The organism is Aminicella lysinilytica, from assembly GCF_004362975.1.
Taxonomy (GTDB): Bacteria; Bacillota; Clostridia; order Peptostreptococcales; family Anaerovoracaceae; genus Aminicella; species Aminicella lysinilytica.
Genome location: NZ_SNXO01000007.1, coordinates 1 through 57,671 on the forward strand (window position 1 = coordinate 1; position 57,671 = coordinate 57,671).

56 protein-coding genes (1 of these 56 running past the window's edge) are annotated in these 57,671 nt (G+C 49.4%); 9 read left to right on the plus strand and 47 right to left on the minus strand.

Features of this window, described 5'->3' with window-relative positions; translation table 11 throughout:
• Positions 1–212 precede the first annotated feature (212 nt).
• From EV211_RS02785 to EV211_RS02815, 7 genes are all read right to left on the minus strand, one after another.
• Positions 213–1,607 (minus strand): thymidine phosphorylase, encoded by a 1,395-nt coding sequence (locus EV211_RS02785; RefSeq protein ID WP_133527915.1) that lies wholly within the window; start codon positions 1,605–1,607, stop codon positions 213–215.
• Entirely contained in the window at positions 1,604–2,782 is a 1,179-nt protein-coding gene (locus EV211_RS02790) for a phosphopentomutase (protein WP_133527916.1), read from the minus strand. The genes EV211_RS02785 and EV211_RS02790 overlap by 4 nt, the downstream gene beginning before the upstream one ends.
• Positions 2,783–2,829: 47 nt before the next feature.
• Entirely contained in the window at positions 2,830–3,534 is a 705-nt protein-coding gene (locus tag EV211_RS02795; protein WP_133527917.1) for a metallophosphoesterase, read from the minus strand.
• Positions 3,535–4,782 carry a DNA recombination protein RmuC gene (locus EV211_RS02800; protein WP_133527918.1) on the minus strand — a complete coding sequence of 416 codons (1,248 nt, stop codon included), beginning with the start codon at positions 4,780–4,782 and terminating at the stop codon, positions 3,535–3,537.
• A 63-nt stretch (positions 4,783–4,845) separates the two neighbouring features.
• Positions 4,846–5,499, minus strand: coding sequence for a hypothetical protein (locus EV211_RS02805; protein ID WP_133527919.1), 654 nt, complete (start codon positions 5,497–5,499; stop codon positions 4,846–4,848).
• A gap of 41 nt (positions 5,500–5,540) precedes the next feature.
• Positions 5,541–6,827 carry an O-acetylhomoserine aminocarboxypropyltransferase/cysteine synthase family protein gene (locus EV211_RS02810; protein ID WP_133527920.1) on the minus strand — a complete coding sequence of 429 codons (1,287 nt, stop codon included), beginning with the start codon at positions 6,825–6,827 and terminating at the stop codon, positions 5,541–5,543.
• A 109-nt stretch (positions 6,828–6,936) separates the two neighbouring features.
• Positions 6,937–7,659 carry a B3/B4 domain-containing protein gene (locus EV211_RS02815; RefSeq protein ID WP_133527921.1) on the minus strand — a complete coding sequence of 241 codons (723 nt, stop codon included), beginning with the start codon at positions 7,657–7,659 and terminating at the stop codon, positions 6,937–6,939.
• A 290-nt stretch (positions 7,660–7,949) separates the two neighbouring features.
• Here EV211_RS02815 and EV211_RS11040 point away from each other — a divergent pair, with 290 nt between their 5' ends.
• From EV211_RS11040 to EV211_RS02830, 3 genes are all read left to right on the plus strand, one after another.
• A complete protein-coding gene (locus EV211_RS11040; protein ID WP_330564521.1) occupies positions 7,950–9,251 on the plus strand; it encodes a helix-turn-helix domain-containing protein in 1,302 nt (433 codons plus the stop codon).
• Between the two features lie 184 nt (positions 9,252–9,435).
• Complete coding sequence (locus EV211_RS02825) at positions 9,436–10,689, plus strand: YibE/F family protein (protein WP_133527922.1); 1,254 nt, start codon at positions 9,436–9,438, stop codon at positions 10,687–10,689.
• Positions 10,683–11,510 (plus strand): YibE/F family protein, encoded by an 828-nt coding sequence (locus tag EV211_RS02830; protein ID WP_133527923.1) that lies wholly within the window; start codon positions 10,683–10,685, stop codon positions 11,508–11,510. The genes EV211_RS02825 and EV211_RS02830 overlap by 7 nt, the downstream gene beginning before the upstream one ends.
• Here EV211_RS02830 and aroQ read toward each other — a convergent pair.
• The 9 genes from aroQ to aroF (EV211_RS02875) all read right to left on the minus strand — a co-directional run bounded on the left by aroQ (position 11,500) and on the right by aroF (EV211_RS02875) (position 20,179).
• Positions 11,500–11,925, minus strand: coding sequence for a type II 3-dehydroquinate dehydratase (gene aroQ / locus EV211_RS02835; protein WP_133527924.1), 426 nt, complete (start codon positions 11,923–11,925; stop codon positions 11,500–11,502). The genes EV211_RS02830 and aroQ overlap by 11 nt on opposite strands.
• Positions 11,925–13,115: a shikimate kinase gene (locus EV211_RS02840; RefSeq protein WP_133527925.1), complete on the minus strand. Its 1,191-nt coding sequence runs from the start codon at positions 13,113–13,115 to the stop codon at positions 11,925–11,927. Before EV211_RS02840 ends, aroQ begins: the two co-directional genes overlap by 1 nt.
• Entirely contained in the window at positions 13,108–13,992 is an 885-nt protein-coding gene (locus tag EV211_RS02845; protein WP_133527926.1) for a bifunctional chorismate mutase/prephenate dehydratase, read from the minus strand. Before EV211_RS02845 ends, EV211_RS02840 begins: the two co-directional genes overlap by 8 nt.
• Before the next feature lie 16 nt (positions 13,993–14,008).
• A complete protein-coding gene (locus EV211_RS02850; protein WP_133527927.1) occupies positions 14,009–15,007 on the minus strand; it encodes a prephenate dehydratase in 999 nt (332 codons plus the stop codon).
• A gap of 4 nt (positions 15,008–15,011) precedes the next feature.
• Positions 15,012–15,995 (minus strand): chorismate synthase, encoded by a 984-nt coding sequence (locus tag EV211_RS02855; RefSeq protein ID WP_133527928.1) that lies wholly within the window; start codon positions 15,993–15,995, stop codon positions 15,012–15,014.
• 4 nt (positions 15,996–15,999) lie between these two features.
• Entirely contained in the window at positions 16,000–17,166 is a 1,167-nt protein-coding gene (gene aroA / locus EV211_RS02860) for a 3-phosphoshikimate 1-carboxyvinyltransferase (RefSeq protein ID WP_166635349.1), read from the minus strand.
• Positions 17,167–17,168: 2 nt separating this feature from the next.
• Positions 17,169–18,032, minus strand: coding sequence for a prephenate dehydrogenase (locus tag EV211_RS02865; protein ID WP_133527930.1), 864 nt, complete (start codon positions 18,030–18,032; stop codon positions 17,169–17,171).
• Complete coding sequence (gene aroF, locus EV211_RS02870) at positions 18,032–19,030, minus strand: 3-deoxy-7-phosphoheptulonate synthase (RefSeq protein WP_133527931.1); 999 nt, start codon at positions 19,028–19,030, stop codon at positions 18,032–18,034. The genes EV211_RS02865 and aroF (EV211_RS02870) overlap by 1 nt, the downstream gene beginning before the upstream one ends.
• Before the next feature lie 390 nt (positions 19,031–19,420).
• Positions 19,421–20,179 (minus strand): 3-deoxy-7-phosphoheptulonate synthase, encoded by a 759-nt coding sequence (gene aroF, locus EV211_RS02875; protein WP_133527932.1) that lies wholly within the window; start codon positions 20,177–20,179, stop codon positions 19,421–19,423.
• Positions 20,180–20,381: 202 nt separating this feature from the next.
• Between aroF (EV211_RS02875) and EV211_RS02880 the strand changes: the two genes are divergently transcribed.
• From EV211_RS02880 to EV211_RS02890, 3 genes are all read left to right on the plus strand, one after another.
• Positions 20,382–22,124 (plus strand): AMP-binding protein, encoded by a 1,743-nt coding sequence (locus tag EV211_RS02880; RefSeq protein WP_133527933.1) that lies wholly within the window; start codon positions 20,382–20,384, stop codon positions 22,122–22,124.
• A gap of 257 nt (positions 22,125–22,381) precedes the next feature.
• Positions 22,382–22,663: a transposase gene (locus tag EV211_RS02885; protein WP_133527934.1), complete on the plus strand. Its 282-nt coding sequence runs from the start codon at positions 22,382–22,384 to the stop codon at positions 22,661–22,663.
• Between the two features lie 14 nt (positions 22,664–22,677).
• Positions 22,678–23,517, plus strand: coding sequence for an IS3 family transposase (locus EV211_RS02890; protein ID WP_243108536.1), 840 nt, complete (start codon positions 22,678–22,680; stop codon positions 23,515–23,517).
• A gap of 51 nt (positions 23,518–23,568) precedes the next feature.
• Here EV211_RS02890 and EV211_RS02895 read toward each other — a convergent pair whose 3' ends face one another.
• Entirely contained in the window at positions 23,569–24,063 is a 495-nt protein-coding gene (locus tag EV211_RS02895) for a hypothetical protein (RefSeq protein ID WP_133527936.1), read from the minus strand.
• A gap of 28 nt (positions 24,064–24,091) precedes the next feature.
• Entirely contained in the window at positions 24,092–24,847 is a 756-nt protein-coding gene (locus EV211_RS02900) for a YlmH family RNA-binding protein (RefSeq protein WP_133527937.1), read from the minus strand.
• Positions 24,848–24,973: 126 nt separating this feature from the next.
• On the opposite strand from EV211_RS02900, the gene EV211_RS02905 reads away from it, so the two are divergent.
• On the plus strand, positions 24,974–25,465 hold the full coding sequence (locus EV211_RS02905) for a hypothetical protein (protein ID WP_133527938.1): 492 nt from the start codon (positions 24,974–24,976) through the stop codon (positions 25,463–25,465).
• A gap of 232 nt (positions 25,466–25,697) precedes the next feature.
• A complete protein-coding gene (locus EV211_RS02910; RefSeq protein ID WP_133527939.1) occupies positions 25,698–28,307 on the plus strand; it encodes a cation-translocating P-type ATPase in 2,610 nt (869 codons plus the stop codon).
• A 97-nt stretch (positions 28,308–28,404) separates the two neighbouring features.
• On the opposite strand, the gene EV211_RS02915 is transcribed toward EV211_RS02910, so the two are convergent.
• From EV211_RS02915 to EV211_RS02980, 14 genes are all read right to left on the minus strand, one after another.
• Positions 28,405–28,866 (minus strand): MarR family transcriptional regulator, encoded by a 462-nt coding sequence (locus tag EV211_RS02915; RefSeq protein ID WP_133527940.1) that lies wholly within the window; start codon positions 28,864–28,866, stop codon positions 28,405–28,407.
• Between the two features lie 795 nt (positions 28,867–29,661).
• Positions 29,662–30,087, minus strand: a complete 426-nt coding sequence (fabZ, locus tag EV211_RS02920; RefSeq protein WP_133527941.1) for a 3-hydroxyacyl-ACP dehydratase FabZ — start codon at positions 30,085–30,087, stop codon at positions 29,662–29,664.
• Positions 30,087–31,379: a beta-ketoacyl-ACP synthase II gene (gene fabF / locus EV211_RS02925; RefSeq protein WP_133527942.1), complete on the minus strand. Its 1,293-nt coding sequence runs from the start codon at positions 31,377–31,379 to the stop codon at positions 30,087–30,089. The genes fabZ and fabF overlap by 1 nt, the downstream gene beginning before the upstream one ends.
• Before the next feature lie 16 nt (positions 31,380–31,395).
• A complete protein-coding gene (fabG, locus tag EV211_RS02930) occupies positions 31,396–32,133 on the minus strand; it encodes a 3-oxoacyl-[acyl-carrier-protein] reductase (RefSeq protein ID WP_133527943.1) in 738 nt (245 codons plus the stop codon).
• A 1-nt stretch (position 32,134) separates the two neighbouring features.
• On the minus strand, positions 32,135–33,058 hold the full coding sequence (locus EV211_RS02935) for an ACP S-malonyltransferase (protein WP_133527944.1): 924 nt from the start codon (positions 33,056–33,058) through the stop codon (positions 32,135–32,137).
• Positions 33,059–33,061: 3 nt separating this feature from the next.
• On the minus strand, positions 33,062–34,078 hold the full coding sequence (locus tag EV211_RS02940) for an NAD(P)H-dependent flavin oxidoreductase (RefSeq protein ID WP_133527945.1): 1,017 nt from the start codon (positions 34,076–34,078) through the stop codon (positions 33,062–33,064).
• Positions 34,062–34,973, minus strand: coding sequence for a nitronate monooxygenase (locus EV211_RS02945; protein ID WP_133527946.1), 912 nt, complete (start codon positions 34,971–34,973; stop codon positions 34,062–34,064). The genes EV211_RS02940 and EV211_RS02945 overlap by 17 nt, the downstream gene beginning before the upstream one ends.
• 8 nt (positions 34,974–34,981) lie before the next feature.
• Positions 34,982–35,911, minus strand: a complete 930-nt coding sequence (locus tag EV211_RS02950) for a beta-ketoacyl-ACP synthase 3 (protein ID WP_133527947.1) — start codon at positions 35,909–35,911, stop codon at positions 34,982–34,984.
• On the minus strand, positions 35,898–36,713 hold the full coding sequence (locus EV211_RS02955; RefSeq protein WP_133527948.1) for an acetyl-CoA carboxylase carboxyltransferase subunit alpha: 816 nt from the start codon (positions 36,711–36,713) through the stop codon (positions 35,898–35,900). Before EV211_RS02955 ends, EV211_RS02950 begins: the two co-directional genes overlap by 14 nt.
• Positions 36,710–37,438: an acetyl-CoA carboxylase carboxyltransferase subunit beta gene (locus tag EV211_RS02960; protein WP_334295780.1), complete on the minus strand. Its 729-nt coding sequence runs from the start codon at positions 37,436–37,438 to the stop codon at positions 36,710–36,712. The genes EV211_RS02955 and EV211_RS02960 overlap by 4 nt, the downstream gene beginning before the upstream one ends.
• Before the next feature lie 16 nt (positions 37,439–37,454).
• Positions 37,455–38,852: an acetyl-CoA carboxylase biotin carboxylase subunit gene (gene accC / locus EV211_RS02965; RefSeq protein WP_133527950.1), complete on the minus strand. Its 1,398-nt coding sequence runs from the start codon at positions 38,850–38,852 to the stop codon at positions 37,455–37,457.
• Positions 38,846–39,325 (minus strand): acetyl-CoA carboxylase biotin carboxyl carrier protein, encoded by a 480-nt coding sequence (accB, locus tag EV211_RS02970; protein WP_133527951.1) that lies wholly within the window; start codon positions 39,323–39,325, stop codon positions 38,846–38,848. The genes accC and accB overlap by 7 nt, the downstream gene beginning before the upstream one ends.
• 86 nt (positions 39,326–39,411) lie before the next feature.
• Positions 39,412–39,645: an acyl carrier protein gene (gene acpP / locus EV211_RS02975; protein WP_133527952.1), complete on the minus strand. Its 234-nt coding sequence runs from the start codon at positions 39,643–39,645 to the stop codon at positions 39,412–39,414.
• Between the two features lie 175 nt (positions 39,646–39,820).
• Positions 39,821–40,684 (minus strand): MerR family transcriptional regulator, encoded by an 864-nt coding sequence (locus tag EV211_RS02980; RefSeq protein ID WP_133527953.1) that lies wholly within the window; start codon positions 40,682–40,684, stop codon positions 39,821–39,823.
• Between the two features lie 68 nt (positions 40,685–40,752).
• On the opposite strand from EV211_RS02980, the gene EV211_RS02985 reads away from it, so the two are divergent.
• Entirely contained in the window at positions 40,753–42,075 is a 1,323-nt protein-coding gene (locus tag EV211_RS02985; protein WP_133527954.1) for an MATE family efflux transporter, read from the plus strand.
• Between the two features lie 68 nt (positions 42,076–42,143).
• On the opposite strand, the gene EV211_RS02990 is transcribed toward EV211_RS02985, so the two are convergent.
• The 15 genes from EV211_RS02990 to EV211_RS03060 form a co-directional block, all read right to left on the minus strand.
• Complete coding sequence (locus EV211_RS02990; protein WP_133527955.1) at positions 42,144–43,073, minus strand: thiamine pyrophosphate-dependent enzyme; 930 nt, start codon at positions 43,071–43,073, stop codon at positions 42,144–42,146.
• A gap of 5 nt (positions 43,074–43,078) precedes the next feature.
• Positions 43,079–44,257, minus strand: coding sequence for a pyruvate ferredoxin oxidoreductase (locus EV211_RS02995; protein ID WP_133527956.1), 1,179 nt, complete (start codon positions 44,255–44,257; stop codon positions 43,079–43,081).
• Positions 44,258–44,560 (minus strand): 4Fe-4S binding protein, encoded by a 303-nt coding sequence (locus EV211_RS03000; protein WP_133527957.1) that lies wholly within the window; start codon positions 44,558–44,560, stop codon positions 44,258–44,260. It abuts the gene before it with no gap.
• On the minus strand, positions 44,561–45,148 hold the full coding sequence (locus EV211_RS03005) for a 2-oxoacid:acceptor oxidoreductase family protein (protein ID WP_133527958.1): 588 nt from the start codon (positions 45,146–45,148) through the stop codon (positions 44,561–44,563). It lies immediately after the preceding gene.
• Between the two features lie 483 nt (positions 45,149–45,631).
• Positions 45,632–46,666: a GNAT family N-acetyltransferase gene (locus EV211_RS03010; protein ID WP_133527959.1), complete on the minus strand. Its 1,035-nt coding sequence runs from the start codon at positions 46,664–46,666 to the stop codon at positions 45,632–45,634.
• A 22-nt stretch (positions 46,667–46,688) separates the two neighbouring features.
• Positions 46,689–47,843, minus strand: a complete 1,155-nt coding sequence (locus EV211_RS03015; RefSeq protein ID WP_133527960.1) for a fibronectin type III domain-containing protein — start codon at positions 47,841–47,843, stop codon at positions 46,689–46,691.
• 489 nt (positions 47,844–48,332) lie between these two features.
• Positions 48,333–49,025, minus strand: coding sequence for a lysoplasmalogenase family protein (locus EV211_RS03020; RefSeq protein WP_133527961.1), 693 nt, complete (start codon positions 49,023–49,025; stop codon positions 48,333–48,335).
• An 18-nt stretch (positions 49,026–49,043) separates the two neighbouring features.
• The gene (locus EV211_RS03025) at positions 49,044–49,472 is read right to left on the minus strand and encodes a MarR family winged helix-turn-helix transcriptional regulator (protein ID WP_243108537.1); all 429 of its coding nucleotides are present in this window, start codon (positions 49,470–49,472) and stop codon (positions 49,044–49,046) included.
• Between the two features lie 85 nt (positions 49,473–49,557).
• Positions 49,558–51,984: an MFS transporter gene (locus EV211_RS03030; RefSeq protein WP_133527963.1), complete on the minus strand. Its 2,427-nt coding sequence runs from the start codon at positions 51,982–51,984 to the stop codon at positions 49,558–49,560.
• 91 nt (positions 51,985–52,075) lie between these two features.
• Positions 52,076–53,218: a GGDEF domain-containing protein gene (locus EV211_RS03035; protein ID WP_166635350.1), complete on the minus strand. Its 1,143-nt coding sequence runs from the start codon at positions 53,216–53,218 to the stop codon at positions 52,076–52,078.
• A gap of 118 nt (positions 53,219–53,336) precedes the next feature.
• The gene (locus EV211_RS03040) at positions 53,337–54,236 is read right to left on the minus strand and encodes a YitT family protein (protein ID WP_133527965.1); all 900 of its coding nucleotides are present in this window, start codon (positions 54,234–54,236) and stop codon (positions 53,337–53,339) included.
• A 166-nt stretch (positions 54,237–54,402) separates the two neighbouring features.
• Positions 54,403–56,145, minus strand: coding sequence for an ABC transporter ATP-binding protein (locus tag EV211_RS03045; protein ID WP_133527966.1), 1,743 nt, complete (start codon positions 56,143–56,145; stop codon positions 54,403–54,405).
• A 25-nt stretch (positions 56,146–56,170) separates the two neighbouring features.
• The gene (locus EV211_RS03050; RefSeq protein ID WP_133527967.1) at positions 56,171–56,929 is read right to left on the minus strand and encodes a prepilin-type N-terminal cleavage/methylation domain-containing protein; all 759 of its coding nucleotides are present in this window, start codon (positions 56,927–56,929) and stop codon (positions 56,171–56,173) included.
• 50 nt (positions 56,930–56,979) lie between these two features.
• The gene (locus EV211_RS03055) at positions 56,980–57,396 is read right to left on the minus strand and encodes an MATE family efflux transporter (RefSeq protein ID WP_133527968.1); all 417 of its coding nucleotides are present in this window, start codon (positions 57,394–57,396) and stop codon (positions 56,980–56,982) included.
• A gap of 11 nt (positions 57,397–57,407) precedes the next feature.
• On the minus strand, positions 57,408–57,671 hold the 3' portion of the coding sequence (locus tag EV211_RS03060) for an MATE family efflux transporter (protein ID WP_133527969.1). The gene runs 459 nt beyond the window's last position; 264 of the gene's 723 nt are visible here — the last part of the coding sequence; its start codon lies beyond the right edge, outside the window; it ends in the stop codon at positions 57,408–57,410.

Sequence of the window (57,671 nt, forward strand, 5' to 3'; positions counted from 1 at the left end):
TTCATTAGACATTCCTCCTTTAGCTATGGTAGTTTGGTTGGTGAACCTTTACTATCATAGCACAGGAGGTTTTATTTTGCCTAAAACTCAAGTTATTGACTCCACCCGCATAGCAGGTGGATTTTGATTCCTCGCCTTTCGGCTCGGAATTGGCCGCTAAAGCTACATTCAGAAACGGCGCCACAGTTTCCTGCGGCGCCGTCATGGCTCAATTAGCTAATTATATCTTTTATCAAAATCGGCATCTCTGGTTTTCCCTCCCCAATACGGAAGGCGGCCTTAACTTCTGCAGCCGCGGCCTCAGCCTTATGGGCATTGCCACTGTAAACAGTGGCAAGGACTTCTCCCGGGCGAACTGGATACCCAACTTTCTTGTGAAGCAAAACCCCTGCTCCGTAGTCGATATCATCTTCCTTACGGGCACGTCCCGCGCCCGTATGCTGGGACGCGATGCCGATTCTTTCGGCATCGATCTCGCAAACGTATCCGGCGCCATCGGCTACTACATCTACTGCCACTTTGGCAATCGTCAGTTTCGATGGATCATCAACAACTGTTGGGTCGCCGCCTTGGGCGGCAATCAACTCACGGAGTTTTGCCAGGCCGGCACCGCTGTCCAGCGCCTGGCGTGCGAGGGCAACGCCCGCATCGATTGCCTGACGTGCAAGGGCTGTGCCATCTACTAAGCCGGCGCCCGCATTGGGCACGGCGTTTGCGCCGGAAGTTGCCATGCTACCGGTGCCCGCATCCAAGTTGCCACCCAAACAAATCATCACTCCAGCCAACCGTAAAGACAGCTCTGTAATATCCGCAGGGCCGTGGCCGCTGAGAACATCTATAGCTTCACGGACTTCCAAGGCGTTGCCGACTGCGCAGCCAAGAGGCTGGCTCATATCAGTGATCACGGCCACGGTTTTGCGGCCGGCCGATTCGCCTATCTCACACATTATCCGACTCAGTTCCTGAGCATCCGATAAATTCTTCATGAACGCGCCGCCTCCGCATTTGACATCCAGAACTATGGCATCACTGCCAGCGGCAAGTTTTTTACTCATTATACTTGAGGCAATGAGGCTCATATTTTCAACAGTTCCCGTCACATCACGAAGAGCGTATATTTTCTTATCGGCAGGTGTTATGTGACCGGTCTGTCCGGTTACTGCAATGCCAATCGACTCTACCTGTGCCATAAACGCCGCCGGTTCCATCGAAGTAGAAAATCCCGGAATGGAATCCAGTTTATCCACTGTACCACCGGTGAAACCAAGGCCGCGGCCGCTCATCTTGGCCACCGTGACGCCGCAAGCGGCTGCCAGAGGACCAACGATCAGAGTTGTTTTGTCGCCGACACCGCCGGTAGAATGCTTGTCCACTTTGGTGCCACTGATTCCAGACAAGTCAATAGTATCACCTGAGCAACGCATGGCGTCTGTCAGCTGGAATGTCTCAGCCTTGTCTAGATGCTGGAAATAGATGGCCATAAGCAGGGCCGACGCCTGGTAGTCAGGAATGTCGCCGGCTGTGTATCCCTTTACAAAGTACTTGATTTCATCTGAAGTCAGGGTACCGCCGTCGCGCTTTTTGATTATAATGTCTTCCATGTTCATTTCAGCAATCCTCCCAGGAAGCTCTCGCCCATTCTCGTCTCATAGACTCCCAGGTAATCTGCGATGGTCTGTCCGCAGTCAGCGAAGGTGTGACGAGTGCCGATATCCACACCTGCCCTGATATTTTTGCCATAAATCATCAAAGGCACATATTCTCTGGTGTGGTCGAAACCGCTGTGGACCGGGTCGTTGCCATGGTCGGCGGTTATCATAAGAATATCCTCATCTTTCATGGCTCCTATGATTTCCGGCAGTCGACTATCGTAATCCATGATTGCGTGGCCGTAGCCGGATGGGTCACGGCGGTGACCATATAGAGAATCGAAGTCCACCAGATTAGTGAAAATAAAGCCTCCGAAATCCTGGCCCATTGCTGATATGGTCTGATCCACACCGTCCATGTTACCTGTTGTGTGGACAGACTTCGTCACCCCCTGTCCATTGAAAATATCACTGATCTTGCCTATAGCATAGACAGTCTGGCCAGCGCCGCTGATGTGATCCAGTACAGTCGGCTCCGGTGGCGAAACGGCGTAATCCCTGCGGTCAGTAGTTCTGACACGCTTGCCGTCCTTCTTGACATAAGGTCTTGCAATGACTCTCCCGCAAGCCCATTTTCCCACCAGAAGTTTCCTGGCGATCTTACAGATCTCGTATAAGCGTTCGAGAGGGATCACATCCGTATTGGCCGCGATCTGGAAAACACTGTCCGCCGATGTGTAGACGATAGGCTTGCCCGTGGCTTCGTGCTCGTCGCCCAGGTCCTCGATGATCACAGTTCCAGATGCAGCGTAATTTCCAATGACTTCCGAGCCGATATCCCGTTGGAATTCCTCTATGAATTCCGCAGGGAATCCGTCCGGGTAGGTTTTGAATGGCGTCATTGTCTCTATGCCCGCGATTTCCCAGTGGCCTGTTATGGTGTCTTTGCCCCGGGACATTTCCTGCATGCGGCCGTATGACCCCGTCAGTTTTTCAGGCGCAAAAACAAACCTGCCTCCACCGGCCCCCTGGATGTTTCCCAGTCCCAGCTTCTGCAGGTTAGGTATTGCAAAATTATCCGTATTCTCAGCAGCATGAAGAAGCGTATCAGCTCCCAGATCCCCGTACTTGTCTGCGTCCGGCTCAGCGCCGACGCCCATGCTGTCCATTACCATTAGTATTACTCGTTTCATAGCTACCTCCCCATAAGCCCGGGCTCACACTTTGCACAAGCTCCGGCCTATTCCCTGATAAGTTCCGGCTTGCACTCCAGATAATCCAAAGATACAAGTCTGTATTCTACTCCGTTTAATACCCCAGAAAGACCATTCTTAAAAGCCTCTTTGCCATGAAGATGTCCGTAGATGCATGTTTCCACTCCGTATTCCGTCATCATATCCGTAAATCCCGATGCCTGCATCTTATCGTTAGTCGGCGGATAGTGAAGCGCTGCGATTATAGTCTCCGCACCTGCTGACCTGGCCTCCTCCAAAGAAAACCTCAGGCGTATCATTTCCCTGTCGTAGATTTTTCTGTCGTGGTCGTCGAAAGCCTCCGTCCCCGGGCATATCCAGCCGCGGGTGCCACAAAGGCCTACCTTTGTGCCGGGAATCATGTAACAATGGTTCTGCAAAAACGTTATCCCCGGGAACATGCTGTTCATTTTGTTGGTAGATGTCCACCACAGATCATGGTTGCCTTTGGTTATGACTTTATGGCCGGGCAAGGCATTTATCCACTCAAAATCGGCCATTGCTTCATCGAGGCGCAGGCCCCAAGAAACATCGCCCGGAATGAAGATCGTGTCTTCCTCGCCGATAGTTTTTTCCCAGTATTCCTTCACTTTCACATGATGATCCAGCCAGAGATCCCCGAATATATCCATAGGCTTCTCTATGCGCTCATCAAACGAAAGGTGAAGATCTCCAATAGCATATAAGCTCATCTATTCACTGTCCTCATCTGTTTCTCCATCTTCTAAACTATTAAAATCGAACATCTCAGCCGCCTGGTCTCCCGACAGCTCCGTGACGCTCTTCAGTTTCCGCTGCATGACTCTCGTCCTTGTGCCGATGAGAGTATCCAGATTATTATTAGCCTGATTGAGATTGTTCTGAGCCTTTACCAGAACGTCCTCGAATTTGCCGAACTCGGTCTTGACGGCGCCGAGAACATCCCAGACTTCGCTGGAACGCTTCTGGATTGCCAGTGTCCTGAATCCCATCTGCAGGCTGTTGAGCAGGGCCGCCATAGTGGTCGGTCCCGCGATGTTTACATTATAGTCGTGCTGCAAAGTTTCCACCATGCCAAGTCTTACGACCTCAGCGTAAAGTCCCTCAAAAGGCAGGAACATAATGCCGAAATTGGTGGTGTTCGGCGGCGCGATATATTTGGTTTTTATGTCTTTGGCTTCATTTTTGATCATGGTCACCAGGTTTTTCTGAGCAGCGTTAATAATGTCCACGTCGCCCACATCGTAGGCGTCCACAAGTTTAGCATAGGCATCGCCCGGGAATTTGGAATCGATTGGCAACCACACAGACTTACCGTTTTCTCCCGGCAGTTTGACGGCGAACTCAACGACATTGCTACCCTCACCTCTGGTATTTACGTTCTCGGCATACTGCTCCGGCGCCAGGATCTCTTCAAGAATAGCTCCCAGCTGGACCTCTCCGAGGATACCTCTGGTCTTCACGTTGGACAAAACCTTCTTCAGATCGCCCACTCCCGTGGCAAGGGTCTGCATTTCTCCAAGGCCTTTGCTGACCTGCTCCAGGCGTTCGCTGACCGTACGGAAAGATTGGCCGATTCGCTCTTCCAGAGTTTTCTGGAGTTTCTCATCGACTGTATTTCTCATTTTCTCCAGCTGCCTGTTGTTGTCTTCAGTCAACTCGCCGATTTTCTGAGACATAGTGCTTCTGATGTTTTCCAGTTTCTGCTCATTTTCCAGAGACATCTGGTTGAACTTCTCGTTGAGTTCTGCCAGCCTCTTGTCCTGAGCTTCCGTGGCGCTCTTCTGATTATTGAATACCATATTCCCAAAGGAACTGAAGGCATCATTTATATTGTGGCTGGTTTCTGTCCTGTACTGATTGATTTCCTTTCTGACCGACGCGAATCTGGTCACGGTAAAAATGGAAATCACTATGGAAACTGCCAACATTATTATTAGTGTAATATCAAATCCCGACATACTGCCTCCTGCTGCTTTTTCGATATTGCCTTCCGCCGTTCTGATATGAACTGCTGCGCGCAATTATTCTTCGTCATCAAATTCCTGCTTCTTGTATCTACGCGGTCTGGATCTGAGTTCTTCCTCGACCTCGTCCGCTTTATCCGGATCTTCGTCATTGGCGTTGATGTATGAAACATCCTCAGGATCGATTTCATCGCCGGCGTCATCGTCCTCGGCGCATTCACCCTCAGCATCCTGCTCCTGGAAATCCTCAGGCTTAGCTTTGCCCGTGAATATCATGTAGGCCTGATCCAGTTCGTTCAAAGTCACCATAGAATCCCGCAGAGCCACATTGACCCCCGCCAGTGAAAGTTTGAAATCGTCCAATGTCACTTTGTTCTTGGTGTACTGCTTGCGGTCCATGAGATCGTAATGATTCTGATTTCTCACGCAAAGCTTGATGAAATCGTCCAGGCTCACCTCGAACTTTTTCTCCAGCTCCTGAGCCTGCTCGTCCTCCTGTGGAATCTTCATGGCAGAAAGTTTCTGGCCCAGCTCCTTGGACTTTTCCTCCAGATCCTTGAAGCCCGCAATGTGGCCGCTGAAATCGATCTTCCGAAAAATGGCCAGTTTCTTGCCGTCTTTGGTGGCGGCCATGGTCACTTCCTTGTATTTAACAAGAATATCGTTATAATACTCATCAATATATGCTGAAATTTGCTCTTTGTAATCCATAATATACCCCCTGGATTCAACTGTGATCCGACTTTTTCCGACTATTTTCCGACTTTGTTCAATGCCTGATCGAAGTCTGCAATTATATCATCTAGGTTTTCGCAGCCGATAGATGCTCTTATGAGCTCCGGCCTGATGCCGCCTGCCAGCTGCTCTTCCTCGGAAAGCTGTCTATGGGTAGTCGATGCAGGATGCAGAACGCTTGTCCTGATATCGCCTACATGAACTACGATACTGGCCAGTTCCAAATGTGTCAGGAAATCCTCGCCCGCCGCGCGTCCGCCTTTGACTCCGAAGCACAAAACTCCGCTTGCGCCTTTCGGCATGTATTTCAGCTGTCTCTCGTGGTCGTCGTCGTCCTCGAGTCCCGGGTACTTGACCCAGTCAACCATCGGGTGCTGCTGCAGGAATTTCGCCACGGCCATGGCGTTCTCGCTGTGTCTTTCCATACGCAGGTGCAAAGTGTCCAGCCCCTGGAATGTAAGGAATGCGATCATTGGTGCCATGGTGCAGCCGATATCTCTGAGCATCTGTGCTCTCAATTTTACACAAAAAGCCTGCTTTCCGAATTTCTCTACATATTTAATGCCATGGTAGCTTTCGTCTGGCTCTACCATGCCCGGATATTTGTCTGCGTATTTATTCCAGTCAAAGGTGCCGCCTTCGATGATCATTCCGCCAACGCATGTGGCGTGGCCGTCGGACCATTTGGTCGTTGAATGAACGACGATGTCAGCGCCGTGTTTGAGCGGCTGGCAAAGTGCCGGCGATGCCAGCGTGTTATCTACGATTAAAGGCACGCCGATTTCCCTGGCTGCCCCACTGAATTTATCAAAGTCCAGCACTGTCAGAGCCGGGTTCCCGAGAGATTCTCCGAAAAGAGCCTTGGTGTTTGGTTTGGCCAGTGCCACGATTTCTTCTTTACTGATGTCCTGATCTATAAATGTAGTCTCGATGCCCATTTTCTTCATAGTCACGCCGAAAAGGTTATGTGTGCCGCCGTAAATGTTGGCGCAGGCGATAATGTGATCTCCCGCTTCACAGATGTTCAGCATAGTGATCAAATTGGCTGCCTGACCTGAACTGGTTGCGATTCCGGCGGTTCCGCCTTCCAGCGCCGCCATTTTCTCTTCCAGTGCATTCACTGTAGGACTTCCCAGCCTCGTATACATGAAATCGCTGCTTTCCAAATCGAACAACGCCGCCACATCCGGCGCATTGTAATATCTGTAAGTAGTGTTCTGGACAATGGGCAAAACCTGCGGTTCCCCGCTCTCTGCCTTATATCCGGCCTGTATGCAATTGGTTTCAAATTTGTATTCTGTCATTTTCTATACCTCCAAGGTTTTCTCCCGCTCCATCCTTAATATTCTATACCATAACCCGCTCAAAATCAATGTGTCGAAACCTTAATTCTGAATCCTTCGGGAAATGTCGCTAGATGGCGGAATCTGCCGAAGTATTGTCTTTGGTGATGATGGTTTTCATGGCAACGGTCCCGCCCAGGTACTTTAAAACCAAGGCTTCCAGCTCGTCGGTGGCCTGTGTGAGGTCGTCGTGACGGCTCGGGTCTACGCTCTCAAAAATGAGAAAGACGTTTTTAGAATCCTCTGTAAGCATTGTGCGTACGCCGTCTCGCCAGTTCCAGCATCGACATACCGCGCCTTCGTCATCGATATAACAAATCTCACTCGGCAGGGTCGGGTCGTTCTCCGTGTCTCCTAACGCAAGGAAACTGTCTCCGCCCTCAGTAATGGTAAGTCTCATATCGCCCTTGATGGTGTCTGCATCTTCGCCGCCGCAAGGCAATCCATACTTAAGGGACATGGCATTGTAAATGTCAACCAGCGGATTTATCGGTCCGACTTCCTTGCCTTTCTGTATTCTGTTCAACAGGGCCTCGATAGACGCTCTGTTGCCCTTCTTCTTCTTGAATTTCTGGAAGGCGTCCCTCCACACAGAAACCACGCTGCACTGACTCAAAACAGGTTTGTCTATGAATTTTTCCGCTTCTCTATTGGCCTCCGCCAGCATATCAATGATTTCCTGCCGTGCCGGCCCGTCTTCCATAGAATTATCCAGGCCTCTGACCGTCATGATTCCCAGCTCCGCCTCTGGAAAAATGTCCCAGAACGACTTTTCTGCAATAAACTTGTCCATTTTCAGCCTCCTTTATGGCGCCCATCGTAAGCATACATTCTGACGCTCTATGCACCCCGATTATCACTTTAATTTCCGATTTTCGTTATCACTACATTTTATTACAAAATTCGGGTCCCGTCCACCCCCCTCCGAAAATGACTTGTGAGCAAATACCTCTTTAGTGGGGTTGACTATTGTTCCATCAATGGTATAATGGAAAATATTGGTAATTAAGATTAGCCGTAGTTGTTTTTGTTTGGATCTCAGAAGTTAAAGGAAAAATATAACACATATTAGGAGGTATAACTATGTCCGTAAATGGATATATATCCGCTGATGCCGCTGCTGAGAAGTGGGGCATTTCGCGTCGCAGAGTATACTCACTTTGCAAAAACAACCGAATCACAGGTTTGATCCGCTTCGAAAACCGCTGGCTGATTCCCGAAAACGTAGACAAACCCACCGATGACAGACGAATCATCGGCTCAACCTCGTCAAACTATTTTTTGTCCAGCCTGCCAATAATGCTTGATTGTGGCGACGATTTAGAACTATTGCGCGACAACAAAGAGCTTCGCCCTTTGATTGACGGTCAACTAAACCGTGAAGCCTTGTATTTCCAAGGCAAGCCGCTTCCGAATGAAAGTTCTGCAAACTATGATAGCATACCTTTGTTATCCAAGCATATAATAGGAAAGCAGGCGACCATTAACGCCGGTGATTTCAATGGCTTCAACGCGCATAGGATGCCCTTGGATATTGCTGCGGGCAACCCATCCTATAGGCTGGATCCGTCAAGAAATCCAATCAAGGATCTGTCGAACGCCTTGGCATCGCTCACACTTTACCACAGTGGCAGATGTTGTTCCCTGGTCAAAAGCGGCGTCTTTCCGCTTTTGCCGGAAAGCTGCCGAAGTTACGCTACTGTCCTTCACTGTAAATATCTGCTCGCTACTGATAAACCGCTGGAAGCGGCATCAGCAGCCAAAGCAGCGCTTTCGATGCTACCAGTATCCGGCTACAAGATTTCTAAGATTTACCTTAATCTTACTATCGCAGATGCGCTGATCACCCTTTACGAAACTGAAAATACCGGGTCCAGGAAATGTAAAACCAGTAAATACGAATCCAGTAAATATGACGCTGAAATCTATTTTAAAGCGGCAATTAAGTTAGCTGCTCCATTCGGGTACATACTTCCCTTCGCTGAGAATATGGTTAAATATGCAAAATTTACATTGGATTGCATTCTGAAAAATCAGTGGTCCGCTGCTATGGAAATCAAATTACTTGCCTCACAACTTTCCGAGAATATGCATTTTATGATAAGCAAAATATGCTCCGACAACATTTCGCTTATCCTAAATCCCGAAGACAGACTCCTTCTCACCATGGTAAAGGCCGGCTGTTCAGATTCGGAAATTGCTAAAATCAAACATAAATATACTCACCATATCAGAATCGAAAGGCGTAAACTATACAGAAGGCTTGGTATCACACGTAGAGAGCAGTTGGCTGCTTTCGAAGGATATGACCTGTGCGAACTCAACGATCAACAAACCCGGCAGAATCAACAGAATACACAAACCCGGCAGCTGATAAATCCATGAATACTGTTACGCATAAAGGTACCATTGATGGAACAATAGCCCACCTCTCCAAAGTACCTACCAACATACCCCTAAATTGGCTCAGGTGCAAAAAACGGGGCAAATTGCACCGAAACTTCACATTGCAGTGCTATACTTATTTCATTATGTGGGCGAAGAGCCTGCGCGACTTCCGGAGGAAAATTTGGATAGTTCATTATCAACAAAACCAAAACTGAAAGAGACAATCCTTGATCGAGCAGATCGTAACAAACTCATAATCAAGATTCTACTATTCGTTGTCTGCGTATGCGTCGTTGGCGTGTTCACAGTTAACGACTATTTTCTGTACGACAAACCGATTGGAAAAATCACGAAAGTGACCAACACTTATTCTGAAACCAAGGACGGTTACGACGGCACCTACAGTTATAATGAAAAGTATTATGATCAAACTATTACGGCCACGATCATGAACGGCAAATATAAAGGAAAGATTGTGACGCTCACCAACGAATATGGAAAGTCCGAGGTTTATGACACGAAGTATTCCAAAGGCGACCGTGTTTTCATCGAGCAAATCAAGCACGCCAGCAAATCCGGCGCGGGCGCAGCGGCAGCAACCACCAGCAAATCCGGCGCGGGCGCAGCGGCAGCAAGCACCAGCAAATCCGGCGCCGCACTTACGGGCAACATTTCCGGCACCAAGCGGGACTGGCTGGTGGCCATCGTCCTTACAATTTTGTTTGGACTTTTCCTGCTGGTTGGCGGAAAGAAAGGCGCCCTGACTATACTCAGCCTGGTCCTCAACATGGGGGCATTTTATGTGGTGCTGCTCCTTTACACCAAGGGAATCAACATCCTTGCAATGACAATACCTATGACAATATTCTTCACAGCAATGCTTTTGTTCTTCATGCACGGGCGGAGCGAGAAAACCATGCTGTCTTTTGTTGCAACCATTATCACAATCCTTGCGACTACAGCCATAGCCGCCATCGTCATCCACTTCGGCGAACGCATCGACTACGACTTCATGGACTACCTTAACCAGCCCTACGACCAGGACGACGCCAACCTCATATTCATTTCCGAGATCCTCGTCGGCTGCCTGGGCGCCGTCATGGATGTCGTCGTAACTATGGTCATGACCGTGGACCAGATCACCGAGACCGGCATGGACGTGACGCGCAGAAATTACATCGACTCCTGCAGAGCCGTAGGCGACGACCTGGTGGGCACCATGATCAACCTGATGCTCTTCACAAACATAGCCGCGTGCATACCAAGATTTGTTTTGTTCATGAGAAACGGCATCGCCTTCACGACGATCCTTAAATACAACGTGTTTTTCGAGGTGGCCCGCTTCCTGACAGGGAGTATCGGCGTCGTACTGGCGATCCCCGTATCCGCCGCCGTGGCCATATGGTACTATAGAAAGAAGGTGGCAAAATGCTGATTGCTCTAACCGCCATACTTTTCATACTCATATTCATAGTCTGCGGAGACAAAGGCACCAAGTCCATCATCTCAACAGTCATGAACGCCGTGCTGCTGCTTCTGGCGATTTTCCTCATATACAAGAATTTCAACCCTATGCTGGTCACCATTGCCTGCTGCGTCATGATTTCCGTGGTCACCCTCTTCTACCAGAACGAGGTCAACATCAAATCCAAGGTGGCATTCCTGTCAGTACTGGTGGTCATCATCGTCGTGATACCTTTGATCTACTTCATGGCTTACGGCGCCAACGCGGCCGGGTTCAACCCTGAGGAATACGAGATCACAGACTCCAACGGTTACACCAGAAACATCGATGTCAGCATGCTGGCCCTGCAGATTTCCATCATGCTCATCGCCCTTATGGGGACCATCATCGATACGGCCGTGGCCATAACATCGTCTATTTACGAGATACGATCAAATAATAAGGACCTGTCTCTGCAAGCCCTGATGAAATCATCATTCAAGGTCAGCAAAGCGGTCCTGAGTACTTCGATACATACGATATTCTATATTTACATTGCCGAGTACATGACTCTGCTCATTCAGTACATGACAGACTATTCCCTGTCGTACATTATCAACAGCCAGTCCTTTGCGCGAGAGCTCATATCAGTCTCCATCAGCGGCATCGGCTGCTGCCTAGTCGTGCCCGTGGCTACTGTTGCCGGCGCTGTACTGATCAGCCGCCAAGGCCAGATCAGAGTCAAAGGCGGTGTCAAGGCAAAACTCAAAGCCGGCGCCACGGTCAAATCCAAGAGCAAGCTCAGGCCTTGAGCAATATCTTCATAGCCTCCACATAGCCTTGAAATCCCAGGCCCGACACTGTGTCTATGCAGGCCTCCCGCACAAAGGATACCCTGCGGAAGTCTTCCCGGCTGTCTACATGGGAAATGTGAACTTCTACGGCCGGCAGAGCTACTGCCTTCAGGGCATCGAGAATGGCTACGCTGGTGTGGGTGTATGCTGCAGGGTTAATGACGATGCCGTCGTAAACTCCGTAAGCCTGCTGAATGGCATCGACAATGTCACCCTCATGATTAGACTGGAAAAAGGCGGCCTCCACCTTTAACTGCGAAGCCGCCTTTTTAATATACTCTACCAGATCAGCATAGGTATCGCGGCCGTAAATATCAGGCTCTCTTATGCCCAGCATATTTATATTCGGTCCGTTGATAACTAAGATCCTCATTATTTCATCTCCTGATTATTATCTATGAAGAAGTCACTCCAATACTTATAAGCATCCTTGCGTTCCTCGTATAGTTTCTCCACTCCTGTAGAAGTAGAAAGAGGTCTGCCGTCTGTTACCAGTTTGTCCAGATCCCTCTTGATCCAGATTACCACGCCATTCTGCTTGATAATATTGTAATTTACTTTTCTCTTGATTATACCGCCGCCTGTGGCGATGACAAGTCCGTTCCTGATGCAGGCCTTCTCCAGCATTTCGCTCTCGATGTTTCTGAAATATGTCTCGCCCTTCTCATCGAATATCTTCTCTACAGACATTCCTTCGCTTTCCTCGATCATATCGTCCACATCCACGAAACCTCTACCCATACGTTCGGCCATCTTCTTGCCAAGCATAGTTTTCCCTGCTCCCGGCATACCTATCAGTATGGTATTCAGAGTCTCGCTTCTGACCTCATCGGTGACTATGTCTATATCACCGTCATCTATCTTGATGCCCTGGAACAGTTCACTGGATTCCTTGGCCTGAGCCACCAGCATATCTATACCGCCGGCACATGGGATAGACCTGGCCATAGCGTCCAGAATAAGTTTTGTTTTGTCCGGGTTGTATATGAGATCTACAACGCCTGCGCAATCATGAAAATCGTCCAGATTGACCAGGGTTTTACCGTTGTAGGGGAACATACCCACGGGCGTGGTGTTTACTATGATCTCCGCGTCGAAATGCTCCGATATGTTCTCATAATTGTCTTTGCCGGATCTGGAAATCACGGTCACGCTGGCCGCTTCTCTATCCGCAAGGACCGTACGCACTGTGTGAGAAGCACCGCCGCTTCCCAGAATTATGCACTTCTTCCCAGCCACATCTATCTTATTATGTGTCAGCAGATATCTGAATCCGAAGTAGTCTGTGTTATAGCCTGTGATCTTGCCGTTCTCGTCTTTCAGAACGGTGTTGACACTCTGTATCTTCTTGCTGTCGTCTGAGAGTTCATCGCACAGGGCCATGACCTTCTCTTTATATGGTATAGTAATATTGAATCCGCTGTAATCTTCCGATCTCAGCAAGTCTTCCAGTCCCTCTTCATCGACCTCACAGATGTCATATTCATAGTTTCCGAATTTACTGTGGATCTGCTTAGAATAACTGTGTGAAAGGCTTCCCCCGATTAGTCCAAATCTACTCATTAGTCATCTCCATATAACTTCCTAAATAAACGTATTCCTGCTCTGCATGGCTTACCTGGCTTATCATGTTCCTGAAGGAATCGCTGTCAAATGGCGTTTCCACATCGAAACAGAACATCAGGTCCTCTTCATCGTCAGGCGCCGTCCAGCTTTTCATCTTGGAGACGTTCAGCCCCAGTGCATAGAATTTATCCAGAACTCCGTAGAGAGCTCCCGGCACGTCAGGTACTCTGAGCATCAGACATGTCCTGTCAGCGCCTCTGTAAATTTCCAGTTCCCTGCTGATGCAGACAAACCTCATTCCACCGGCAGTTACCGTGCTGCGTACTATGTAGCAGTTATTCTCAGCCAGCATCTCGTATACTCTGTTACTGACATCTATATGCCTGCCTATAGTAATGACAGCATATTTGCACTGACCGCTTTCAACGGCAGCGAAGATGTCTTCCAGATCGTCAAAATACTGGATATGATCATCGTTTCCGAAGAACTTGACGCAGGCCTGCCTGCAGTATGGTTCCTGTTCTCCGTGGCACGCGATGGATTCATTATCAGGCGGCATGGCGGGAGTTTTCTCATAGGCTTCTTCAAGAACGCCCAGCATGTTGACTCCTCTTTGGATGACCCTGCGCTGATAATCTCTGCTCATCTCCATAATGTTATTATACAACATCCTGCAGTAAGTAGCCATATCTTCATCAGCCATTTTCGCTATTTCTTCAAGTTTGGCAGTTTCCCGAGCTTCATCCTTGATAGGCAGCTCGTTATCTTTCTTGTATGCCGCGATCTCTCCTGACAGTTTCATTCTCTCCTGAAACAGCCTTACAATTTCGGCATCGACTCCGTCGATTTTCTTTCTTATATCCTTAATATCCATCTTCGCACCTCTATCTCTATATTACTTCAATATAACTTCCCAGGTACTTGAAATCCCGACTCAGTTCATCGGTATGATTCATCATGCGAATGAACTTATCCGAGTAGACATTAGCTTCCACATCGAAATAGAACATGAAATCGAAGTCCTTGTCGGGGATAGGCCTGCTCTCCAACTTGAACAAATTTATATCCAAAGCATAGAATCTGGCCAGTAGGTTGAATAGCGATCCCGGTTTGTGAGTCACGGTCATCATCATGCTGGTCTTGTCTGCACCCGGATATATCTCCATATCCTTGCTGATGCAGATGAATCTGGTATAATTTCTGTTTCCATCCTGGACAGCCTCTTCAAGAATGTCCAGTCCGTAGATCTGCCCACATTCCCCTGAGGCCAGTGCCGCCACATCATTCCGCTCTGAATCAGCTACCATTCTGGCCGCTTCGGCTGTATTCTCGCAGGCCGTTATCTTCGCCTCCGGAAACTGTCTGAGATAATCCTCGCACTGACTTATAGCCTGCTCGTGAGAGAATATCTCACGGATATCCTTCCTATCTGTGCCTGCCTTGGCCAGAAGGCTGTGATCCACTCTCAACCTTACGCTGCGCACGATGTAGAAATCGTACTTCATCATCAGGTCGTAGATCTTATTCACTGATCCTGCAGTGCTGTTCTCCAAAGGCAGGACGCCATAGTGGCAAAGTCCCTGATCCACTGCCGCGAATACGCCTTCAAAGTTCTTCATATACATTATCTGTGGATCTCTGAATAGCCTGTCGCAGGCCTGCTGCGCGTATGCTCCCGGCACTCCCTGACAGGCTACCTGCGCCGTTTCCGGGAACACCTTAGGAGTTTCTTCTCTGGCTGCTTTTATCTTCTTCACCAGAGCCGTATCCTCCAGAGTGAATTTACTCTCGTGATCCTTTTCCAACTCTACAATAGTATTATATAATAATCTGTTGTAAGATTCCATATCTTCATTAGCAAAAGTGGATTTATTGTTGATATTTTTCATATTTTCACCTTATCATATCGTACAAAGCCATAGCGGCCGCTGCCTCCACGCAGGGCACAGCTCTCGGCACTATGCAGGGATCGTGCCTGCCTCCTACCTTGAGCTTCACATTTTCCTCCCGGGAGTAGCTTATGCTGCTTTGTTCTATAGCAATAGACGGCGTCGGCTTGACCGCCACCCTGAAAACAACCGGCATGCCGCTGGATATGCCACCCAGAATGCCTCCGTGGTTGTTGGTGCGGGTCCTGACCTTATGGTCATCGTAATAAAATTCATCGTTGTTCTCGCTGCCTCTGATGCGTGCCGCGTCGAAACCTCTGCCGAACTCGATTCCCTTGACGGCGGGGATACCGAAGACTGCTTTGGCCAGGACATTTTCCAGACCGTCGAACATGGGCTCTCCTATGCCGGCGGGAAGCCCTGTAATGACGCACTCTATAATGCCGCCTACGGAGTCACCGTCCTTCATGGCCTCATCGACTGCCGCAAAAGGATCGTTGCTGTTGCCGCCGATTTCCAGAATGCGCGCGTCTATGGTGATGCCTTCCTTTGCCAGTATCTGCTTGAAGATACCTCCTGCTATGCAAAGGGGCGCTGTCAGTCTGCCGGAAAAATGTCCGCCGCCGCGGTAGTCGTTGGCATCGCCGTATTTCACATGAGCCGCGTAGTCCGCATGGCCGGGTCTCGGCGTATCTTTCATGTCATCGTAATCTGCCGATCTGGTGTTTTCATTTCTGATCATGGCCGTTACCGGCGTGCCGCATGTCATACCGTCCCTGATACCACAAAGGAATTCCGGCCTGTCGGCCTCTTTCCTTGGCGTGGCGTATTTGCTCCGTCCCGGGGCGCGGCGTTCCATAAATACCTGCAATTCTTCCATATCGATACTGATTCCCGCAGGCAATCCGTCTATAGTAACGCCGATGGCCTCAGAGTGTGACTCACCGAAAATCGCTACCTTGATTTTATCTCCATAGATCGATGACATTTCTCTACCTCCATTTTTCCAGTTCTTTAAAAAAGCCCGGATATGATTTATTGACGGCTTCTCTGCCGTTGATTTCTACTTTATTTCTGCTGACCAGGGATGCTACGGCCACCATCATTACGATACGATGATCTCCGAAGGAATCCACTGTGCCACCGTCCACCTGCACTCCGTCACTGCCTTTTATGATAAGGCCTTCAGGCTCTTCTATTACCCTGGCTCCGAGACTGTTGAGAGTATCGCTGATAGCTGTCAGCCTGTCGCTTTCCTTGAGTCTCAGTCTGCCTGCGTTGATTATATGTGTCTGTCCTTCTGCCATAGACGCAGCCAGAGCTATAGCCGGCGTCAGATCCGGTATGCCGGATACGTCTATCTCAGTTCCTGAAAGTTCAGACGGATACGCAGTAACGGCGCTATCTGTAGCTCCTATCTCGCAGCCCAGACTCCCCAGGACTTCAACTATCCTCATATCTCCCTGACGGGAATCTATGTTAAGGCCTCTGACTCTGACTGGTTCACTGCCGATGGCTCCTGCCACCAGCCAGTTGGCCGCAGCCGACCAGTCTCCTTCTACTGTATATATTATCGGTCCTCTGAATTTCTGACCACCCTTCACGAGAAAAGTGTTTTCATCAGCTGCTATGCGGATGCCGAAGCTCTTCAGCACATCTAAAGTAATATCCACATAGGCGGCCGATTCCAGATGGCCTTCTATAACTACCCTGCTGTCCTCCGCCAGATTCGGCAGTGCCAGCAATAGTCCTGTTATGAACTGTGATGACACGTTGCCCGGCAGATGAAATATTCCTCCCGTCAGCTGGCCCTCTATGGTCAGTCTGCCCAGATCGTCCTTGCCAACGGCGCAGCCGTGAGACGCCAGCTGGTCTATGAGAGGCCCCATAGGCCGTTCCGCCAGCCTGCCCTTTGTTACAAAGGTACCTTTGCACCCCAGCGCGCCTATGACCGGCAACATGAAGCGCAATGTCGAGCCGCTTTCGCCGCAGTCCATGACTGTCTCTCCGGACTTCATGGCCCTGACGCACTCCCGGGTAGCTCTGATATCCTCGGAAGCCAGGGGACACACGACCTCAGTTGGCGTCTCCGACAGAGCCGCGCAGATGAGCGCCCGGTGGGCATATGATTTAGATGGGATAATGTCGATATTTATCACTTTTATTCTCCGTTTATCTGCTGTGGACCGCATTTCTTCAAAACAGCCGTCTTGCAGGCTTTGCCCTCGGCCAGAAGCTTCATGAGCCGGTCTGGATCGGCCGCCTCCAGGGCTTCTTCGTATCTGGTAAGCTGGCCTATGAGGCCTCTGATCTCCTCTGACAGAAAGTCGCGGTTTTCCATAAAAAGCTGCGTCCACATCTTCTCGTCCAGGTAAGCTACGCGGGTGAAATCCTGGTAGCTGCCCGCCGATATCATCTGGCTGTCGTCCAGGGCCGTCTCGGATTTGATGAAGCCGTTTGAAATTATGTGGGGCATCTGGGACGTGAAGGCGATGACCTTATCGTGCTCCTCAGATGTGGTGATGCCGATCCTGCCAAAGCCTGCCAGCATGATCATTTCTTTGACCCGGCACATGAGCTCCATGTCGTCGTGATGCTTTGGCACCAGTATGAAGGGCGCGTTCCAGAACAGGCCTGCGCTGCTGTGTTTGAAGCCGCCGCGCTCTTTTCCGGCCATGGGATGTCCGCCCATGTATGTGAGGCCGTACTGGTCTGCTATGTCGAAGCAGGCCCTGCACACAGTCCTCTTGGTGCCGCAGCAGTCTATGACGATGGTGTCCTTGCCGATCTGCGGCGCATTCTCTCTAAACCATTTTACCGCTTCTACGGGGTTGATTGCAACTAAAATCAGGTCGCAATCCTTCATATTATTATCATCCAGCCTCTCATCGATAGCCTCGGCCATGAGAGCGAACCGGGTGATCAGGTCGTCCTTATCTATGCCGAAGACCGTCACATCGGCGTCCTTGTACGCTTTGGCCAGTGACCCTCCTATGAGCCCCAGCCCGACTATTCCTACCTTCATTATATCACCTCTCTGATCTTTCTGACTTTATCCATCATCGCCTTGAACTGGTCAGGCGTCAGGGACTGGGCCCCGTCGCACAAAGCCTTTGCCGGATCGTTATGTACTTCTATCATGAGTCCGTCGGCTCCCCCGGCTGTAGCCGCCAGTGCCATAGGCGCCACCAGATCCGCGTGGCCCGTTGCGTGGCTCGGGTCTACGACCACAGGCAGATGGGTCAGCTGGTGGAGCACGGGGATAACGGACAGGTCCAGGGTATTCCTAGTGTAAGTCTCAAAGGTACGTATGCCTCGCTCGCACAAAATTATATTTTCGTTGCCGCCGGACATTATGTACTCGGCGCTCATGAGTAACTCCTTGATGGTGTTGGCCAGGCCCCTCTTCAAAAGTATTGCTTTATTGGTATGGCCCAGCTCCTTCAGAAGTTCGAAGTTCTGCATGTTCCTGGCTCCCACCTGTATCACGTCTACATCTTCGAAAAGCGGAAGATGATCTGCGTTCATTATTTCTGTTACTATCGGTAGCCCCGTGGCTTCCTTAGCCTCCAGCAGCAGTTTCAATCCTTCATCTTTCAGCCCCTGAAAATCGTAAGGTGAAGTCCTTGGCTTGAAAGCGCCGCCTCTGAGCATAGTGGCTCCGGCTGCTTTGACTTGCTTGGCAACTTCTATTATCTGTTCCTCGGACTCGACTGAACATGGTCCGGCTATGACTGCGAATTCTCCTCCGCCGATCTTAGCGTTTTCCACTTGAATAACGGAATCCTCAGGATGGAATTTCCTGTTGGCCTTCTTGAAGGGTTCCGATATCATGGCTACTCTCTCGACATTTTCCAGCATCTCCAGCATTTCCACATCTATGCCCGATGTGTCTCCAATGAGTCCGAGCACCGTCTGATTCTCATCCTCGTACTCGTGTACTCTCAGACCCTGGTCCTCAAACCATTTGATGAGCATCTGCTTCTGTGCTTCCGTCGTGCCCGCCTTTAAAATACAAATCATTTCCGTTTCCTCCCGCTTTTCGCGCTGATAACTCAGCGCTTCCCACGCGCCCCGCATGGTCCTCGCTCATTGCGATAAAAAAAAACCCCACAGCGTCAGCTGTGAGAATCAAGTAATCATTTTCCTATTCTGTCATTACTTAAACTTTTTCATACAGCAAAACGCTTTTTCTCATTGTTAAAGAAAAAGTAGTAATAATAGTATGCTGCTGATGCGTTTAAGTTTCTCATTAGTACATTGCCTTTCTGCAAATTTCCAACCGGCCGCCCGTCTCACCGGCGCCGCTCCTCGAATAAACCTACTGTAACATATATCTTGTGGCAAATCAAGAGTTTTTACAAATAATTTTACATTTTTTTGTGAGCACGCACAAAGTGCGCCTTTTGTGCCCTACACAGCCGCCCTGACTCGCCTTACCTTTGCTACTATCTCAGTAAACTTGTCAGGCGTCACTGCCTGCTGACCGTCGCTGAGGGCCCTGGCCGGATCGCTGTGGACTTCTATCATCAGCCCATCGGCGCCGCAAGCCGCCGCTGCCAGAGCCATAGGCTCCACTAGGTACGAATGACCTGTGCCGTGGCTTGGATCTACGATCACCGGAAGTTCCGTCATGTGCTTGAGAACAGGCACCGCAGCCAGATCCAATGTGTTTCGGGTCTCAGTTTCAAAGGTTCTGATTCCCCGTTCGCAGAGAATTATATTATCATTGCCGCCGGCCAGAATATACTCGGCGCTGCTGAGAAGTTCGCGGAGGGTGTTAGCCATGCCGCGCTTGAGCAGGATTGTCTTCCGTGTATTTCCCAACTCCGTCAAAAGTTCGAAATTCTGCATATTTCTGGCTCCAACCTGGATCACATCTACATCATCGTAAAGAGGAAGATGCTCTACGCCGGTGATCTCAGTCACTACAGGGAGACCTGTCTTCTTCTTTGCCTCAAGGAGCCACTCCATTCCCTCTTCCTTTTTGCCCTGAAAATCGTAGGGTGAAGTACGCGGCTTGAAAGCGCCGCCCCTGAGCATATCCGCTCCGCCGGCCTTTACCTTCTCCGCAATGTCTGCGATCTGTGTTTCTGATTCTACAGAACAGGGGCCGCCTATTATTATGAAATTACCCTGGCCGCATTTGACGCCGCCGGCATTTACTATCATATTCCTATCTCCACTTCCGTTGTTTGGTCCGGCGCATTGATTTGCGCACTGGATTTTTCGACCTTAGTTTCTACTGTTGCTATTATACCATAGTTTACAAGTTCTACAAAGGAAAGCCGTTTTTCTCAATTATACTTTATAAAATAACAACATTGTGATATAATGTTGCGATTAACAAACAGGAAATTCAGGAGATGAATATATGAGTAAAAGTAGAAAAATATTAGTTCCGCAGCTTCCGAAGCTTTACGATTCAAGGCTTCACAGCGATTTTCGCGAGCTGATGAACTACGCTGCCTTCCAGTATATGGACGACAAGGCATTTATTATAAAGAAGAAACCTAAGAACCGTCACGACGAGCCAACCTATATCAATAAGACTTTCATCGATTTCAAAAACGATGTAAACAGTCTGGGAACGGGCCTCCTCGACATGGGCCTCCGGGACAAGCGCATAGCCGTTATCGGCAAAAACCGCTACGAGTGGATGCTCGCTTACTTCGCCACCCTTTGTGGCCTGGGCATATCAGTGCCTCTGGACAAAGGCCTGCCTTACGATGAGGTAGAGTCATCCCTGGCCCGCAGCAAAAGCGACGTGCTGGTCTTCGATAAAGACCATCTGGACATGGTCAAGGAGTTGGAAAAGGGTGGCAACACCGGCGTTTCCCTGTTCATTTGCATGGACGAGATCCCGGATTACCACTCAGTTCCGGAAATAATTGCCAAAGGCAGAAGAGCTATGAAAGACGGCAGCACCGAATACATGTCACTGCCAGTCAACGGCGACGAAGTGTCGATTATTTTGTTCACCAGCGGCACCACCAGCATTTCCAAGGCTGTCATGCTTTCCCAGTTCAACATAACCTACAACATCTACGCCATGCTGCAAACAGAGGACATCCACCACGGCGACGTGAATATGGCATTCCTGCCCTACCACCACACCTTCGGCTCCACGGGTCAGGTGCTCATGCTGGCCACAGGCGCGACTACGGCTTTTTGCGACGGTTTGAAATACGTACAGAAGAACATGGTAGAGTACGGCGTGTCGGTCTTCGTATGCGTGCCGTTGCTCATCGAGGCCATGTACAAAAAGATTCTTGCAGGGATAAAGAAGCAGGGTAAGGAGGCCACCTTCGAGAAAGGCCTGAAGATCTCGGGCTTCCTGCGCCGAATGCACATCGATGTCAGACGCAAGCTGTTCAAGGACATTCTGTCCGAACTGGGCGGCGGACTGCGCTTCATAATAAGCGGCGCGTCGGCCTTGGATCCTGAAGTCGTAAAGGGCTTCGACGCTATCGGTATCAAGATCGTTCAGGGCTACGGCATGACTGAGGCATCACCTGTTCTGTCGGCTGAGAATGCAGGCACTCAGTGTCCCGGTTCCATCGGCAAAGCCATGATCGGCGTAGAACTGATGATTGACGAGCCTAACGACGAGGGCATCGGCGAGCTGATTGCCAGAGCTCCTAACGTAATGCACGGCTACTATGAAAACGAAGAAGCAACGGCTGAAACTCTGGTAGATGGCTGGCTCCACACAGGAGACCTGGCTTCCATCAATGAAGACGGCTTTATCTTCATCCGCGGCCGCAGCAAGAATGTCATCGTCCTGAAAAACGGTAAGAACATCTATCCGGAGGAGCTTGAGATCCTCCTGACCAATCTGCCGTATGTTGAGGAAAACATCGTCTACGGCGAACCTCGCCACAAAGACGGCGATCATAAGGATCTGGCCATCTGCGCCAAGATCGTATATAACAAAGATTACATGAAGGATAACTACGGCATCGAGGACAACGATGCTGCCTACGATGTCATCAAAGGCGACATCGACGCCATCAACGACGAGTTGCCTACATACAAACATATCCTGCGTCTCATCGTAACAGACGAACCAATGGACAAGACCACGACTGGAAAGGTTAAAAGATACAAGAAGTGATAACCTGCCCGTCGTTTATAGCAGCTCTTTGGTTTTTCTGATCAAATACAGCGGAATATTGGTTATATCACCGTCTTTTCTGTACCCGCGTTTGGAAAAGCGCAGTGCATAATTCGGTTTTCTGTCTTTAATATATTTTTTGAAAGATGGTGCGGATTTATCCTCGCCATCTTTTTCCGGCTTTTTGAGCTGGTACAATATAGTTGTAATATGTCTGTGACTTTTGTAAAATATAGTTATTATGAAAGGAGCACATCATGACACACTTTGAACCAGAAGTTGAGAGGAATATTGTTAAGCAGCATATTCAAGATGGACGCACTTATGAAAGCCTGGCTAACGAATATGGCTGTTCGAGATATGTAATTGGCAGGGTGGTAAGCAATTATCTAAAAGATGCAAGGCAGCATGAACTGGAAACCAAGCAAATAGCCGATATGGAAACTATGAATCGACTTCAGAAAGAAAATGATGATCTGAAGAAGGAGAATGACTTCCTAAAAAAAGCGGCGGCATTCTTCGCGAAGGAAAGCAAATAACCAAATACAGGTTTATCGATAAGTATTCTAAGCGCTACGGAGTAAACTGGCTCTTAAAACATTTGAAGGTTTATCCAAATGCTTATTACAACTACAAGAAGCACCGCAAGAATGCCCAACAAAAATCCAAAGCTTCTATACTGAAAGTCATTGAGAAACAATACCATGATGCCGAAGGAGTACCAGGCTATCGTATGATGAGGACACTGTTAGCAAACAACGAAAAAATCGATCTAAGCGTACAAACTGTGCGTAAATACATGAATGTGGAACTTGGATTGAAGTCAGTTACGAGAAAGCCCAAATATGTCTATTGCAAGGGATCTGAGGCCTATGAGATCGCAGAGAATATCATAAATCGTGAGTTTACTGCCGAAGCCAGAAACACTAAATGGTGTGTTGATTTCACATACTTGTTTTTAGCCAATCACAGCAAACGATACAACTGTACGATCATAGATCTATACGACCGCAGAGTCGTTGCCAGCGTAAACGGTAAACACATCGATGCTCAGCTCGCAATCGATACACTCACAAAAGCAATTGAACGTTGCGATGGAAAAACCGGAATGATCCTTCATAGTGACCGTGGCAGTCAGTTTACATCAAAAGACTTCACGGAATTCTGTAAAAAGCTTGGAGTTACACAGAGTATGAGTCGACCTGGTTGTCCATACGACAATGCACCAATGGAGCGTTATTACAATACTCTAAAAGCCGAGCTGATCAACCTGAGAACATTCTCTACTGAGGAGTTGCTCTATCAGAAAGTCAATGCTTATGCATATGGATGGTACAACTACAAGAGACCACATTCATTTAACAATGGTTTACCACCAGCTAAAGTCGCATAAAAGGCGCATGACTACTACAATTATGCTTGACCAGAACAACTTTTTAATCGCTCACGAATGAATAGGCTCCTCATCTATAACATATTCCCACCTTGATCTGTTATCGAAGGAGCTACTTTCATATAGCACCATTGCCAGGGCAATGCAGATCATTGAAATAATGGCCATTGTCTTCTGCTGACCGATATCAGTGCTTCGCGACATGAATACCACAAGGACAAAAGTGGTAAAGTTTAAAGCAGCGCCTAAGGCCAGCTCCACTACTTCTTTCTCCACTTTTTTCACAGGTTTTATAATTCTTCTCTTATGCTTGATGTACAGCAGCCCTATAAGGCAATATAAAACATCCAGTGCCTGGATCACGGGAATCAGGACCGGCCAACTGTAAACGGAAACATCCCATTGCGGATCTGTTGCAAAAATTATAAATGCAAGGTAGACCCAGAAATTCAACCCCAGAAGTATCGCTATCCTGAAAATCCGCTCATTGCGAAAATCTTTAGTTGATACATAAATTGCTTCTTTTTCTTTATTCTTCTTTCTCATTACTAAACTCCTTATTGATAAAATATGATCAATAGCGTTCAAATTCCACATATACCCTTCCTTTACGCGATCTGCCGCCCACCTGAGAAAGGTCGGCTCTTCCTTTGTGCCTGAGTACGATCCTATCGCCCTCGGAAAGCTGCATATCCACCTTGGTGGCCTCTACATGATTGACGAAAACCAGACCCTGGCCGATGGCCTGGGTGGCTTTTGTGCGCGAAATGCCGAAGGCCGACGCGACGATATTGTCCAGGCGCAGGGATGCCACCGTGTCGATCACATGAGTCAGCTTGCGCTCCGGGATCATAAGGTCCTCTATGGGGCAGACCTCAACGGAAAGCTCCGCCCGGCCGGCTTTGGTATAATTGCGCAAAATGTAGTCGGCGATCTCTTCAAGAACGATAATGTCGGCGCCATCGCTGCGGACCAGGATGTCGCCTATCATGCTGCGGCTTATGCCAAGGCCCGTGATAGAGCCCAGGTAATCACCGTGGGCCAGCTGCCTGCCGCCTTTGCCGACGCCTGCGCTGACTCTTATTACCATCAAAGGCTGAGCGGTCTCTATGGTCGCATAGTCGGGAAGGCACAGCAAAACCACCCTCTCCGCGTCCTCGTATCCGCCATAAAAAAGCAGCTCGCAGCCCCAGTCTTTCCTGGCGACGGTGCCCCTGAGCAGGGACTGCTGGTGAGGGTCCAGGAATATCGTATTGGTTGGCATGTTACGCTCAAAGCACTGCCCGATCTTATCTTCGGCCTGGCCGATTATCAGTTCATCATCTTTCATAGTTCTATGATACAATAACCGCCGTCGGCTGGCAAGGGGTCTGCTGTATCATATACTCGAAAAATTGACCTGTTGTTTAGATAGGCGTATAATACCGATATTAATAATTCAAAGGGTGTTTTAAATATGAGTAGAACTGCTAATGAGAAGGTTGGCAAGTCACGTAAACTGAAAACAGCCATGTTCATGCTTTTGTCCATGGCGGTGATCATCTTTCTGACCGGTATACAATACGGCTGGTTTACCACCAATAACGCCTATGGCATCGACCTGATGTCTCTGGCGCCCCATCGCATCGTAGCCGAAAGCAATAGCTGGCAACTTTCTGATCCGAAGAAAAACGATAGGGCACCATACCTGATCTACAGAGGCAAAGGTTCGCCGGGCAAAAGCATTACTATCAACGGCCGCATAGACTATACCTATGTTGACGGCAACAACAAAACCGTCAGCGACTATTCCGACGGTAAGGCTACGCTTGTCAAAGACAGACATTTTCTCATTGGCGAGCGCCGCTGGTATTTCACAAGCGATTACGATGATGAGTACTTCACAAAAGCCAGCCTTACAGTGACCTGGACTGATAGCGGAAAGGTGCATTCTGAAAAGATGCGATAATTTTTTCCTCTCTGAGGCGAAAATAACTTGCAATAAATGGGAATTCGTGATATATTCGTATTAACATTTTAAGAGGGAGTAGCTGGCAGGGCTTCGGCACTGCAGTAAGACGCGTCAGTACGGTCATATAAGACCCGCGATTACTTGAAATAGCAAGACTTTTAAGATAACCCGATTTGGGCTATCTTGGAAGTCTTTTTTAATAACTAAACAAACAGAGAGGAAGAAAAGAATGGCAACTTATTATAACAGAGAACCTGCCGACATAATGGCAGAATTCGGCACCTGCGAAGACGGCCTGACCGCCGCTAAGGTAGCTGAAAACAAGGAAAAATACGGAGAGAACAAACTTTACGAGAAGAAAAAGCGCAGTCTCATCTCTATATTTGCCGGTCAGTTCAAGGATCTGCTGGTCATCATACTGATAATCGCAGCCCTGATTTCAACTGTCACAGGCAATGTGGAGAGTACTGTAGTCATTATAGCTGTTCTGATACTGAACGCCATACTTGGTACAGTTCAGACAGTCAAAGCGGAAAAATCTCTTGAAAGTCTTAAGAAACTATCATCTCCCGAGGCCAAGGTCATCAGAGACGGCAAGCATCTGATCATAGATGCAGCAGAACTTGTTACCGGAGATATAGTCATACTGGAAGCCGGCGATGTTATCCCCGGCGATGGCAGACTGTTCGAGAGTCATTCGCTGAAAACCAACGAAAGTGCTATGACAGGAGAATCAGAAAGTGCTGAGAAGAGCATCGGCATTATTAATGAAGAAAAAGTCGCCCTTGGAGACCAGGACAACATGGTCTTCTCCGGTTCACTTGTAACCTACGGCCGCGGCCGCGCAGTAATTACCGGCGTCGGCAGAAGCACAGAGCTCGGCAGGATAGCCGACCTGATGAACGATACTACCGAGCGCAAAACGCCACTTCAGATCACCATGGACAACTTCAGCAAGAAGCTATCCATCGGCATCATGATCATCTGCGTGATAGTTTTTGCCCTAAGCCTGTACAGAGACATGGCCATAGCAGACGCGCTGCTCTTTGCAGTAGCCCTGGCAGTGGCAGCCATACCGGAAGCCCTGGCATCGATAATTACCATTTCCCTCGCCATAGGCACATCGCGGATGGCCGATGAAAACGCTATAATCAAGCAGTTGGAGGCCGTTGAAGGTCTGGGCTGCGTTTCCATAATCTGCTCGGACAAGACCGGAACTCTGACGCAGAACAAAATGACAGAGGAATATGAAAGTTCAACAGAGGGCGCTGAGACGGATCTGCATCTGGCCTCCATCCTCTGCAACGACACCAATATAGTCGACGGCGAGACCACGGGAGATCCAACAGAGACGGCCCTGGTCGACTACTATATGAAATCTCATCCGGATTATGAACAAGTCAAAAGGGAGTATTCGAGACGGTCAGAGTTACCATTTGATTCTGACAGGAAACTTATGAGTACTCTGCACCATATAAACGGCAAATACGTCATGTACACGAAAGGTGCCATCGACGTTATACTGAGCCGCGCGTCTAACTTGTCGGAGGGCGGTAAGGAAGCAATTTCAGGGGAAAATTACCGCCTCTCCAACGAGGGACTGAGAGTTCTTGGCTTCGCCAAGCGCGAATTCGACGACATTAAATCCCTGGAAATGGATGACGAAAACGATCTGCAGTATCTGGGCCTCATGGCTGAGATGGATCCTCCGAGAGAGGAATCGGCTCAGGCCGTTCAGGATTGCAGAAATGCAGGCATCAAGCCGATCATGATCACAGGCGATCACAAAATCACGGCTTCTGCCATTGCCCGCAGGATAGGCCTCATGCAGGAAGGCGACCTGGCCTTTACCGGCCCTGAAATCGACGAAATGTCAGACGATGAACTCAATGAAAAGCTGGAGCATATCAGCGTTTACGCCAGAGTTTCCCCTGACAACAAAATCAGGATAGTCAAGGCCTGGCAGGACAAAGGTCACATCGTGGCTATGACCGGCGACGGCGTCAATGACGGTCCCGCGCTGAAGAGCGCCGATGTAGGCGTTGCCATGGGCATCACGGGTACTGAGGTCGCAAAGGATTCAGCTTCCATGATCCTGACGGATGACAACTTCGCAACTATAATCAAGTCCGTGCTTAACGGGCGCAACATATACGCCAACATTAAGAACGCTATAAAGTTCCTTTTGTCAGGGAACGCGGCCGGCATACTGGCAGTTCTGTATGCCTCCCTTATGGGACTGCCTATGCCGTTCACCGCAGTGCAGCTTTTGTTCATCAATCTGATCACAGACAGCCTGCCTGCACTGGCAATCAGCATGGAACCGTCAAACCCGCATCTTATTAAGGATAAGCCGCGGCCGAGGGACGAGTCAGTCATAGATAAACCAACTCTGCGCGAGGTATCTATAACAGGTATCCTCATCGCCGTAGCATCTATGACGGCATTTTACATAGGCCTGGGAGCGGGCCCGAGCGGAAGCTATGGTCTTCCTGCTGATGCAGCTGTAAACTTCGGAGCAGTAACGGCTTCGACTATGGCCTTCTCGACTCTGTGTCTGGCAAGACTGTGGCACGGATTCAACTGCCGTGGCCGTGAAGGAATATTCAAACTTGGATTGTTCACCAATCTTTACACGATCGGCGCATTCCTGCTGGGAGCACTGCTGCTGCATATGCTGCTTCTGTTCCCTGTGCTGTCCAAGGCATTCAACGTAGCTATGCTCAATCCGCATCTTCTGGGATGGGTATGGGGTCTGTCATTTGCACCGACTCTGATCATCCAGATATATAAAGCCATAAAATTCAGAAATGAAGACAAGGAAGATAAAGCGGTTTGATCATCATATAATTAACTCTTTTCATAATACAAAGACAGCAGCTCTTCGGAGTTGCTGTCTTTGTTTGGTGATATAAATCCCTAAACAGGCACCACGCCTATTTGATTTTTTTCTCTTCGCCTATTTCGACTTCCGGCATCAGTTCGTCTGCCGTTGTCTCAAGGATCTCATCCAGTTTCTTCACGTCATCCGGCGAGAATGTCTCCTGAACGCGGCCCAGGACTACAGCGATATAGTCATAGATGACTCCATAATTTTTCTTATATTCTTCAGTTGCCTCTATGTGATACTCCCGTTTATCTTCCGTACTCTGTATCTTATTGATATATCCCTTCTGTATAAGCTTGTTCACTTTATATGCGGCGTTCGGCGGTGAAAGTTTGGCAGCCGTTGCAAATTCATTGATCGTCGGGTTCCCAAGTGCCACTATTATTTCCATGCTAATAACCTCCATGGCTGACAGAGGTTCAACGTCTTTATCCTTGAACTCTTTAAATACCTTGGAGTAAAGGTCCATCTTGAATTTGGTATAAACCTTTGAAAAACTGTTTTCTAGCATAGCACTCACTTCCCTCACAGTTATTTTAACAAAATAGCTGTATAAATGCAAATCCGATTTTCCGCAACAGTCGCAGCTGACGCATACCCAGCAGATAGCGGCTGATAGTGCCGCCGAATCCGGCGACTAATATATCCTGAGGACTCTGCGCACGTATTAGGCTAATATCCAAAACGATAGTGCGACTTTTTAATTATTGTAAACCAAATTCGCACTTATAGCCTCAATCTGATATGTCAAGGTGCGTGTCAATGGGTTTATAATCCATTGCTGGTAATTTACGGTATATAGCCAGATCATAAACGCACTTCTGTTCCTTCAAAATGGCTGATACGTGCGCAGATAATCGTTAGAATTCCAATATACGCACCTTCGTTATCGAAATACGGCCTATACGTGCGGAAAACCAATTGGGAATCACCTTAAACGCACCTTCGTTCCTCAATTCAAGGCAATACGTGCGCATGCGCACGTATACCCCAGATAATCAAATAAGAGGTGCGCGGCCTATTATCGTACCCGTACGCCGCGGTAGAACTCACCAAATCACAGATTTGGGAGTTCCTCTCATGAGACCTGCCACGATTTGTCTAAAACAAATCGGGCTAGGGCTTCAAGCACCGCAGCAGTCGCAGCTGACGCAGCTGTGAAGGTAACTTCGTCTCTTCTTGTCTTCTAGGCGCAGGATTTTTCCTTCACAGCAAGGAAGCAAGACTGCGAGGAGCGGCGCGTACTTCCCGTACGCTAGCACCGCAGCAGTCGCAGCTGACACAGCTGTGAAGGAAAAAGACAAGCCTAGACAATTGCGAAAGATATACTTCCCATAGCTGCCACCTCTCCCTCCACAGTAGCAATCGCCTTGCCGAAGCCGACATTACCCCGCTGGCCGGTGATCTGGCAGGACAAATCCAGCACATCGCCGGGAACCACGGGTCTTTTAAAGCGGCAATCCTTGATACCGCCGAAAACAACAAGCTTGCCTTTGTTCTCCGGCTGAGACAGAATGGCTATGGCGCCGGTCTGGGCCAGAGCCTCCATAATCAGCACCCCGGGCATTATGGACTTGCCCGGAAAATGCCCGACAAACTGCATTTCGTTGGCGCTGACGCATTTGATGCCGCGAGCGCTGACGCCGGGCTCCATGTCCGTTATGCGGTCAACCAGCAGAAACGGATATCTGTGAGGGAGGCTCTCCCTGATTTCATCAATATTAAGTTCCATTATACCCTCCTGAAAATCAGAGACCCATTGTGGCCGCCGAAGCCGAGAGAATTCGACATGGCATATTCCGTAGTCATATCTACAGCCTCGTTTGGCACTATGTCCAAGTCGCAATCCGGGTCGGCCACCTTGAATCCCACCGTCGGAGGCGCAACCTGATTACGCAGGGCATCTACTGTTATCAGTGCTTCCACGGCTCCGGAAGCTCCGAGGAGATGGCCTGTCATCGACTTAGTTGACGACATGAGCAAGTCCGACGCCGCCGAGCCGAAAGCCAGGCGCACTGCCTTTGTTTCGCAAGAATCGTTCATAGGCGTGCCTGTGCCGTGAGCGTTGATATACCCCACGTCTGACGGTTTCAGGCCAGCATCGTCCAGGGCAGCCTTCATTGCTTTTGCCGCAAAAGTTCCTTCGGCCAAGGGCGCCGTCATATGGTGTGCGTCGCAGCTGGTGCCGTAGCCGACCAGTTCGCCGAGGATCCTGGCGCCGCGGGCTGTGGCGTGTTCGTAGTCTTCGAGCATGAGTACGGCCGCACCCTCTCCCATAACAAAACCCGACCTTTCCTTGTCAAAAGGAATGGATGCTCGCTGGGGATCCGGGGATTCTGACAGAGCTCGCATGGCTGTGAATCCGCCGATGCCGAGAGGTGAGATACAGCTTTCCGCGCCGCCGGCGGCCATTACATCGGCATAGCCGTCTCTGATCTGACGGAAGGCATCGCCTATGGCGTTGGTGGCTGATGCGCAGGCTGTAACATCGCAGGTGCAGCCTCCGTGGAAGCCCAGCTCTATAGCCGTCATGCCGGCTGCCATATTGGTAATAGCCATAGGAACGAACAAAGGCGACACTCTGTCGAAGCCTTTTTCGATGCCTCGGTAGTGCTCTTCTTCAATGACGCCAAGGCCGCCTATACCGCTGGAAAGGCACACGCCGTAGCGGTCTCGGGATTTCGACGAGCCTAAAGCCGCGTCGAGGGCTGGCGAACCAGACGCCGCGCCGGATGACTGCGATTCCTCTGCGCCCAGTCCGCTCTGATCGTATGCCTCCCTGGCCGCTGCCAGCGCAAACTGCGTGAAACGGGCCGTCCTTCTGGCCTGCATTTTGTCCATTATCATAGTCGGGTCGAAATCCTTGACTTCGCCGGCCACAGTGACCTTGTGGTCTGCCGTATCGAAGGCCGTGATCTTATCTATGCCGCAGACTCCGTCCCTGGCGTTTTTCCATATTTTCTCTGATGAGTTACCGATAGGCGCGATGCCGCCCATGCCGGTAATTACAACTCTTCTTTTCATTTGATACCTCTTTTCATTACATGCACATGCCGCCGTCGACACACAAAACCTGTCCGGTGATATACGCTGAATCTTCCTTTGCGAAAAAGCTCACTGCCCCGGCCACATCCTCGGGCCGGCCAATGCGTCCCTGTGGTATGCCGCTAAGCACGGCAGTTCTGGCCTTTTCCGCCATGGCCCTGGTCATATCCGTATCGATGAATCCCGGCGCCACAGCGTTGACCGTGATTCCCCGGGCGGCGATCTCCCTGGCGAAGGATCTGGTCATTCCTATTACTCCGGCTTTGCTGGCCGAATAGTTGACCTGGCCGGCATTGCCCATAAGACCCGTAACTGACGCCATGTTGATTATCCTGCCGTAACGGTTCTTCATCATAGGCCTTGCCACAGCCTTCATCATAAGGAAAGCACCCTTCAAATTCGTATCTATCACTGCGTCGAAATCCTCCGGCTTCATCATGGCCAGAAGCCCGTCGCGGGTTATGCCCGCGTTGTTGACCAGCACATGTACTGTGCCGAAATTCTCCAGAGTCTCATCAACTATGTGCTTGCAATCCTCCGGACAGCTCACATCGCCGCGGACTACCAGAGTCCCGGCGCCGACCTGCCGGCAGGCCCTTGCTGTCTCTTCGGCAGCCTCACCATTTCCGGCGTAATTGATCACTACATCAAATCCGTCACGGGCCAGCTGCACTGCCACTGCCCGGCCGATACCACGTCCGGCACCTGTTACTATTGCTGTCTGCTTCTCCATATCATTCTCCCCTCATGACTGTCAGAACATTTTCCATATCCTCGGCAGTATCTATTGTCATAATTCTGATGCTGCCGTCAGTCTTCCGCACAAAACCCGACAGGGCTTTCCCCGGGCCGATTTCCAGTGCGTTGTCTATGCCGGCCGCGGCCATGTTCCTTATAGTGTCCTCAAAGTACACACTGTTTGAAACCTGCCTGACAAGCATATCGACCACGGTCTCGCATTCATTAAGGGGCCTGCCGACGCAGTTGAAATATACAGGGAAATCCATCTTGCCTAAGGTCTCGCGAGCGAATCTCTCTTTGAGTTTCTCACCGGCCGGTTCCATAAACGATGTATGGAAGGGACCGCTGACCTTCAGAGGAAGACACCTCCGGGCGCCTTTTGATGTGGCCAATTCCCCTGTCATATCCACAGCCGGCCCTTCCCCGGCAATGACGATCTGCCCGGGGCAGTTGAAATTAGCTATCTCCACGCGACCCTTTGCGGTTGCTATCCTGCAGCAGTCTGCGACAGTATCACGGTCCAGGCCCAGAATGGCTGTCATCTTACAGTCAACACCACGGGCTGCCTCTGCCATAGCCTCGGCGCGGAAGGTGACCAGTTCTATGGCCTGCTTTTCTGTAAATACTCCGGAAGCGCAAAGGGCAGAATATTCGCCCAAGCTCAGACCTGCGGCGGCGTCAGGTCTCATGCCTGCGTCCTCCAGAAGTCTGTAGACTCCAAGAGCAAAAGCCGTCATTATAGGCTGAGTGTTCACGGTATCCGCAAGTTCCTCTGCCGGTCCTTCGAAGGCTATGCGCCTCTGTGACTGCGGCAGCATGTCGAACACCTCACGGAATCCCTCATATTTTTCATAAAAATCTCTGCCCATGCCCGGCCGCTGACTTCCCTGGCCGGCGAACAAAATTGTTGTTTTCATATTTCACCTCAGTTCTTTCATTAATTTCTTAACTGTAGTCATAGGTCCGACTTTTCCTACATTGCTTCCGCAAAAGAAAAGGCCTTCCTCGTAATTACCATAATAAGCGTTTATCAGTGCCCGGTTGATGCAGTAGGGCGTCGTGTCATGGCGACAAGTCCTTATGCAGCCTATGCACTTGTCAGCACCTGCCCTTTGGCCCGATGCCACTCTGTCCATGAGCGGCGTCTTAAGGGCACGGCCCGGCATACCTACAGGACTGATGATGATTTCCGCATCCTCTCCTGCGGCACCTATGATTATGTCCTTGAAGCCCTGGGTCGCGTCGCACTCTTCAGTAGCGATGAACCTGGTAGCCATCTGGACGCCGGCAGCGCCAAGATTCATGAGCCTTTCTATATCCACCTTATGGAAGACTCCGCCGGCTACGAATGTCGGTATATCTGGTGCCACTTCCAGGACATCTTTCAGAATATCCTCCAGAGGATCAGCCGTTCCGTCCATCATCTGTTCCTCTTTGAAGCCCAGATGACCGCCTGCTTCAGAACCTTCTATGACAATGAAATCAGGCCTGCGGTCGTGATTGCGAGCCCAGCTTTTGCACATGAGCCTGGCAGCTTTACCGCTGGAAACGATGGGCGCAATGAGAACGTCTGCTCCCACTACGTGGGCCGGGAGTTCCAATGGCAGACCCGCTCCGGATATGACTGCGTCTATGCCGTGACTTACGGCCACCTCCACCATGTCCCAGGCGTTAGTCGTAGCCACCATTACGTTGATGGCAATGAGGCCGCGGCCACCGGAGATCTCACGGGCCTTTTCAATTTCCCTGATAAGGGCACGCCTATCGGCTTCCTGGGTATCAGTGTAGAAGTCATCTTCCCTAAAGCCGATGTTGGCAGTGGAAATAACGCCCATACCTCCCTCGGCGGCTACGGCTCCTGCCAGACCGCCCATGGATATGCCTATGCCCATGCCTCCCTGAATTACAGGTACTGACATGCTATCTAATGTTTTCATATTCTCCTACCATTTTCTCCAGTATTTCACGGACGGGACGGATGTCCTTCACCATTGCCGACACCTGACCGGCCATAAGCGAGCCCGTCTTCACATCACCGTCGACGACGGCCCTGCGGAGGGAACCCAGAGTAAACCTCTCAAGCTCCATTTTGTCCGCGCCCTTTCTTTCCATGCTTACGTATTCTCTGGCCATAGGGTTTTTCAGGATCCTGACCGGCGTGCCGGCGATCCTGCCCGTTACGATGGTGTCGTTGTCTCTGGCCTTAAGGATGGCCTCCTTGTAGTTTTCGTGAATGGGGCATTCTGCGCTTGCCAGAAGGCAGGTGCCGATCTGGACTCCGTTGGCTCCGAGATCAAAGGCGGCAGCCATCTGCCTCCCGGAGCATATGCCTCCTGCGGCAATTACGGGTATGTTCACTGCGTCGCAGACCTGGGGCACGATGACCATAGTGGTCAGCTCGCCGATATGTCCGCCGCTTTCGCAGCCTTCGGCAATGACGCCGTCGGCGCCGGACGCCGCAAGACGCCTGGCAAGAGCTACCGATGAGACCACCGGGAAAACCCTGACGCCGGCTTCTTTCCACTTTGTCATATACTTGCCAGGATTGCCTGCCCCGGTAGTAACCAAAGGCACGCGTTCCTCGGCGACGATATCCGCCATTATATCCGCATCGGGATTCATGAGCATTATGTTGACGCCGAAGGGCCTGTCAGTGAGTTCCTTGCAGCGCCTGATGTGTTCTCTCAGGTCGGCGGCTCTCATGCCTCCTGCCCCTATAATGCCCATGGCTCCGGCCTTGGATACTGCCGCGGCGAATTCACCTGTTGCTATATTTGCCATACCCCCTTGGAAAATCGGGTATTCTATATGGAACATTTCATTTATCTTCATGTGTTACCTCAAATTTTTATCATCATTGATCCGTAGGTCAGGCCCGCTCCGAAGCCTGTGCAGATCACAGTCATTCCGTCCTTCAGCATGTGGTTTTCATACATTTCACACAGAGCGATCGGTATGCTGGCGGCCGACGTATTTCCGTAGCTGTAAAGGTTTTTGAAAAATTTCTTTCTGTCTATGCCGGTCTTGCCTGCGGCGCTGTCGATTATCCGCTCGTTGGCCTGGTGGCAGATGTAATAATCTATGTCTCCTGCCGTGGTTCCCGTGAGGCCCAGCATGCGGTCAGTGCACTCTACGATCTTGCTCACTGCGAATCGGTAGACTTCCTGGCCTTTCATTCTGATGGCCGGGTCGAATCTGTCGCAGTGGAGCACATCCTCGTCAGGATCGCAGCCAGCTATGGATTCAAAGGCTCCATCCTCTTCTCTGGAAACTACCACAGCTCCTGCACCGTCTCCGAAGAGGACGCAGGTACCGCGATCGCGCATATCCATAAGAGGAGATATTTTTTCGCTTCCTATTATGAGAGCATACTCTGCCCGGCCTGCGGCCAGCATGGCATCGGCCAAAGCGCAGCCATAAATAAACCCTGTGCAGGCGCCGTTGAGATCCATGGCCATAAGGTCTTCTCGGAGGCCAAGTCTTCCGGCCACCTGGCAGGCTACTGAAGGCGTGGCCTCGTCAGGCGTAAATGTGCAGACCAGCAGCAGGCCTATACGTTCCCTGGGCACATTAGCCCGGGCCAGGGCGCTTTCGGCTGCTACGCAGGCCATGTCTGCGTTGGTCAGATCCCGCGCAAAATATCTGCTGTGTATGCCTGTCTTCTCTCTTATCCATTTGTCGCTTGTGTCTACGATGTCGGCCAGATCGTCGTTTGTGACTGTGCACTCACCGTGAGATCTGCCGAAACCTTTAATTCTAATTCCTGCCATTTATCTTCCCTACATTCCTTAATTTCTTATATCTGTTCTTGGCCAGTTCCCTGCCGGATTCCTCCATGAGAGGCCGGAGTGCTCCGAGCACGGCCCGGTCTACTGCGTCGAAAATGTATTCTTCTGCGGCGTGGGCTCCTGCCGTAGTTTCCGGTATGACCACATCGCAGATCCCCAGTTCCTTAAGGTCCTCCGCCGTGAGCTTCATGACCTGAGCCGCTTCCTTCCACCGGCCGGCATCCTTCCACAGAATACTGGCGAACCCTTCCGGCGACAAAATCGAGAATATGCTGTTTTCAAGCATTATCGATTTATCAGCCACGGCCAGGGCCAGAGCTCCGCCGCTGCCTCCCTCGCCGATGAATACAGCGATTGTCGGCACCTTCAGCCTTGACATTACTTCTATGGATCTAGCGATGGCTTCTCCCTGACCTCGCTCTTCTGCTTCCATACCGGGATATGCTCCCGGTGTGTCAACAAAGGTGATTACGGGCCTCCCGAATTTCTCGGCCTGTTCCATGAGACGTCGGCTCTTTCTGTAACCCTCGGGATTTGGCATCCCGAAACGATACTCTATGTTCTCCTCCAGTGATCTCCCCTTCTGATGTCCGATCACTGTTACGGGACAGCCGTGAAAGGAAGCGATACCGCCGATGATGCTCTTATCATCGCCGTAGCATCTGTCTCCAGACAACTTGAGAAAATCGTCGAAGATGTTGCTGATGTAGTCTCTGGTTGTTGGTCGCTGTGGATTCCTTGCCAGCTGAACTCTCTCGGCGGCCGTTATCCTGTTAATTTTCATTTTCGCTGTCCCTTCTCGTGAAGTCTGAGTATGGTCGCCAGGCTGTCACGCATATCCTTTCTTTCTACTATCATATCCACGAAACCGTGTTCCTCCTGGAATTCAGCCCGCTGAAAGCCATCCGGCAGTTCTTGGTTGATAGTCTGCTCGATGACTCTAGGTCCGGCGAATCCTATAAGGGCTCCCGGTTCAGCTATGATAATGTCGCCCAAACTGGCGAAACTTGCAGTTACTCCTCCCGTAGTCGGGTCTGTAAGAACAGAAATGTATAGGAGCCCTGCCTCGTCGTGGAGAGCTATTGCAGCCGAGGTTTTGGCCATTTGGAAAAGGGCCAGTATCCCCTCCTGCATTCTGGCCCCGCCTGACGCCGCAAAGATTATGAGCGGCAGGCGCTTCTTGGTTGCATACTCGCAGGCCCGGGTGATCTTCTCACCCACCGCCATGCCCATGCTTGCCATCATGAAACTTTTGTCCATAACGCAGATGACTGTCTTGATGCCGCCGATCCTTCCCGTGCCCGTGACCACAGCCTCCCTCAGGTGGGTTTTGTGCCTGGTGCCCTCCAGCTTTTCCTTGTATCCAGGAAATCCCAGCGGGTCGCCGCCGACCAGAGTCCTGGAGAATTCCCGGAATGTGCCCCTGTCCACGGTTTCCGCCAGCCTGGCTTTGGCAGAGCCTTCGGCCCTGACTTCTGCCGCCATGCCTCCTCTGAGGATCGCCTTCATCTTCTGTATTATCTTTTTATTTTCTATCAGTGGATTCATTTCTGCCTCCTGCCGCCTCGTAAATGTCCAGGATCTCCTGAAGGTGTTTCTCCATGTAGCCCGTGTTGTAGGTGCCACGCAGGAAATCTCTGCTGTACATAATCAGGTCCTGAATGGGCAAAGTAGTGCTGACGCCTTCAATAGCAGTTTCTTCCAAAGCCCTCCGCATGCGTCTGACTGCTTCCAGCCTGGTGCCGCCGGTGGTGATGACCTTGGCGATCATGGAGTCATAGTAGGGGCTGATCTCGCATCCGTTGTATACGGCGCTGTCTACTCTCACGCCATTTCCTGCCGGAAAGTGCAGGAAGTCTATCCTGCCGGGGCATGGCGCAAAGTTTCTGTATACGTCTTCGGCTGCAATCCTGCATTCCAAAGCGTGACCGCTGATCCTGACATCCTCCTGTTTAAGGGACAAAGGCAGGCCTGAAGCGATCCGCAGTTGTTCGTTCACTATATTTACTCCCGTTACCATTTCTGTTACCGGATGTTCTACCTGGAGTCTGGTGTTCATTTCTATGAAATAGTAATTATCCTCATCATCCATGATGAATTCAATGGTCCCGGCGTTTTCATAGCCTGCGGCTTCCGCTGCCCTGACGGCGGCGGCGCCCATTTTCTTTCTGATCTGGTCGCTGAAGCCGAAAGCCGGTGCCTCTTCTATCATCTTCTGATTTCTTCTCTGGATGGAACAATTGCGCTCTCCCAGATGGATGACGTTGCCTTGGCTGTCAGCCAAGATCTGGAATTCGATGTGCCTCGGATCCTCTACAAGTTTCTCCACATAGAGTTCTCCGTTGCCGAAGCAGCTTTCCGCCTCGGCTGACGCTTCGGAATATGCTCTGATGACTCCTTCTCTATCATCAGCTCGCCTCATGCCGCGGCCACCGCCGCCGGCAGATGCCTTGACGAGCACCGGATAACCGATCTGCTCTGCCACATCAACGGCCTCTTCGGCGGTTGTCACAGGGCCGTCAGACCCTGGCACCACAGGAACGCCTGCCCTTTTCATCATGTCTCTGGCGGCGGATTTGTTTCCCATCATGTCGATGACGTCTGCCGCCGGACCGATGAATTTCAGGTCGTTATCCTCGCATGCTCTGGCGAAGTCGCTGTTCTCCGATAAAAAACCGAATCCAGGATGGATCGCGTCGCAGCCTGTGTTGACAGCGGCCGAAATGATGTTATCAATGTTCAGGTAGCTGTCCGCCGGCCGAGGCCCGCCAATGCACACGGCTTCGCCCGCCATCAAGGTGTGTAGGGCGTCTTCTTCGCCTTTGGAGTATACTGCTACTGTTTCCAAAGACGCGTCCATGCATTCTCTGATGATGCGCACGGCGATCTCGCCTCTGTTGGCCACCAGTACTTTTCTTAACATGGCCGTACCTCGAAAAGCACCTGGTCGTACTGAACCATCTCGCCATCGTCTGCCATGACTTTCTCAACTACTCCATCAACTGGTGATTTCAATTCGTTCATCATCTTCATGGCTTCCACCAGGCAAAGGGTCTGGCCCTTCTTCACCTGCTGCCCTTCTGTGGCAAAGGCTTCCTGGTCCGGAGCCGGGCTCATGTAGAAGATGCCGACTATGGGAGATTTCACCGGCGCCAGATCCGGATCTGTTATGGGAGCTGGCGCGCCAGCCGGGCGCGCTGTGTTACCGGCTGCAATCGCCGGTACATTGGCCAAACTTGCCGTAGTTGCTGGCCCTGCCAGACCTGCCAGGCTTCCTTTTGCGCAGGGCTGTTCTTTCTCAAAGCGCACTCTGCCGCCGTCATCTTCTATTTCCATTACCGCCAGCTCCGACTTCTCGAATCGGGCCATCAATTCATAAATTTCCTGCTTTTCCATTTCCACGCCTTATACTTCTCTATAACTAATGCCTGTATATTATGCCTGCTTGTTCCGCGGCTGTAACTGCCCGAAATCCGTGCCGGTTACTGAGCCTTGTACTTCTCTACGCAGCTGACGATGTCTCCGACTGTCTCCATGTTGCCAAGCTCCTCATCGGGGATCTTGATACTGTATTCTTCCTCGAGAGCCATTACCAGTTCCACGGCATCCAGGGAATCAATTCCCAGATCATCAGCTATAGTTGCCTCCGGCTTGATCTTATCTCCATCACAGCTCAGAGTACTTATCATCAATTCCTTAACCTTATCAAATGTCATTTCATTATCCTCCATTACTTCGTCGATAGTTTAATTATTTTAGTTAAAATTATTTAACTAAAAAACTTTAACCATAGTACACCTTCGGCCGTGGATTGTCAATAGGTTAATTTTTGTATTTCAAGTAAAAAAAATCAGGCGGGGAACTCCTCGCCTGATCAAATGCCTATGACTGCTATCCGATATTTATCTGCAGCTTGGTCACATATTCATTTTCATTTCCGGTATCATGATTATCGATGACATACAGCTCTATGGCGTGATCGCCGGGCTTCAGGCCACGGGTCTTCATCTCACCGATGAGTTTCTGCCAGGCATCCGGTATGGCAGAATAACTTCCGCGAACTGTGGAAACCAGATAGGAACCGCCGGGAAGAATTGCATCGTGCTTCTCGCCGGCTCCTACTATATAGAAAGCCGAATCGAAATGGCCGTAATGGTCACCGAGAAGTTCTGACGTCGGAATAGTCGCGCCAATATCACCGTTGCCGATTATATAAAGCCTGTCATCATAATCCGACTGAAGCTTTTTAATCATTAGATCCAGATCCGCGTCTTTATATACATCCTCGCTGATTCGCAGAATGTAGCGGTCCGGCAAAGTTTTGATCTCGGCATCGGAAACCGCGCCATTGCCAAAGCCGGCATCCACGACATCGCCAGCGACGACATCTGCCAGGTCGGATTTTGTCGCACCAGCGTTGGCCTCGATCTCGGCGATGCGCTCTTCCATGTGCCCTTTCAGTGTCTGGAGGTCTGCGATCTTCTCATCAATAGAAACGATACCGCGGCGAAAAAGCGCCATAGTCTTCGCCAGGTCGAAATCAGCCAGATGTTCGCCGATCTCTTTGACAGAAAAACCGATTAGACGCAGCTCCCGGAGCACGTTCAGAGTACGGATCTCATTGATTGAATAGAGCCGGTAACCGTTATCGCCACGCTTGGGCTTAAGGATTCCGATCTTCTCGTAATATCTCAGAGAATCCGTGCCGATATTATACAGTTTGGAAATTTCTCCTATCTTATAAAACTCTTTCATAAAAACCTCCTTGACATTAGTATTATACCAAGGTTTATCATATAAATAAAGAGAAAGGAAGCAAGAAAATGACTAAGATGAAAAAATTCTACATACAGCATAAGTTTTTCTCCTACGTGGTGCCGTCAGTGGCCGCCATGTGGGTCTACACCATATACACCATGGTCGACGGGATATTCGTAGCGCGGGGCGTCGGCAAAGAAGCCCTGGCCGCGGTAAATCTTTCAATGCCGATGATAAATGTGGCATTCGCCCTGGGCATACTTTCTGCGGTAGGCGCAAGCACCCGAGCATCCATTTACAAAGGCCGCGGCGACAAAAGCCGGGCTGACAAAGTTTTCACTTTAAGTACTGTCACTGTCGCCTGCATCGGCATAGCCGTCATGGCGATCATCAGTTTAAATATTTCCACCGTTGCATCCATCCTGGGCGCTACTGAGGAAACCATGGAATATGTTGTGGATTATCTGGGAATAATAATACTGTTCGTGCCTTTTTATATGACTTCATATAATCTGGAAGTTCTGATCAAGGCAGACGGATTCCCTAAGAAGGCCATCATGACCAGTGTGGCCGGGGCTCTGACAAATGTGGGCCTGGATTATGTTTTCGTGATCCTGCTATCCTGGGGAATAAAGGGAGCAGCCATTGCGACTGGCATATCCCAGGTCATGACCTTTACGGTCTACCTGTGCCATTTCCTGTCGAAAAAATCCGGTTTTTCTTTTGTTAGAATCAAATGGCGGCCTCACGACGCGGCCGGCCTGGCAAGACTCGGCGTGGCAGACTTTTTCACGGAGTTGTCTGTGGGTATCTGCATATTCACATTCAACCAGGCCCTGCTCCACGTATCAGGCAACGACGGCATCGTTATTTACACGGTGATTTCCTATTTTTCCCAGCTGATACTCATGACCATGATGGGCATCAACCAGGGGACACAGCCGCTTATAAGCTTTTATCACGGCAAGGAGCGCCAGTATTTCTGTCACTACATTTTCCGTATAGGACTGATTTCCGCAGGCATATGTTCTGCAGTAGCATTCCTGATCGGCTTCGTTTATCCGAATCCGATCGTGGCCATATATATTGACAGAGTTGCCGACGCGGCCCTCTTCGAAAGCGGAGTTTCCGCCTTCAGGCTGTATTCCTTCGCCTTCCTGCCTCTCGGGGCGGTTATCGTGATAATGGGATTCTTTACAGCTATGGAAAGGCCGAATTTCGCCATGAGCATATCCATCGGTCGAGGCGCTGTCTTCGCGATAATTTCTGTAATAGTCATGGCTGCCCTCTTCGGTGAGACCGGCGTCTGGCTGTCAGCCGCCATTTCCGAGACCTGCGCACTGATACTGGCCCTGCTGCTGTACTACCGCAGATACGCCCCAGACTAAATCAGAATGCAACCAGACAAATATGGCCGCACTGTCTGAGGCGAAATAAACAGGAGCGAGAGTGATGCCTACTCGCACTTAGCCTGCAGCTTCTCCCACTGCTCGTCTACATACTGCTGAGCCTCTTCAAGCATCCACTCATTTCCCTTCTTGAACATGTGGGCAAAGCGGCCCTGCATCTTCAGAAACTCAGCAACAGGCGCCTTGCGGCGAGGTTCATAATTCAAATGCCACTGGCCGTCCTCTATCTCATAAAGAGGCCAGACACAGGTTTCCACGGCCAGATTACAGATCTCCGCCAGATCCTCCATATCATAACGCCAGCCGCGTGGACACGGCGCCAGCACATTGAGGAAACACGGACCCTCAGTATATATCGCTTTGTGGGCCTTGGTATGAAGATCCTTGAAATCCCCGATCATAGTAGTCTGTGCCGCATACGGAACATTGTGAGCTGCGATGATAGAAGTAAGATCCTTTTTGTTCTGGACCTTTCCATAACTCTGAGTTCCCACAGGCGTCGTCGTTGCGTCAGCGAAGCGAGGCGTCGCCGATGACCTCTGGATGCCCGTATTCATGTATGCCTCGTTATCATAGCACACATATACCATATCGTGACCGCGCTCCATAGCCCCGGACAAAGACTGAAGACCTATATCATAAGTCCCGCCGTCGCCGCCGAAACAGATAAATTTGAAATCATCCTTTATCTTGCCGCGCTTTTTCAGGACACGGTAAGCCGTCTCCACGCCGCCTGTCGTTGCCGCGGCATTCTCGAAAGCACTGTGGATATAACTGTCCTCATAAGCCGTATTCGGATATATGAAAGTCGAAACCTCCAGACAACTGGTAGCATTGGTAACTACCGCTTTGTCGCCTTCATCCACTGCGCGCAGCACGCCCTGAACAGCCGCACCCGCGCCGCAGCCTGCGCAGAGCCTGTGACCCGGCGCCAGACGGTTCTTTTTGTTCAATTCTTCTCTTAGACTGTATCCCATACCTCTTATGCCTCTCTTACTCCTATATGCCTGTAGCCGTCGCCGGTGTCGCCGGTGGCCGCAACCTCCTGCAGATCCTCGAAGACCTCGTCGAAGGTCTCGATGGTGACATCTCTGCCGCCGAGTCCGTAAACGTAATTCATCATGTAAGGCCTGTCCTCAGCTTCGTAAAGGGCCGACCTGGTCTCCGCAAACAGGGGCCCACCCTGGCCTGAGAAACTCTCCGCCTTATCCATTACCGCGACAGCCTTTGTGCCTGCCAGGGCTATTGCCAGCTCTTCTGCCGGAAATGGCCTGAAAACCCTGACCTTGATCAGACCTGCTGCCATACCGTCTGCCCGGAGCATGTCCACGGCAGCCTTGCCGGTGCCTGCCGACGAGCCGATGAGGACAACTGCGTACGCCGCGTCATCCATGCGATACTCCTCCAGCATGCCATAACCACGGCCCGACATTTGTCCGAAAGCCTCGCCTACTTCTTTAATGCGTGCCGGGGCCGACTTCATAGCCTCGGCCTGGGCTTTCTTTATCTCCATGTAATATGGAGACACGCCGTAAGGGCCTACGGAGTATATTTCTTCCTCGTTCAAAAGGTAATGCTCCGGGTCGTACTCGCCGACAAAATCTTTCACGCTGGCGTCGTCGAGAAGTTCGATGTTTTCCACGGCGTGGCTGGTGATGAAGCCGTCCTGGCATATCATGATTGGAAGTCTGCAGTGCTCGGCTATGGGCATAGCCTGGATATAATTGTCGTAGACCTCCTGATTGTTTTCCGCATAGATCTGTATCCACCCGGCGTCACGGCATCCCATGGAGTCGGAGTGATCATTGTTGATGTTGATCGGGCCCGTCAGAGCTCTGTTTACTACTGCCATGACTACCGGAAGCCTGCTGGATGAAGCTACGTATAGAAGTTCATACATGTAAGCAAGTCCCGCAGATGATGTAGCCGTAATAGCTCTGGCCCCTGCCGCCTCTGCACCTATGCAGGTTGACATGGCCGAATGCTCTGATTCCACAGCGACAAATTCCGTGTGGACCTTACCATCGGCAATGTACTTGGCGAAGTACTGGGGGATCTCCGTAGACGGCGTTATAGGGAAAGCGCCCATAACGTCGGGATCTATCTGCTTCATAGCATAGGCAACCGCCTCGTTGCCGCTCATTCTGTCTTTCTTTGCCATTTAACGTTCCTCCTTGCCCATAGTTATTGCATCGAAATGGCATATTTTGGCACAAATGCCGCAGCCTTTGCAGTAATCCAGATCTGTTTCCAGGCGCCTGCCATCCTTTACAGGTATGGACGCGTCGGGACAGTATGGCACGCAAAGCATACACTGCTTGCATTTGGTCCCATCAAACAATGGCGTAAGTACGCGCCATTCTCCTGTTTTCACTAATTTGGATGTCGCAGGTTCGTATATCTCCGCGCCCGGCGTCAGGCCCTGCCACGGTGTGTTTTCATTTATATCTTTTGCTCTAACCATTTATCCTACCTTTACCTGATCCATTGACATCCTGAGTGCCTTCATATTTCCGTCGATAACGTAAGGCTTGGATGCGAATTTATGCTTGAACGAACTCTCCATATCATGGAGGAATTTATGATTTTCAACTACGTTGCTTACCTTGACAGCGGCTGCCAGCATTGGAGTGTTAGGGAAATTCTTCCCGAGAGTCTCAACGGATATTTTCTCGGCGTCTACAGTACAGACCTTGCCCTTATATCCGCCCAGTAGTTCTCTGACCTCAGCCGGCTCCCTGGTGCTGTTAACGATTATGGCGCCGTCCTCTGAAAGGCCCGAGGTCACATCCACTGTGTGGAGCAGCGTCTCATCGACTACAACCACGTAGTCCGGGTGATATATGTTGGAATGGACCGAATTCTTATCATCGGATATTCTGTTATATGCTGTTATAGGGGCCCCCATTCTCTCAGGACCATATTCAGGAAATCCCTGAACCTGCTTCCCCGAGCTGAAGGCTACATCCGCCAGAAGGAGGCATGCCGTCTTGGCACCCTGTCCGCCTCTGCCGTGCCATCTGATCTCAACTGTATTTCCCTGCTTTTTCATTTCATTATCTCCCTTTTCATCTGAAACCAATTGGACATACACTTCGATAAAAAAAATCTCCGCCCTGCATCAGGACGAAGATCAAATAATCATCGTTATAAACCACCTGCTACTCTTGCATACTATCATATGCTCTTCCGATAACGGGGAAGGCCCGTCAGAACTTACTGGCTATGCTTTCGGTTCTGCGACTCAGGAGTGATTTTCAAAACACGCTTTTCTCGGTATCGGGCTCTCACCATCCCCGATTCGCTTGACCTTATAGCGTATATCTACTGTCTCCGTCAATGTCTTTGGTTTCTTATTTAATTGATACTGCTATGTTACTACTGCAGGCCTTCATTGTCAATAGTTTTTTGTGTTTATTTACAAGAACATTTTTTATTATTTGTTTTCTCGCACAAAATCCAGCCTGGCAAGCAGGGTGTTTTTGTGGCCGGAGGTAACGGCCGTGGCCGCCTGTGCAAGTTACCTCTGCGAAGCTTATTGTTCTCCTGCGTCGATAACGGCCAGGGCCTGCTCCATGATGGCCTCATGGTCCAGTCCGACTATGTCGAGACACTCAGCGCGATACTCTTTGAAAGACCTGACCCCCAGCATTTCACCGATGCCGCAGATGTAATCGAAGCCAAGATTTTTGTCTCCGATAGGTCCGCCGGCAGTGGTGATGTATGTCAGTTCTTTGCACTTGCAAAGTCCGCTGTAGCCTGTCTCCGACTCTTCAAATGTCAGGCCCGTGACAACGATGTTCTCGATATATACCTTCAGGATGGCCGGAAAAGCGCAGTCCCAGTATGGCGCGCCGACCAGAACGTAGTCGGCCCTCTTGAACTGATGAGCATAGTCAAACATTGGATCATCGTAGGCACCGGCTGTGGCTAGATCGTTGCGCCTGTTGATATCATCCCTGTCCAAAGGCTCCGCGCAGCCCTTCTCCACTATTACTGTCTCTACGTTGACGCCCGGATGGGCCTTTATAAACTGTTCAAGATAGTGATCTGCGAGCCTCATAGTTCTGGATATGTGAGTCGTCACACAGGAATCGATGAACAAAAGTCTCTCTCCTGAGTATTCGAAAACCATAAATTCCGGCTTGCAGGTCTTGCCGTACTGATCGCAGTTCTTACACCCGAAAATATCCGGCGTATCCTCCGGCTCCAGATAACGGAAGCCGTACTTCTCGAAAAATTTCGGGGCTTTGGCGGTAATATGGACCTGCCTTGCGCCCATGTCCAGCATCCGCGTCATAGCCGTCTGGAACAAAAGGCGACCTATGCCTGTGCTCCGCAGTTCTTCTTCAACGGCAATGTCATTGAGGACATAGTAGCCTTTCTTTCTCGTTATAGCGCAGCCACCTACCAGAGCGCCGGCCTCGTCTACAGCCTTCCACGCCGTAATGAATCCCTCCGGTCCTTTGCCGCTGTCGTCCAGGTTAAGCTCCAGTCCCGACCTCTTGAACAGATCAGCAAACTGCAGGTAATCCTGAGTCTCTATTATATTCATCTTTCTGATATTCATACTCTGCCTGCCCTCTCATTTATTACTCTTCATAATACGACTTGATGCTGTTGGTGCCATCCGGCGCTATGCGCAGGAGACTGTACTTCCAAGCCGATACATAATTACCTCTGTGCTTGTTGTAGTCACAGCCCAGCCTGATCTTTTCCGTAGTGCCTGTGTAAACGTACGCCGTGTACAATGACAGTTTGAAGTACATAGTCTGACCGCCGGACAAGGTCACCGTCTTAGTATATTTGGTGTACTTCTTTCCGTTTGTACTGTAGTACAAAATGGTCTTCAGTTTATTCCCTTCGGCATCATAGAAGGCAGTCCTGCTGTTATATATATTCGTGCTGTAGTTATTTGCGTCTGACTTGACCTTGATAATGATCCCTGTGGTACTCTTATCTTTAGTGTTCATTACTGTAGTTGTGAACTTTCCCGTAGTGTTCCTGGCAAAGTATGATTTCACATCTGAGTATTTGCTATAGACAGTAGTATTCCCGAATTTAGTGTAACTTCTTACCTTATAGCAGTAAAGCGTCTCGCTGTCTGATATTTTACTATCCTTATATGCTACCGTTACAGCCGGCGTAGTCTGATGGACTTTGGTCGATGTCGGTTCCAGTTCTATAGTCCTGCTCTTGCCGATTCTCTTATACTTTTTATTATCGGTGACCTTTTTCCCATCTGTTGAAACTGCGCGATAAATCAGCAGCCCGGCCTTACCGTCATTAGTCTGCCACTGGGTAGTGATGTGCTCACTGTCGCTGAACCTGTCAAAGAACACAGGCTTTCTAAGGCCGGTACTGCCTGTTATATATGTTGTAGGTCCATATTTATTCTTGCTCTTAACTACCTTATATGGAGTAACTGTGATACTGTAATTTTTCGACTTCTTCAAACCAGTAAGGTTGTATGAAGTAACAGCTTCATCCTTTATATTTTTAACAGTCTTATAATACTTGTCCCCTGAGGCCTTTCTGGATATCTTATATCCGTCAGCTTCATCAACAGGGTCCCAAGATACATTAATAGAGCTGTAGCTTACAGCCGTTGTCACTACATTGGTCGGTTCGTACATGCCGTTGGTATTCTCATTACCTGTCACCGCAAATGCCATAGCCGGCATGAATGCTATGATCATCAGCCCCGCCAGTATAAGCGCCGCCGCTTTCTTCATGGTTATTCTCATTCTTCGTTCCTCCTGTTTCAACTATTAAGCATTTCTTAATAGTTGCTCTTTCCTCATGCCTTGATTATACAATCGGTTAAGTTCACTGTCAACAAAAGCAGAGACAACTTCTGCTCCTGCGGAATCGCATAAGGCAGAAGCGTCTCTGCTAAGTGAAAGATACCTGGATTTTGGCTTTGATAGTACAGCAATATCCTGATAAGCACCCAAATATTGGTGGACTCTCAAACAACCAATGCGCTACCTCATAGGTCTGAACGATTCCGCAGGAGCGAAGCAGTTGCCGATGAAATGAAAAGACAAAAATAGCTAAACACCTATGCACTGTCTGAGTTGAAGCGAGCATACTTTAAAAGGGGGTAATTAATTACCCCCCCTTTTTTTAACGCTTCAACGAGTTTGCATAGTGTTCTATTTTTGTTTTCATGAATCACTTGCAACTACTCGCACACGAGGACTAGTGATGACCTCTGAAGGTAGTGCCCCCAATTAAAATCCCCGCAACGACAGCGCCACCGCATAAGTCGCCAGGAAATACGACGTAAACACAAAAGTCCCGAACCAGTCAGGCACCCTTTTGTTAAAACACCTGAAAGACAGAGATAAATCAGAAAACCAGAACATCATAGCTCCGGTGCCGAAGAAAAACACCTGTCGGTCCATGTCACTGACCAGCAGCAGGTTGATACCGAAAGCACAGAAAGAACCCACCAGAACAGCGTAGCACATAAGCGGAACTTTGTACCTGCCGAACTCCAGCACACCCTTCTTAGAAAGAATCAGCATGCCGATCACCGTTGCCGGGATCATCAGCAATGCCGGCGTAAACTGAAAATGCGCCAGGTATATCAAATCAGCGCAGAACATTATATGGGCCAGGCCAAAACTCAATATACCCATAGAAAAATACGGTTCCTTAAGCTCTATGTCATATTCATTAGACAAGAACAGCGTTATATCGCCCGCAGTGCAGAACATCAGCCCCGGGATCACAAACATGCAATCCTTAATATCGCCGTAACGGCTCAATTCCACGAAAGCTACCAGAAGAACTCCCAGGCTCAGTGTCATCTTCAATATGAAATAAGAAATAATCGTCCATTTCCGGCTCAACTGGCCGGCTTCAACTCGTTCGCCCTGGACGTAATTTACACAGAATAGAAATAATTGTATCGGATTCAACAAACCACCCCTTACTTATTATTCGGATTCGTTCTCACTTATATTAGACTGTATCCCGCGCATGGTCGCAAGAAGCTGCCGAGCCTCCCCATCGTCCATGTCTCCGAAAGCCAGACGGCACCACTTGCGCAATGCATTGACAATTATCGGCTCCATGCTCCTTCCGTCTTCCGTAAGATGAAAGATCCAGGAACGCTTATCCTCAGGATTTTCGCTGCGGTCAATAAGGCCCGTCTTCTCCAGAGACTGCATAGTCCTCGCCATTACGCTTTTATCGTAATAAATCGAAGACAGCAATCCGTCCTGAGTCTGGCCGTCCGTCTCGTATAGAGACAAAAGCACCAGTGCCTCGGTGACTGTGAGCCCCTGCTCCTTCAGGGCATTCTTCATGAACACCTTGAACCTCTTATCATAGGCCATAATGATTCGACCTATTTCAGGATACATCGTTTTCAAGTTTACACTCCTTTTATGATTCTGTAAATAATAATCTGAAGATTTAAGGTAATCTTAATATTATAAGTATACCTTATTAACTATCTTTTCTCAACTTCCTTCTGTAAAGCAGCAATAACAACAGTCCTACGGCCGAGGATATTGCTGTCATGGCGTATATCTGCCTGAAGCCGATATTCAGCGTCTTCTGGAAAGTACTTTCAATCTTGGCCGACCTTGAATCTACATCCTTCAGGTAATTTTTTTCCGCGGTCTTGAAGGCACCCGGGACGGCGGCCTTCAGCACCTTCATCTGGCGCAAAGTCTCCCTAGTGGATTTTTCGCCGGAGTTTATCTTGGCGATGGCGGCTGTCATGGACGCCTTCTGGCTTATGAGTTTGCTGCGCTTGGCGGCTACCTGGGCTCTGGCGGCTGTCAGTGATGCAATACCCTTGTCCAGCTTGTCTCTGGAAGCTTTCAGCTTGTTTACCTTAGTTGTCAGGGTGGTGATGTTGTCAGCAAAACCATCTATCATGCCCTTCAGTTGCTGCTGGCTGTAGACCTTCTCCAGCATTGTTACTACGGCCGGCGAAAGGCCGGACTTCACAGAGTCCGGCAGCCTGCTGGCATAAGGCGCCGGCGGCATTGCAGGCCCGACAGTTTCCATATAATCGTATACCGTTGAAAGCTGATCATGCAGGACCCTTTGTGCGGCGATGCCTGACGACACGCCAGCATAGCCTTTCTGAATGCCGGCTCTGCCCTTCTGCATTTTCGTAAGAGCTGCGTCCTGCTTGGCCAAAGCCTGAGTCATGCCGGAGATTCCTTTGGTCATACCCGCCTGTCCCTTCTTCATCTTAGCCGTGGCTGTGTCCATCTTGGCTATAGCCGTATTTACTCCATCGATTCCCTGATCCACGCCGTCGTATATCTTGGCTGTGATCTTAGGACTCATTTCTTCAAACATGTATTTTGCCATATTATGCGCACTGTCCGTTACCGTTGTGACGTCAGAATTCTGCAGTTCGTTCAGAAGACTGTCCGGGATCGTCACGTCGCTATCCTTTGTGCCTGCGGATGTCATGTCTATCTTAACCGTCGTCATAGCAGTCAGATCAGGCATGCCAGTTATATTTTGTTCCTTCATAGCCTGATTCAGTTCTTCGGCATAGGGCAGTTTCGGCACGTTGATTTCCGTGGGCATGAGCTTCATAAGATCACCGGAAACGCCTGCCCCGGCGTGAGCGATGAAACCTACCATTATGGCCGGAGCTATGACAGTTCCAAGGGAGCGTACCAGCGAAAGTGTCGCCAGAGCCGAATTGGACTCCCTGAGGTCTACCTCCCAAAGCATCATGTAATTAAGCGGCGCGCCCATGGTGAAGCCGATGCCCGTGCCTATGAGCACCAGACTTATGATCACAGTTATCCATCCCGGGTAAACTGTTGTTACAAATATCAGGAATAGCGAACCTGCTATGGTCGCTATAAATCCCAGGCTCAGGACCATTTTCGGACCTCTGCGGTCGGTCATACGTCCCGAAAGCGGCGCGCCTATACCTGCAAATATTCCAAGGATGATGACGAAATATCCGCCGTCTCCGGTCTTGATTTTCATGCAGTTCTCGCACATCTGAGGAACAAAAACAAGCCCCATAAGCACTATGCCCGTGATAACGGCCACGGTCAGGGTTATGAGTATCCTTTTGTTCCTGAAATATTCCAGATGCATGACCGGATCTTCTGCCCTATGCTCAACGAATATGAACAAAGGCATCAGCAGACAAAATGCAATCAGATAAGGGTATACGTCTGTGCCGGTCAGTGTGTCTGTGAAGTTGAAGAAATCTATATTTTTCAGGCCGTACATTATGCAGAGGACCATGATCACCAGCAGGCCTATGCCCAGGCCGTCGATCTTGCTCTGAGCTTTTTCCCTGGTATTAGGCAGGGCGAAGAAGCCCGCAATCAGTATGAACACTGCAATTGGAACGTTGACGAAGAATATGAATTCCCAACGCGTAGTCCCGAAAATATCCATGACGGCGCTGCCTATGCTGGCGCCTATGATGTTAGCCACTCCGTAGACTCCACCGACGAGGCCCAGGGCCATTCCCCTCTTTTCTTCCGGGAATGTGGTACCGAATTCAGCCGTAGCCACCGGCATGATGCCGCCACCTCCTATAGCTTGGATCACTCTGGCAATGAGCAGAAATGTAAAGCTGCCCATATTATGAGACAGACCACAGAGCAGCGATCCCAAACCAAATAAGAAAATACTCAGAAGGTATATGGTCCTCCTTCCCATACGGTCTGCCAGTTTCCCCATTACCGGTATGCTGGCAGCGTAGGCCAGTGTGTAAATTGTGATCATCCAGATACCCGTATTAGCGTTTACGCCCAGGGAATCCTGTATGACAGTACGGGCAGGAGTTACTATTCCAGTGTCTACTGCGCCCATAAATATTCCCAGCAGATATACTGTCAGGATCAATCCGAAATTCAGTTTCTTTTCTTTAGTCATTATTCTCGCTCCATAATAAAAAAGTAGTTGCTTTAACAACTAACAAGTATACCACTGGCTAGTTGCTTTTGCAACTACTTTATTATGTTCACTATTTTTTCTCTTTATGAGCCTGCTCTTTATTCCTGTACATCATGTCATCAGCTATGTCCAGTATCTGGCTTCCCGTCAGCTGACCGTCGGCCCTGGCATAACCGAAGCTCATTGTCAGTTCGTAAGGAAGATCTGCGCCTATGGTAGCTTTTGTCAGGTTTCTCTGAATCGCATCTATCAATCGCTCCGGCGGCTTCTTATCAGTCATCTCCCATATTATGCAGAATTCATCTCCTCCGTACCTTGCCAGGAAGGCATCATACTCACCGCACACTGTCTTCATGACCTCCGAAGCCAGTATCAGAGCCTTATCGCCTTCGGCGTGACCATAAGTATCGTTGATATTCTTGAAATCATTGATATCTCCAAGAAAGAAAACCATATTAGGATGATAATCTACTATTTTCATCTCGAAATACTCATCAGCTCTTCGTCTGTTATTCAATCCTGTCAGGGCGTCGCTGAAAATTCTGGTATCCTGGACCTTGATATATACCATCAGAAGCGGCAGTGTCATGGAAATAGCTCCAACTGGCAGGACCGGCGTAAAGAAGACACTTACATTCAGTACCAGCGGCAGAATGAAGAATGATGCGAGAGCAATATACTCATTTCTCCTGGTGTGATTCCTAGCTTTAATAGCGTGGTTCAATGCGTGGGCAGAAGCCCCTACAAGATATATCATTATTCCAATAATCTGTATTACTCTGTAGTATCCGGAATGGAATCCGTCATTGACATCTATATAGTATACCCATTTTGTAAAAGGAGACAAAACTACACAAACAGAAACGATTATCAGAGGCAACATCGCAACGAAGCGTATCTTTCTGGAAAAGAATTCATATTCGCCCAATCTGATCTCATTGTACACGAACCAGTAATACGCTGAAATCGTAACGCATATAAGGTAAATGATATTTACCAGATGATTAGCCTCGATAGTATAAGGCAATATTCCGCTCTCTCCCAAAGCCCACATGGCATCTGTCAGCGCAACTAAAATATGCGAGTATGACAGCTTCTTAAGTGGCCGCATCTCGTATGACTTACCGTAATCACCTTTTAACCGTATCAGAATGTATATCAGTATTAGAATGCTGATACCATTGACCTCTGTATACGTAAGTGCGTAGTCCATATACACCTTCCATCTATATAGAACCATTGTATTGATTGTTCAAAAGTCACCTTTACATTATACATCTAAATTCAGAAAAATAAAATGGTTGATTTAAATTCTTCACACAACTGTCATGTCAATCATCAATATAGTCGTTGCGTCCGTAATATCTGTCCAGAGAAAATCCCCTGCCGCTTACATCGCTGGCCGGAACCATAGTAGTAAAGGCCACCGGATCTACTCCTAGTATTGTGTCCTTGACCTTCCTGACGCTTCTTCTCCTGACCGTGCAGATGATCACCTGCTGATCCTTGCCCAGATATCCGGTCCTGCCCTGTAGAAGCGTTGTGCCTGTGAGCACATCCTTATGGAGAGCCGCATTTATTTCTTCCCATTTCTCGCTGACGACGATGAAATGAGCGTCACTACTGCCCATAATGAGCACCTGATTCATTATCATTGTATATAGGATTATGATGAAAACTCCGTAAAGGACATCATCAACTGTGGCAAATGTGCACTGAAGTAAAAGTGCAATTATGTCGACAACATTGAGAACTGCCGCTGTGCTGACGCCGAACTTTCTGTGAGCTACTATTGCTATGACATCGCTGCCCCCTGTGCTGCCGCCGGCTCTGATGACTATGCCGACGCCTACCCCTATGAACAAAGCGCTGAATACCGATGCCAGCAGTTTATCCTGCGTAAGGTTCTGCAGTCCCGGCACGGTTTCTATTATATATAGACATGCTGGATAAAGGAATGTGCCAAGTATTATCGTCGCTGCGAACTTTTTGCCCAGGCAGATCAGCCCCAGCAGAAACAAAACAACCGACACGATTGCTACTGCGTAGGATGTTGGTATGTTCGCTACGTGTGCTATGAACCTGCCATATCCCGTAGCGCCACCGCACAAAAAATTATTCGGCAGTATGAATATGCCGGCGCCGATGGCGTTGAAAGCAACTCCCACAGCCAGCAGAAATACCTGCATGAATTTATCTTTTGCACTTGTTCCAGTCTTTGATCCAAACATTATTATCTCCCCCTAAATTTTCACAACCACTACATTATAACTAGGAGAAAGCCCTTAGTCAACAAAAAAACGCCGAAAATTTCGACGTTTTTTGTTCATTGATAACAAAGCCACAGATGTAACCGTTATTTTTTGTGCACTTCATATAAATCCCTAACAAATTCTCTTACTTCAGTTCCTGGGTCTTCTCCAGTTCCGCGTAAACTCCATTCTTCTCCACCAGCTCGTCATGTGTTCCAAGTTCTATGATCTCGCCATGCTCTATAACGGCTATCCTGTCGGCGTTCCTGACGGTTGAAAGTCTGTGAGCTATGACTATGGTCGTCCTCCCTACGGAAAGCTGATCGAAGGTCTCCTGTATCTTAGCTTCAGTGACGCTGTCCAGGGCCGATGTAGCCTCGTCCAGAATCAGCACCGGCGGGTTCTTCAGGAATATCCTGGCTATGGATATTCTCTGTTTCTGACCACCAGAGAGAAGCTGTCCGCGTTCTCCCGCATTAGTATCGAAGCCGTCAGGCATATCCATTATATCGTCATATATCTCAGCCATTTTAGCTGCTTCTACGATTTCATCCTCAGTTGCATCAAGTCTGCCGTAGCGTATGTTCTCGGCTATGCTGTCAGCAAAGAGGAATACATCCTGCTGAACTACGCCGATATTTCTGTGAAGTGATTCCTGAGTCACGGATCTCACATCCTTGCCGTCTATGTAAACGGTTCCGTCAGTCACATCGTAGAATCTCGGTATCAGCTGGCTCAGAGTGGTCTTGCCGCCTCCTGATGAGCCCACCAGCGCTAATGTCTCCCCTTCCCTGATGTGTAATGTTACATCGTTGAGCACATCATGGTCTCCTGTATATGCAAAGGAAACGTGATCCACATCAATGTCGCCTCTTACATCTGTAAGGTCTTCTGCATCTTCTGCGTCTACCAGGTCAGGCTCTGTTTTCATAAGCTCGATGAATCTGTGAAGTCCGGCCGTACCGTTAGCAAAGAGTTCTGCAAAGTTCGACAGCTTGCGTACCGGCGTGACGAAGGTCGTCACATAAAGACTGAAGGTTATCAGATCGATAATGTTCAACTGTCCCTTCATGATCAGGGCACCGCCTACAGCTATGACAGCCACGGACAAAATGCACATAAAGAACTCCATGACGGCGTTGAATCTTCCCATTGCCTTGTGGAACTGCCTCTTGGATGTCTTGAATGTATCATTTGATTTATTGAATTTCTTGAATTCTCTTGATTCGTTGGCAAAGGCCTTGGCTGTCTTTATTCCCGAAAGCCCCGACTCAATATCAGCATTGATTTCAGCTGTAGTCTGCTTCAGTTTCAGCGAAGCCTCGCTCATGGAACGACGGCAGCGCCAGACAACCAACATGAATACCGGCAGCATCAGAGCAATGACAATAGCCAGCCTCCACTGTATGGAAAACATTATGACGAGGGATCCGACTATAGTGACAGCCGAGATGAATACATCCTCCGGACCGTGATGAGCCAGCTCCGTTATATCAAATAGATCCGCCGTAAGCCTGCTCATGAGCTGGCCTGTACGGTTGTTGTCGAAATAATCAAAGCCTAATTTCTGTATATGCCCGAAGAGATCGCGCCTGATGTCAGCCTCGACTCTGATGCCGAAGGTGTGACCCCAGTAAGCGATGATATAGGTAAAGTACGACCTGAATAAGTAAGCGACGAAAACTATGGCCATTACTATCCAGAATGTCTTCCACAGCTTGCCCGGAAGCAACGTGTACATGCACCAGCGGGAAATATAAGGGAAGGCCAGATCAATGAGGGATATAGCAAGAGCGCAGGTCATGTCCAGTAAAAACAGCTTCTTGTGCGGCTTGAAGTATGATACGAAAACCTGCAGCATATTCATGTTTTTAAAATCTCTTTTCATTGATAGTCTGTTTTCCCTTCTGATTTTATTTCAGTTTATAGTTATTATCTGTCAGCCATTGATCCAAGGTAGTATCTATAGTCTTGGCAGTCGGAACCGAAGTCTCATCGATTTTTCCGCCATATGTCTTTTTTGTAGAGACATAATAACTCCCATTATAGTACACAGCGTACCCCTTCCATCCTGCTGTTCCGCTGTTGCCGGCATTGGCATAGAGGAACACGACCTTCTTACCGTTGGATTCGACCACCTTAGGTCGCCAATAAAGCGTTGTATCAGATGTCTTAAGCGCTGAATCTCCAAAGAGTGAGCTGGTACTTACGCTGACCAGCTTTCCATTATTTGCTTCTATTACCTTGGCTATCAGATCATCGCCGCTGTGCCATTTTTCGCCGCCTGTCAGTTCATCCTCCACTTTGGATGCCAGAGCAGCAAAGTCATCAAGTTCTCCTCCCGAATGCTTGGAACATACTATTTTAAATGTACCGTCGGCAAGATTGCCGGAAACTGTATATGTGCCGCCTGACGGGCATCTTGTCTCGTCTTTGTCTATGTACTTTTTCAATGCTGCATCATTAATAGATGTGATATTACCCGAAAGATAATCTACAATTATGTGATGACGAAGTGTAGTCCTGTTGGCCTCGCAGGTAGTCCTTCTGGCCTTATCCAACTGCGAAGTAAACACAGGTATGGATACAGCAACAAGAACTGCGATGATAGCCACAACTACCAGCAGCTCTGCTAACGTAAAACCTTTGATATTTCTCTTCATTTCCAACATATAACCACTCGCTTTTCTCTCTTGTATAAATCACATTCGTCTAAATGATACTACATTTTTTCCGGGTTGTAAACGGTTGTCCCCCTGCAAGAAAACACGTCTTTAATGAATATTAAAGTCACTAAGGCAACTATGGCTTCTGTCACGGTAAACGACAGCCATACTCCTGTCATACCGAATAATCTGCTCATGATCAGTACCGTTGGCACCAGTATTATGCAGCTTCTCATAAGAGCCATGGCCATGGATTTCCCCACTTCAGTTACCGAACTCAGAAATGCTGCCGCTACTATGTTGACGCCTCCGAAGAAAAACCCCGTGAAGAACAGCCGCAGGCCCTTGGATGCCATTGCTCCCAGCACCGTGCTGCCTTCGCTGTTAAATATCGATACCACAGGATCGGCCAGAATAAACATAATGATGTATAACGTCACAGCCATAGTCTCTGCTGTTACCAGGGCGTACATCAGAACCTGTCTCACGGACTTTCGATCGTCTCTACCATAGACGAAAAGCCAAGACCGACTATCCTCAGCATCCTTTTGAGACTGAGGTTGCACCTGATCAGCCGAAAATTCTGTTTTCCGGAGAAATAATGCCGCGACAGGATCGCAAGGCTTATGACCGGCGAGAAGCACGTAGCCAGAGCGGCTCCGAACATGCCCAAGGCCAGGGGATACATGAACACATAATCCAGCAATATATTGGACAGGCTGCTGACTACCATGGCTATCATAGACAA

Coding starts and splice junctions, on each gene's coding strand:
- EV211_RS02785 (WP_133527915.1), bottom strand. CDS start 1,607: ATGAACATGGAAGACATTATAATCAAAAAGCGCGACGGCGGTACCCTG.
- EV211_RS02790 (WP_133527916.1), bottom strand. CDS start 2,782: ATGAAACGAGTAATACTAATGGTAATGGACAGCATGGGCGTCGGCGCT.
- EV211_RS02795 (WP_133527917.1), bottom strand. CDS start 3,534: ATGAGCTTATATGCTATTGGAGATCTTCACCTTTCGTTTGATGAGCGC.
- EV211_RS02800 (WP_133527918.1), bottom strand. CDS start 4,782: ATGTCGGGATTTGATATTACACTAATAATAATGTTGGCAGTTTCCATA.
- EV211_RS02805 (WP_133527919.1), bottom strand. CDS start 5,499: ATGGATTACAAAGAGCAAATTTCAGCATATATTGATGAGTATTATAAC.
- EV211_RS02810 (WP_133527920.1), bottom strand. CDS start 6,827: ATGACAGAATACAAATTTGAAACCAATTGCATACAGGCCGGATATAAG.
- EV211_RS02815 (WP_133527921.1), bottom strand. CDS start 7,659: ATGGACAAGTTTATTGCAGAAAAGTCGTTCTGGGACATTTTTCCAGAG.
- EV211_RS11040 (WP_330564521.1), top strand. CDS start 7,950: ATGTCCGTAAATGGATATATATCCGCTGATGCCGCTGCTGAGAAGTGG.
- EV211_RS02830 (WP_133527923.1), top strand. CDS start 10,683: ATGCTGATTGCTCTAACCGCCATACTTTTCATACTCATATTCATAGTC.
- aroQ (WP_133527924.1), bottom strand. CDS start 11,925: ATGAGGATCTTAGTTATCAACGGACCGAATATAAATATGCTGGGCATA.
- EV211_RS02840 (WP_133527925.1), bottom strand. CDS start 13,115: ATGAGTAGATTTGGACTAATCGGGGGAAGCCTTTCACACAGTTATTCT.
- EV211_RS02845 (WP_133527926.1), bottom strand. CDS start 13,992: ATGGATATTAAGGATATAAGAAAGAAAATCGACGGAGTCGATGCCGAA.
- EV211_RS02850 (WP_133527927.1), bottom strand. CDS start 15,007: ATGAAAAATATCAACAATAAATCCACTTTTGCTAATGAAGATATGGAA.
- EV211_RS02855 (WP_133527928.1), bottom strand. CDS start 15,995: ATGTCATCGATCTATGGAGATAAAATCAAGGTAGCGATTTTCGGTGAG.
- EV211_RS02865 (WP_133527930.1), bottom strand. CDS start 18,032: ATGAAGGTAGGAATAGTCGGGCTGGGGCTCATAGGAGGGTCACTGGCC.
- aroF (WP_133527931.1), bottom strand. CDS start 19,030: ATGATTTGTATTTTAAAGGCGGGCACGACGGAAGCACAGAAGCAGATG.
- aroF (WP_133527932.1), bottom strand. CDS start 20,179: ATGATAGTAAATGCCGGCGGCGTCAAATGCGGCCAGGGTAATTTCATA.
- EV211_RS02880 (WP_133527933.1), top strand. CDS start 20,382: ATGAGTAAAAGTAGAAAAATATTAGTTCCGCAGCTTCCGAAGCTTTAC.
- EV211_RS02885 (WP_133527934.1), top strand. CDS start 22,382: ATGACACACTTTGAACCAGAAGTTGAGAGGAATATTGTTAAGCAGCAT.
- EV211_RS02895 (WP_133527936.1), bottom strand. CDS start 24,063: ATGAGAAAGAAGAATAAAGAAAAAGAAGCAATTTATGTATCAACTAAA.
- EV211_RS02900 (WP_133527937.1), bottom strand. CDS start 24,847: ATGAAAGATGATGAACTGATAATCGGCCAGGCCGAAGATAAGATCGGG.
- EV211_RS02905 (WP_133527938.1), top strand. CDS start 24,974: ATGAGTAGAACTGCTAATGAGAAGGTTGGCAAGTCACGTAAACTGAAA.
- EV211_RS02910 (WP_133527939.1), top strand. CDS start 25,698: ATGGCAACTTATTATAACAGAGAACCTGCCGACATAATGGCAGAATTC.
- EV211_RS02915 (WP_133527940.1), bottom strand. CDS start 28,866: ATGCTAGAAAACAGTTTTTCAAAGGTTTATACCAAATTCAAGATGGAC.
- fabZ (WP_133527941.1), bottom strand. CDS start 30,087: ATGGAACTTAATATTGATGAAATCAGGGAGAGCCTCCCTCACAGATAT.
- fabF (WP_133527942.1), bottom strand. CDS start 31,379: ATGAAAAGAAGAGTTGTAATTACCGGCATGGGCGGCATCGCGCCTATC.
- fabG (WP_133527943.1), bottom strand. CDS start 32,133: ATGGAGAAGCAGACAGCAATAGTAACAGGTGCCGGACGTGGTATCGGC.
- EV211_RS02935 (WP_133527944.1), bottom strand. CDS start 33,058: ATGAAAACAACAATTTTGTTCGCCGGCCAGGGAAGTCAGCGGCCGGGC.
- EV211_RS02940 (WP_133527945.1), bottom strand. CDS start 34,078: ATGAAAACATTAGATAGCATGTCAGTACCTGTAATTCAGGGAGGCATG.
- EV211_RS02945 (WP_133527946.1), bottom strand. CDS start 34,973: ATGAAGATAAATGAAATGTTCCATATAGAATACCCGATTTTCCAAGGG.
- EV211_RS02950 (WP_133527947.1), bottom strand. CDS start 35,911: ATGGCAGGAATTAGAATTAAAGGTTTCGGCAGATCTCACGGTGAGTGC.
- EV211_RS02955 (WP_133527948.1), bottom strand. CDS start 36,713: ATGAAAATTAACAGGATAACGGCCGCCGAGAGAGTTCAGCTGGCAAGG.
- EV211_RS02960 (WP_334295780.1), bottom strand. CDS start 37,438: ATGAAGGCGATCCTCAGAGGAGGCATGGCGGCAGAAGTCAGGGCCGAA.
- accC (WP_133527950.1), bottom strand. CDS start 38,852: ATGTTAAGAAAAGTACTGGTGGCCAACAGAGGCGAGATCGCCGTGCGC.
- accB (WP_133527951.1), bottom strand. CDS start 39,325: ATGGAAAAGCAGGAAATTTATGAATTGATGGCCCGATTCGAGAAGTCG.
- acpP (WP_133527952.1), bottom strand. CDS start 39,645: ATGACATTTGATAAGGTTAAGGAATTGATGATAAGTACTCTGAGCTGT.
- EV211_RS02980 (WP_133527953.1), bottom strand. CDS start 40,684: ATGAAAGAGTTTTATAAGATAGGAGAAATTTCCAAACTGTATAATATC.
- EV211_RS02985 (WP_133527954.1), top strand. CDS start 40,753: ATGACTAAGATGAAAAAATTCTACATACAGCATAAGTTTTTCTCCTAC.
- EV211_RS02990 (WP_133527955.1), bottom strand. CDS start 43,073: ATGGGATACAGTCTAAGAGAAGAATTGAACAAAAAGAACCGTCTGGCG.
- EV211_RS02995 (WP_133527956.1), bottom strand. CDS start 44,257: ATGGCAAAGAAAGACAGAATGAGCGGCAACGAGGCGGTTGCCTATGCT.
- EV211_RS03000 (WP_133527957.1), bottom strand. CDS start 44,560: ATGGTTAGAGCAAAAGATATAAATGAAAACACACCGTGGCAGGGCCTG.
- EV211_RS03005 (WP_133527958.1), bottom strand. CDS start 45,148: ATGAAAAAGCAGGGAAATACAGTTGAGATCAGATGGCACGGCAGAGGC.
- EV211_RS03010 (WP_133527959.1), bottom strand. CDS start 46,666: ATGAATATCAGAAAGATGAATATAATAGAGACTCAGGATTACCTGCAG.
- EV211_RS03015 (WP_133527960.1), bottom strand. CDS start 47,843: ATGAGAATAACCATGAAGAAAGCGGCGGCGCTTATACTGGCGGGGCTG.
- EV211_RS03025 (WP_243108537.1), bottom strand. CDS start 49,472: ATGTATCCTGAAATAGGTCGAATCATTATGGCCTATGATAAGAGGTTC.
- EV211_RS03030 (WP_133527963.1), bottom strand. CDS start 51,984: ATGACTAAAGAAAAGAAACTGAATTTCGGATTGATCCTGACAGTATAT.
- EV211_RS03035 (WP_166635350.1), bottom strand. CDS start 53,218: ATGGACTACGCACTTACGTATACAGAGGTCAATGGTATCAGCATTCTA.
- EV211_RS03040 (WP_133527965.1), bottom strand. CDS start 54,236: ATGTTTGGATCAAAGACTGGAACAAGTGCAAAAGATAAATTCATGCAG.
- EV211_RS03045 (WP_133527966.1), bottom strand. CDS start 56,145: ATGAAAAGAGATTTTAAAAACATGAATATGCTGCAGGTTTTCGTATCA.
- EV211_RS03050 (WP_133527967.1), bottom strand. CDS start 56,929: ATGTTGGAAATGAAGAGAAATATCAAAGGTTTTACGTTAGCAGAGCTG.
- EV211_RS03055 (WP_133527968.1), bottom strand. CDS start 57,396: ATGTACGCCCTGGTAACAGCAGAGACTATGGCTGTGACGTTATACATC.